This is a genomic window from Isoptericola chiayiensis, assembly GCF_013149805.1.
Lineage (GTDB): Bacteria > Actinomycetota > Actinomycetes > Actinomycetales > Cellulomonadaceae > Isoptericola > Isoptericola chiayiensis.
This window is the reverse complement of the sequence record NZ_JABEZT010000001.1, coordinates 574,517-630,140: the sequence shown is the minus strand read 5'-3', so window position 1 is coordinate 630,140 and position 55,624 is coordinate 574,517. Positions and strand designations below refer to the sequence as shown.

55 protein-coding genes (2 of these 55 cut by a window edge) are annotated in these 55,624 nt (G+C 74.7%); 37 read left to right on the top strand and 18 right to left on the bottom strand.

Features of this window, described 5'->3' with window-relative positions; translation table 11 throughout:
* Positions 1-48: the beginning of a transglycosylase domain-containing protein gene (locus HDG68_RS02710; RefSeq protein ID WP_172148948.1), read on the bottom strand. The gene continues 2,310 nt to the left of window position 1, outside the view; only the first 48 of its 2,358 coding nucleotides appear in the window; its start codon is at positions 46-48; its stop codon lies off the left edge, out of view.
* Positions 49-178: 130 nt separating this feature from the next.
* Between HDG68_RS02710 and sp36 the strand changes: the two genes are divergently transcribed.
* The gene (sp36, locus tag HDG68_RS02705; protein WP_172148947.1) at positions 179-340 is read left to right on the top strand and encodes a Sp36 family protein; all 162 of its coding nucleotides are present in this window, start codon (positions 179-181) and stop codon (positions 338-340) included.
* 7 nt (positions 341-347) lie between these two features.
* Complete coding sequence (locus HDG68_RS02700) at positions 348-815, top strand: Atu1372/SO_1960 family protein (RefSeq protein WP_172148946.1); 468 nt, start codon at positions 348-350, stop codon at positions 813-815.
* A 191-nt stretch (positions 816-1,006) separates the two neighbouring features.
* Here HDG68_RS02700 and HDG68_RS02695 read toward each other — a convergent pair whose 3' ends face one another.
* On the bottom strand, positions 1,007-1,684 hold the full coding sequence (locus tag HDG68_RS02695; protein ID WP_343037395.1) for a Crp/Fnr family transcriptional regulator: 678 nt from the start codon (positions 1,682-1,684) through the stop codon (positions 1,007-1,009).
* 219 nt (positions 1,685-1,903) lie between these two features.
* Here HDG68_RS02695 and nth point away from each other — a divergent pair, with 219 nt between their 5' ends.
* Complete coding sequence (gene nth, locus HDG68_RS02690; protein ID WP_172148945.1) at positions 1,904-2,632, top strand: endonuclease III; 729 nt, start codon at positions 1,904-1,906, stop codon at positions 2,630-2,632.
* On the opposite strand, the gene HDG68_RS02685 is transcribed toward nth, so the two are convergent.
* A complete protein-coding gene (locus HDG68_RS02685; RefSeq protein ID WP_172149165.1) occupies positions 2,610-3,539 on the bottom strand; it encodes an alpha/beta fold hydrolase in 930 nt (309 codons plus the stop codon). The genes nth and HDG68_RS02685 overlap by 23 nt on opposite strands.
* Before the next feature lie 27 nt (positions 3,540-3,566).
* Positions 3,567-4,313, bottom strand: a complete 747-nt coding sequence (locus HDG68_RS02680) for a winged helix-turn-helix domain-containing protein (protein WP_172148944.1) — start codon at positions 4,311-4,313, stop codon at positions 3,567-3,569.
* 87 nt (positions 4,314-4,400) lie between these two features.
* Here HDG68_RS02680 and HDG68_RS02675 point away from each other — a divergent pair, with 87 nt between their 5' ends.
* Positions 4,401-5,135, top strand: a complete 735-nt coding sequence (locus tag HDG68_RS02675) for a hypothetical protein (protein WP_172148943.1) — start codon at positions 4,401-4,403, stop codon at positions 5,133-5,135.
* Between the two features lie 31 nt (positions 5,136-5,166).
* Here the strand turns inward: HDG68_RS02675 and HDG68_RS02670 are convergent, their stop codons facing one another.
* A complete protein-coding gene (locus HDG68_RS02670) occupies positions 5,167-5,826 on the bottom strand; it encodes a YceI family protein (RefSeq protein WP_172148942.1) in 660 nt (219 codons plus the stop codon).
* Between the two features lie 134 nt (positions 5,827-5,960).
* On the opposite strand from HDG68_RS02670, the gene HDG68_RS16890 reads away from it, so the two are divergent.
* Together HDG68_RS16890 and HDG68_RS16885 are read left to right on the top strand one after the other, a co-directional pair.
* Positions 5,961-6,428 (top strand): thioredoxin family protein, encoded by a 468-nt coding sequence (locus HDG68_RS16890; protein ID WP_172148941.1) that lies wholly within the window; start codon positions 5,961-5,963, stop codon positions 6,426-6,428.
* On the top strand, positions 6,422-6,880 hold the full coding sequence (locus tag HDG68_RS16885) for a DUF4395 family protein (RefSeq protein ID WP_172149163.1): 459 nt from the start codon (positions 6,422-6,424) through the stop codon (positions 6,878-6,880). Before HDG68_RS16890 ends, HDG68_RS16885 begins: the two co-directional genes overlap by 7 nt.
* Positions 6,881-6,887: 7 nt before the next feature.
* Here the strand turns inward: HDG68_RS16885 and HDG68_RS02655 are convergent, their stop codons facing one another.
* Positions 6,888-7,265, bottom strand: coding sequence for a DsrE family protein (locus HDG68_RS02655; protein ID WP_172148939.1), 378 nt, complete (start codon positions 7,263-7,265; stop codon positions 6,888-6,890).
* A 154-nt stretch (positions 7,266-7,419) separates the two neighbouring features.
* On the opposite strand from HDG68_RS02655, the gene HDG68_RS02650 reads away from it, so the two are divergent.
* The 3 genes from HDG68_RS02650 to HDG68_RS02640 are packed head-to-tail and all read left to right on the top strand — an operon-like array spanning position 7,420 to position 10,293.
* Positions 7,420-7,977 (top strand): heme-binding beta-barrel domain-containing protein, encoded by a 558-nt coding sequence (locus HDG68_RS02650; RefSeq protein ID WP_172148937.1) that lies wholly within the window; start codon positions 7,420-7,422, stop codon positions 7,975-7,977.
* A complete protein-coding gene (gene ygfZ, locus HDG68_RS02645; RefSeq protein WP_172148935.1) occupies positions 7,974-9,152 on the top strand; it encodes a CAF17-like 4Fe-4S cluster assembly/insertion protein YgfZ in 1,179 nt (392 codons plus the stop codon). The genes HDG68_RS02650 and ygfZ overlap by 4 nt, the downstream gene beginning before the upstream one ends.
* A 7-nt stretch (positions 9,153-9,159) precedes the next feature.
* Positions 9,160-10,293, top strand: coding sequence for an FUSC family protein (locus tag HDG68_RS02640; protein ID WP_172148933.1), 1,134 nt, complete (start codon positions 9,160-9,162; stop codon positions 10,291-10,293).
* 148 nt (positions 10,294-10,441) lie between these two features.
* Here HDG68_RS02640 and HDG68_RS02635 read toward each other — a convergent pair whose 3' ends face one another.
* Complete coding sequence (locus HDG68_RS02635; RefSeq protein WP_343037394.1) at positions 10,442-12,451, bottom strand: MDR family MFS transporter; 2,010 nt, start codon at positions 12,449-12,451, stop codon at positions 10,442-10,444.
* Positions 12,452-12,592: 141 nt separating this feature from the next.
* Between HDG68_RS02635 and HDG68_RS02630 the strand changes: the two genes are divergently transcribed.
* The 8 genes from HDG68_RS02630 (at position 12,593) to HDG68_RS02595 (ending at position 21,424) form a co-directional block, all read left to right on the top strand.
* Positions 12,593-12,883 (top strand): type II toxin-antitoxin system Phd/YefM family antitoxin, encoded by a 291-nt coding sequence (locus HDG68_RS02630; RefSeq protein WP_172148931.1) that lies wholly within the window; start codon positions 12,593-12,595, stop codon positions 12,881-12,883.
* Between the two features lie 16 nt (positions 12,884-12,899).
* Entirely contained in the window at positions 12,900-13,322 is a 423-nt protein-coding gene (locus tag HDG68_RS02625) for a type II toxin-antitoxin system VapC family toxin (RefSeq protein WP_172148929.1), read from the top strand.
* Between the two features lie 10 nt (positions 13,323-13,332).
* Positions 13,333-13,659 (top strand): DUF2516 family protein, encoded by a 327-nt coding sequence (locus HDG68_RS02620; RefSeq protein ID WP_172148927.1) that lies wholly within the window; start codon positions 13,333-13,335, stop codon positions 13,657-13,659.
* Entirely contained in the window at positions 13,653-14,663 is a 1,011-nt protein-coding gene (locus HDG68_RS02615) for an asparaginase (protein WP_172148925.1), read from the top strand. Before HDG68_RS02620 ends, HDG68_RS02615 begins: the two co-directional genes overlap by 7 nt.
* Complete coding sequence (gene dtd / locus HDG68_RS02610) at positions 14,651-15,076, top strand: D-aminoacyl-tRNA deacylase (protein ID WP_172148923.1); 426 nt, start codon at positions 14,651-14,653, stop codon at positions 15,074-15,076. The genes HDG68_RS02615 and dtd overlap by 13 nt, the downstream gene beginning before the upstream one ends.
* Positions 15,077-15,121: 45 nt before the next feature.
* Positions 15,122-16,723, top strand: a complete 1,602-nt coding sequence (locus tag HDG68_RS16880; protein ID WP_172148921.1) for a helix-turn-helix domain-containing protein — start codon at positions 15,122-15,124, stop codon at positions 16,721-16,723.
* A 166-nt stretch (positions 16,724-16,889) separates the two neighbouring features.
* Positions 16,890-19,490: a glycosyl hydrolase family 18 protein gene (locus HDG68_RS02600; RefSeq protein ID WP_172148919.1), complete on the top strand. Its 2,601-nt coding sequence runs from the start codon at positions 16,890-16,892 to the stop codon at positions 19,488-19,490.
* Positions 19,491-19,579: 89 nt separating this feature from the next.
* Entirely contained in the window at positions 19,580-21,424 is a 1,845-nt protein-coding gene (locus HDG68_RS02595; RefSeq protein WP_246253427.1) for a glycosyl hydrolase family 18 protein, read from the top strand.
* A 94-nt stretch (positions 21,425-21,518) separates the two neighbouring features.
* Here the strand turns inward: HDG68_RS02595 and HDG68_RS02590 are convergent, their stop codons facing one another.
* Positions 21,519-22,241 carry an LPXTG cell wall anchor domain-containing protein gene (locus HDG68_RS02590; protein ID WP_172148917.1) on the bottom strand — a complete coding sequence of 241 codons (723 nt, stop codon included), beginning with the start codon at positions 22,239-22,241 and terminating at the stop codon, positions 21,519-21,521.
* A 150-nt stretch (positions 22,242-22,391) separates the two neighbouring features.
* Positions 22,392-24,299, bottom strand: a complete 1,908-nt coding sequence (locus HDG68_RS02585; protein WP_172148916.1) for a DUF4012 domain-containing protein — start codon at positions 24,297-24,299, stop codon at positions 22,392-22,394.
* 159 nt (positions 24,300-24,458) lie between these two features.
* Between HDG68_RS02585 and HDG68_RS02580 the strand changes: the two genes are divergently transcribed.
* The 3 genes from HDG68_RS02580 to HDG68_RS02570 are packed head-to-tail and all read left to right on the top strand — an operon-like array spanning position 24,459 to position 27,022.
* Entirely contained in the window at positions 24,459-25,019 is a 561-nt protein-coding gene (locus HDG68_RS02580; RefSeq protein ID WP_172148915.1) for a sigma-70 family RNA polymerase sigma factor, read from the top strand.
* A gap of 58 nt (positions 25,020-25,077) precedes the next feature.
* A complete protein-coding gene (locus tag HDG68_RS02575; RefSeq protein WP_172148914.1) occupies positions 25,078-26,517 on the top strand; it encodes a hypothetical protein in 1,440 nt (479 codons plus the stop codon).
* Positions 26,518-26,575: 58 nt separating this feature from the next.
* Positions 26,576-27,022: an OsmC family peroxiredoxin gene (locus tag HDG68_RS02570; protein WP_172148913.1), complete on the top strand. Its 447-nt coding sequence runs from the start codon at positions 26,576-26,578 to the stop codon at positions 27,020-27,022.
* 368 nt (positions 27,023-27,390) lie between these two features.
* On the opposite strand, the gene HDG68_RS02565 is transcribed toward HDG68_RS02570, so the two are convergent.
* On the bottom strand, positions 27,391-28,500 hold the full coding sequence (locus tag HDG68_RS02565) for an NAD-dependent epimerase/dehydratase family protein (RefSeq protein ID WP_172148912.1): 1,110 nt from the start codon (positions 28,498-28,500) through the stop codon (positions 27,391-27,393).
* A 278-nt stretch (positions 28,501-28,778) separates the two neighbouring features.
* On the opposite strand from HDG68_RS02565, the gene HDG68_RS02560 reads away from it, so the two are divergent.
* Both HDG68_RS02560 and HDG68_RS02555 read left to right on the top strand, forming a co-directional pair.
* Positions 28,779-31,676 carry an FAD-binding and (Fe-S)-binding domain-containing protein gene (locus HDG68_RS02560; RefSeq protein WP_172149159.1) on the top strand — a complete coding sequence of 966 codons (2,898 nt, stop codon included), beginning with the start codon at positions 28,779-28,781 and terminating at the stop codon, positions 31,674-31,676.
* Positions 31,677-31,694: 18 nt separating this feature from the next.
* Positions 31,695-32,300 (top strand): nitroreductase family protein, encoded by a 606-nt coding sequence (locus tag HDG68_RS02555; RefSeq protein ID WP_172148911.1) that lies wholly within the window; start codon positions 31,695-31,697, stop codon positions 32,298-32,300.
* 4 nt (positions 32,301-32,304) lie between these two features.
* Here the strand turns inward: HDG68_RS02555 and cofC are convergent, their stop codons facing one another.
* Positions 32,305-32,958 (bottom strand): 2-phospho-L-lactate guanylyltransferase, encoded by a 654-nt coding sequence (cofC, locus tag HDG68_RS02550; RefSeq protein WP_343037393.1) that lies wholly within the window; start codon positions 32,956-32,958, stop codon positions 32,305-32,307.
* Positions 32,955-33,878: a 2-phospho-L-lactate transferase gene (cofD, locus tag HDG68_RS02545; RefSeq protein WP_172148910.1), complete on the bottom strand. Its 924-nt coding sequence runs from the start codon at positions 33,876-33,878 to the stop codon at positions 32,955-32,957. The genes cofC and cofD overlap by 4 nt, the downstream gene beginning before the upstream one ends.
* Positions 33,879-33,908: 30 nt before the next feature.
* Here cofD and HDG68_RS02540 point away from each other — a divergent pair, with 30 nt between their 5' ends.
* On the top strand, positions 33,909-34,229 hold the full coding sequence (locus HDG68_RS02540) for an MTH1187 family thiamine-binding protein (RefSeq protein WP_172148909.1): 321 nt from the start codon (positions 33,909-33,911) through the stop codon (positions 34,227-34,229).
* 108 nt (positions 34,230-34,337) lie between these two features.
* A complete protein-coding gene (locus tag HDG68_RS02535; protein ID WP_172148117.1) occupies positions 34,338-36,107 on the top strand; it encodes a restriction system modified-DNA reader domain-containing protein in 1,770 nt (589 codons plus the stop codon).
* A gap of 21 nt (positions 36,108-36,128) precedes the next feature.
* Here the strand turns inward: HDG68_RS02535 and HDG68_RS02530 are convergent, their stop codons facing one another.
* The 3 genes from HDG68_RS02530 to metX form a co-directional block, all read right to left on the bottom strand.
* Positions 36,129-37,088, bottom strand: coding sequence for a zinc-binding dehydrogenase (locus HDG68_RS02530; RefSeq protein ID WP_172148907.1), 960 nt, complete (start codon positions 37,086-37,088; stop codon positions 36,129-36,131).
* Between the two features lie 57 nt (positions 37,089-37,145).
* Positions 37,146-37,565, bottom strand: coding sequence for a VOC family protein (locus HDG68_RS02525; protein WP_172148905.1), 420 nt, complete (start codon positions 37,563-37,565; stop codon positions 37,146-37,148).
* A gap of 112 nt (positions 37,566-37,677) precedes the next feature.
* Positions 37,678-38,937 carry a homoserine O-acetyltransferase MetX gene (metX, locus tag HDG68_RS02520; RefSeq protein ID WP_172148903.1) on the bottom strand — a complete coding sequence of 420 codons (1,260 nt, stop codon included), beginning with the start codon at positions 38,935-38,937 and terminating at the stop codon, positions 37,678-37,680.
* Between the two features lie 243 nt (positions 38,938-39,180).
* Between metX and HDG68_RS02515 the strand changes: the two genes are divergently transcribed.
* Positions 39,181-39,561, top strand: coding sequence for a hypothetical protein (locus tag HDG68_RS02515; protein ID WP_172148901.1), 381 nt, complete (start codon positions 39,181-39,183; stop codon positions 39,559-39,561).
* Between the two features lie 49 nt (positions 39,562-39,610).
* Here the strand turns inward: HDG68_RS02515 and HDG68_RS02510 are convergent, their stop codons facing one another.
* Together HDG68_RS02510 and HDG68_RS02505 are read right to left on the bottom strand one after the other, a co-directional pair.
* Positions 39,611-40,948 carry a bifunctional o-acetylhomoserine/o-acetylserine sulfhydrylase gene (locus HDG68_RS02510; RefSeq protein WP_172148899.1) on the bottom strand — a complete coding sequence of 446 codons (1,338 nt, stop codon included), beginning with the start codon at positions 40,946-40,948 and terminating at the stop codon, positions 39,611-39,613.
* 208 nt (positions 40,949-41,156) lie between these two features.
* Complete coding sequence (locus tag HDG68_RS02505; RefSeq protein ID WP_172148897.1) at positions 41,157-41,522, bottom strand: winged helix-turn-helix transcriptional regulator; 366 nt, start codon at positions 41,520-41,522, stop codon at positions 41,157-41,159.
* A gap of 82 nt (positions 41,523-41,604) precedes the next feature.
* Between HDG68_RS02505 and HDG68_RS02500 the strand changes: the two genes are divergently transcribed.
* On the top strand, positions 41,605-42,390 hold the full coding sequence (locus tag HDG68_RS02500) for an NAD(P)H-dependent oxidoreductase (protein WP_172148895.1): 786 nt from the start codon (positions 41,605-41,607) through the stop codon (positions 42,388-42,390).
* Between the two features lie 75 nt (positions 42,391-42,465).
* On the opposite strand, the gene HDG68_RS02495 is transcribed toward HDG68_RS02500, so the two are convergent.
* On the bottom strand, positions 42,466-42,960 hold the full coding sequence (locus HDG68_RS02495) for an inorganic diphosphatase (protein WP_172148893.1): 495 nt from the start codon (positions 42,958-42,960) through the stop codon (positions 42,466-42,468).
* A gap of 187 nt (positions 42,961-43,147) precedes the next feature.
* On the opposite strand from HDG68_RS02495, the gene HDG68_RS02490 reads away from it, so the two are divergent.
* The 11 genes from HDG68_RS02490 to HDG68_RS02440 all read left to right on the top strand — a co-directional run.
* A complete protein-coding gene (locus HDG68_RS02490; protein WP_172148891.1) occupies positions 43,148-44,566 on the top strand; it encodes a D-alanyl-D-alanine carboxypeptidase/D-alanyl-D-alanine-endopeptidase in 1,419 nt (472 codons plus the stop codon).
* Positions 44,567-44,588: 22 nt separating this feature from the next.
* Complete coding sequence (locus HDG68_RS02485; RefSeq protein WP_172148889.1) at positions 44,589-45,716, top strand: zinc-dependent metalloprotease; 1,128 nt, start codon at positions 44,589-44,591, stop codon at positions 45,714-45,716.
* 4 nt (positions 45,717-45,720) lie between these two features.
* Positions 45,721-46,803, top strand: a complete 1,083-nt coding sequence (gene tilS / locus HDG68_RS02480; RefSeq protein WP_172148887.1) for a tRNA lysidine(34) synthetase TilS — start codon at positions 45,721-45,723, stop codon at positions 46,801-46,803.
* Positions 46,804-46,808: 5 nt separating this feature from the next.
* Positions 46,809-47,360 carry a hypoxanthine phosphoribosyltransferase gene (gene hpt, locus HDG68_RS02475; RefSeq protein WP_172148885.1) on the top strand — a complete coding sequence of 184 codons (552 nt, stop codon included), beginning with the start codon at positions 46,809-46,811 and terminating at the stop codon, positions 47,358-47,360.
* A gap of 118 nt (positions 47,361-47,478) precedes the next feature.
* The gene (gene ftsH / locus HDG68_RS02470) at positions 47,479-49,578 is read left to right on the top strand and encodes an ATP-dependent zinc metalloprotease FtsH (RefSeq protein ID WP_172148883.1); all 2,100 of its coding nucleotides are present in this window, start codon (positions 47,479-47,481) and stop codon (positions 49,576-49,578) included.
* Between the two features lie 38 nt (positions 49,579-49,616).
* On the top strand, positions 49,617-50,204 hold the full coding sequence (folE, locus tag HDG68_RS02465; RefSeq protein ID WP_172149155.1) for a GTP cyclohydrolase I FolE: 588 nt from the start codon (positions 49,617-49,619) through the stop codon (positions 50,202-50,204).
* Between the two features lie 3 nt (positions 50,205-50,207).
* Positions 50,208-51,143 (top strand): dihydropteroate synthase, encoded by a 936-nt coding sequence (folP, locus tag HDG68_RS02460; protein WP_172148881.1) that lies wholly within the window; start codon positions 50,208-50,210, stop codon positions 51,141-51,143.
* Positions 51,140-53,161 (top strand): 2-amino-4-hydroxy-6-hydroxymethyldihydropteridine diphosphokinase, encoded by a 2,022-nt coding sequence (folK, locus tag HDG68_RS02455; protein ID WP_172148880.1) that lies wholly within the window; start codon positions 51,140-51,142, stop codon positions 53,159-53,161. Before folP ends, folK begins: the two co-directional genes overlap by 4 nt.
* Position 53,162: 1 nt before the next feature.
* A complete protein-coding gene (locus HDG68_RS02450) occupies positions 53,163-53,633 on the top strand; it encodes a DUF3180 family protein (protein ID WP_172148879.1) in 471 nt (156 codons plus the stop codon).
* 91 nt (positions 53,634-53,724) lie between these two features.
* On the top strand, positions 53,725-54,282 hold the full coding sequence (locus HDG68_RS02445; RefSeq protein ID WP_172148878.1) for a PH domain-containing protein: 558 nt from the start codon (positions 53,725-53,727) through the stop codon (positions 54,280-54,282).
* Positions 54,279-55,624: the 5' portion of a PH domain-containing protein gene (locus HDG68_RS02440; RefSeq protein ID WP_343037392.1), read on the top strand. It continues 295 nt past the right edge of the window; only the first 1,346 of its 1,641 coding nucleotides appear in the window; it begins with the start codon at positions 54,279-54,281; its stop codon lies beyond the right edge, outside the window. The genes HDG68_RS02445 and HDG68_RS02440 overlap by 4 nt, the downstream gene beginning before the upstream one ends.

The window sequence follows — 55,624 nt, the reverse complement described above, 5'->3', positions numbered from 1 at the left end:
CGTGGCGGGGATGGTGCGCGTGATGCGGCGGGAGTCAGAATTCGCCATGGTCCAACCCTAGAGGGTCGGTCGTGTCTGTCGCTCCGCGGCGGGGCGCGCCGTGTGCAGGTTGTGTGGAGCGGTGGTCGCCGACCCGTGCCGTCCGTCGCGCCAGGCGTCCTCGGGCTACGATCGCCGCATGGCTACCACGTGGGAATACGCGACGATCCCCCTCCTGATCCACAACACCAAGGCGGTCCTCGACCAGTGGGGTGCGGACGGCTGGGAGCTCGTCCAGGTCGTGCCGGGGCCCGACAGCGCCAACCTGGTCGCCTACCTCAAGCGGCCCTCCGGAGCGTGATCCGCCCGTGAGCATCGAGGCACGTCTGACCGAGCTCGGCATCACCCTGCCCGACGTCGCGGCACCGGTCGCCACTTATCAGCCCGCGGTGCGCTCGGGCCGTCACGTCTACACCGCCGGCCAGCTCCCGTTCGTCGACGGCGCCCTGGCCGTGACGGGGAAGGTGGGCGCCGGCGACGGCCTGGTCGACCCGGAGCAGGCGGCTGCGCTGGCCCGCACCTGCGCCCTGAACGCGCTGGCCGCGGTGCGGTCCGTCGCGGGCTCGCTCGACGGCGTCCGCATCGTCAAGGTCACCGGGTTCGTGGCGAGCGACCCGTCGTTCACCGGGCAGCCCGGCGTCCTCAACGGCGCCAGCACCGTGCTGGGCGAGATCTTCGGCGACGCGGGCACCCACGCGCGCTCCGCCGTCGGCGTGGCGGTCCTGCCGCTGGACGCCCCGGTCGAGGTCGAACTCGTCGCCGAGCTGCCCGCCTGACACCCCGCCTCCCCGCCCCGCCGGCTGGTGCGGGTCACGCAGCCTTCCGGCGTGTGCGACACGTACCGGACGACGTGAGCGGGAATGACGAAACCCTCGGCACGGTCGTCAATCCCGAAGTGGAGGGCCCCCTGGGGCCCGTGAACGCGACCGTGCCGAGGGTTTCGTCATTCCCGCGGAAGGAAAGCCGATCAGCGCGCGCGCCGCTCCAACCGGTCCAGGTCGAGCAGCACGACGGCGCGGCCCTCGCGCCGCACCCAGCCGCGCGTCGCGAAGTCGGCCAGCGCCTTGTTGACGGTCTCGCGCGACGCCCCGACGAGCTGCGCGAGCTCCTCCTGGGTGAGGTCGTGCGCGACGCGGACGCCCTCGTCGTTGGGCTCGCCGAACCGGTGGGACAGGTCGAGCAGCGCCTTGGCGACGCGGCCGGGCACGTCGGAGAAGACCAGGTCGGCCAGCGTCTCGTTGGTGCGGCGCAGGCGGCGGGCCAGCGCGCCGAGGAGCGTCGTGGCGACGTTGGGGTGCGCGGCGACCCATTGCACGAGCGCCTGGTGGCGCAGCTCGTAGCACAGCGCGTCCGAGACGGAGGAGGCCGTGGCGGTGCGGGGGCCGGGGTCGAAGAGGGACAGCTCGCCGAACATCTCGCCGGGCCCCAGGATCGACAGCAGGTTCTCGCGGCCGTCGCTGGAGCGGCGGCCGAGCTTGATCTTGCCCTGCGCGATCACGTACAGCCGGTCGCCCGGCTCGCCCTCGCGGAAGAGCACGTCCCCGCGGGTCAGCTCGACGGGGACCATGGACTCGAAGAGCGCCTTGGACTCTTCGCTGTCCATGTCCGCGAAGAGGGGGGCGGAGAGCACGACGGTGTCGTCCACAGCAATCCTCACGTTCTCTCTGGAGCCCGCGTCCGGGCGAGCGCCCGACGCGCGGCTCCGCGGTGTCGAATGTGTTCCAGGTCTCAGTCTGCCTCACGCACGGGCATCGTGCCTGGAAGCGACGTCTCAGGGTGACGACCCGGTGAACGAGCGGGGGCCCGTGGAGGTTCCCCCGGCGGGCCCGGAGCCGCCGTCGGAGGCGCTCGGTACGCTGCCTGCATGTCCGAGTCGCCGGTGCAGCCTACCCCGACCGGCGAGTCCCGCCTCGCGCTGGTGCGCCGCGCGCGCCGTGTCGACCGGGTGCTCGCCGAGACCTATCCCGACGCGCGCGCCGAGCTCGACTTCGGCAACCCCCTCGAGCTGCTGGTCGCCACCGTCCTGTCGGCGCAGACCACGGACGTGCGGGTGAACGCCACGACGCCGACGCTGTTCGCTCGGTATCCCGACGCGGCCGCGCTGGCCGGTGCCGATCCGGCCGAGATGGAGGAGATCCTGCGCCCGCTGGGCTTCTACCGCGCCAAGACGCGGTCGGTGATCGGGCTGGCGCAGGCGCTGGTGGAGCGTCACGACGGGGAGGTGCCGCCGCGCCTCGCCGACCTGGTGCAGCTGCCGGGCGTGGGCCGCAAGACGGCGAACGTGGTGCTGGGCAACGCGTTCGGCGTCCCGGGGATCACGGTCGACACGCACTTCGGCCGCCTGTCGCGCCGGCTGGGGTTCACCGACCAGGAGGACCCGGTGAAGGTGGAGCACGCCGTCGGCGAGCTGTTCGAGCGCAAGGACTGGGTCATGCTCAGCCACCACCTGGTGTGGCACGGGCGTCGCGTGTGCCACGCCCGGCGTCCGGCGTGCGGGGCCTGCCCCGTGGCCCGCTGGTGCCCGTCGAACGGGCTCGGCGAGACCGACCCGGTCGCCGCGGCGAAGCTGCTCAGGCCCGGGCCACGCGGCTGAGCCACTCCAGCAGCACCGCGTCGACGGCGTCGGGGGCCTCCTCGGCGAGGTAGTGACCGGCGTCCTCGACGACCTCGAACCGGAAGTCGCGGGCCAGGGCCGCGCCGTCGACGTCGGCCGTGGCCCGGCGCAGGAACCCGTCACGGCCGCCGTGGACCTGCAGCACGGGTACGTCGACGCGGCGACGCAGGGCGGCGAGGTAGCGGCGTCCGTCGGGTCGCAGGGAGGACCGCGTGAGCCAGCGCAGCGCCTCGACGCTGCTGCGGGCCACGAACGGGATGCGCATCCCCTGGTGGTACCGGTCGACGACGTCGTCCGGCAGGGGCCGTGCCGCCCCGGTCCGCAGCACGGCGTCGACGGCGTCGCCGTCGACGAGCCGGCGTTCGGGCAGGCCCGGTACCTGGGTGAGCGCGAGGTAGCGCCGTGCGGCGGGGGTGAGCAGACGCCGGCCGGGGACGTGCAGCCGCAGCGGGTGGGGTGCCGACAGCGCGGCGACGCCGGCGGTGACGCCGGGCTGCATCGCCGCCATCGCCCAGGCCAGCACCCCGCCGGTGCCCGCGCCGACCACGATCGCGCGGTCGTGGCCGAGGGAGCGCACGACGCCGGCGACGTCGCGGGTGCGGGTGGGGACGTCGTAGCCGGACGGCGGCTTGTCGGAGGCGCCGACCCCGCGCACGTCCATCGCGGCGACCCGCAGGCCGGCGTCGGACAGGGTGGCGAGCTGGCGCCGCCACGCCCACCAGGTCTGCGGGAACCCGTGCAGCAGCAGGACGAGCGGCTGCGTGTCGCCGTGGGTCCGGACGGGCCCCGCGGTGGCGACGTGGAAGCGGGAACCGTTGGCGGGGACGTACTCGTGCTGCCACGGCCCGTCGGCGAGGGCGCAGGTGTAGTCGGTGGCGTCGGACATGGCGGTCACGCGCCGCAACCTACCGGCTCACGTGCCGGAGGACACCTGCGACCCGGCGTCGGCGCTGCCGGTGTCGCCGTCGGTGTCCTCGACGCGCGGCTCCTTGGGCGGGTCGAACCGGTAGCCGACGTTGCGCACGGTGCCGATGAGCTGCTCGTGCTCGGGGCCGAGCTTGGCGCGCAGCCGCCGCACGTGCACGTCGACGGTGCGGGTGCCGCCGTAGTAGTCGTAGCCCCAGACCTCCTGCAGGAGCTGGGCGCGGGTGAACACCCGGCCCGGGTGCTGCACGAGGTACTTCAGCAGCTCGAACTCCTTGTAGGTGAGGTCGATCGGCCGGCCGCGCAGCCGTGCCGTGTAGCCGCCGGCGTCGATGGCGAGCTCGCCGGCCGAGATCTCCTGCGGGGAGTCCTCGGCGGGGCCGTGGGCCGACCGTTCGACGACGAGCCGCAGGCGCGCCTCGACCTCGGCGGGGGAGGCGTTCTCCAGCAGCAGGTCGTCGGCGCCCCACTCGTGGTTGACGACCGTCAGCCCGCCCTCGGTGAGCACCAGGACCAGGGGCACCGTCAGGCCCGTGGCATGCAGCAACCGGCACGTCGTGCGCGCGGCGACCAGGTCGCGGCGCGCGTCGAGCAGGACCACGTCCGAGTCCGGTGCGTCCACCAGGGCCGACGGCTCCATGGGCAGCACCCGGACCTTGTGGCTCAGCAGGCCGAGCGCGGGCAGCACCTCGACCGAGCCGCCGTTGGCCGGGGTCAGGATCAACAGTTCCGCCACGCGCCCTCCTCCCGTTGCCGGTGAGGGTAAAGGTACCGTGTCGTGCCGCCCGGGTTCACCATGTCTTGGCATGGGAGACTCGTCGGCGTGACCGTGACCTCCCGTGCCGTGACGACCGCCGTGCTCGCCACCGTGGTGGCCGGGGCGGCGTACCTGGGGCCGCTGTGGACCACGGGGGCCGCCGCGGCGCTGGTGCTCCTCGTCGCCGTGGGCTGGGCCCCGCTGCTGCGGCTGCCCGCCGACGGCGCCACCACCGTCGTGGTGCTGCTGGCCGGCCTCGGCGGCGTCGGGGTCGCCTGGTTCACGCAGGGGGAGCCGGTGCTGCGCAACCTTCCGGTGGTGATCGCGTTCTCCCTGGTCCTGGCGTTCGTGGCGCAGATGCTGCGGCGGGGCGGCCGGCCACGGCTCGTGGAGTCCGTCAGCGGGACGACGGCCGGGATCGTGGCCGCGGTCGCGGCGGCCGGGTGGGTCGCCGCCGGGCGGTCCGACGCCGGTGCGGACCTGGTCGTGACCAGCGCGGTCGGGCTCGCCGTGGCCTCGGCGGTGTCGGCGCTGCCCGTCGCGGGAGGCTGGACGGGCTCGCTGCTCGCCGTCGTGCTGGGTGGGGCGGCAGGCGCCGGTGCGGCGTCCGCGGTGCCGGAGGTCGAGCCGGTCCAGGGGCTGGTCGTGGGGCTGGTCGCCGGGCTGGTCGCGGCGGCCCTGCGGTTCCTGTTCGACCGGCAGCCGTCCCTGGCGTCGCGCCGCGCGGCGCTCGCCGCGGTCGCCGTGCCGGTGACCGTCACGGGGATCCTCGTGTTCGTCGTCGGGCGCGTCCTGGTCTGACGAGCGGCCGCCCGCCGTCGTCGGTGCGGGGTCATTCGACCCGGATCGCCTCGCCGGCGAGCTCGATGCGCACCTTCTTGGCCACGAGGACGCCGCCGGCCTCCAGCGCGACGTTCCACAGCAGGCCGAAGTCCTCGCGCTCGATCTCGGCCTCGGCGCTGAACCCGAAGATGTGGCGTCCGTAGGGGTCGGTGCCGGCGCCGCCGAACTCGGCGTCGAGGGCGACGGGCCGGGTGATGCCGCGGATCGTCAGGTTCCCGTGCAGCACGAACCGGCTGGTGGTCGCGAGGGCTGCCGGGCCGAGGCCGGAGGTGCGGTCCGGGGCGCGGCCCTTGAGCGCGGCCCACGAGAAGATCGGGTCGGGCCGCGGCTGCCACTCGATGCCGGTGGACCGGAACTCGAGCGTGGGGTGGTTCTCCACGTCGAGGAAGTCGGGGCTGCGGAGGTGCGTGTCGCGGTCGGCGTGGTGCGTCGTGATCGAGTCCGCGCCGATGCTGGCGGAGACGCTGGAGGCCAGCGGGTCCTCGGCGACGTGGATGGTGGCCGACCCCGTCGCGAACTCGCCGCGGACCGGGCTGACCATCATGTGCATGGCCAGGAACCCGATGCGCTGGTGGGCCTCGTCGAGCTGGTAGGTCCCGGCGGCGGGGATCACCAGGTCGTTCCAGGTCCGGGTGGGGGCGTCGGTCATCGAGTCCTCCAGGGGCGCCGTCGTGGCGGCGGTTCGGTCGGGACGTGCCGGCGCCTGCGGGCGACGGGTCACGCCGGTCGGGAACATCCATGCAAATCGATATGTTCCCACCCGCGGACGACGAGAGGACAGGTATGACGATGCAGTGGACGGCGCTGGTCGCCCTCCTGGTGGTGACGGTGGCCCTGGCCGTCGGGTGGCGCGCCACCCAGGGCAGGGCACGCACCACGCCGCAGGTCGCGGACGCGGGGCACGACGGCGGAGCGGACTGGGCCGACGTCCTGGCGTCGGCCGGGACGACCCTCGGGGAGCGTGCGACGTTCCTGCAGCTCTCCGCCGAGGTGTGCTCCTCCTGCCGCTCCACCGCACGCACGCTCGGCGACCTCGCGGCCGCGACCCCCGGCGTCGTGCACGTCGAGATCGACGTGGACGACCGGCCCGACCTCGTGCGCGCCACCCGTATGCTGCGCACGCCGACCGTGCTCGTGCTCGACCCCGACGGCGCCGAGGCGGCCCGCGCGTCCGGCGCCATGACCCCGGCCCAGGCCCGCACGGCGCTCACCGCCGTCGAGGGCGCCCGTACCGCAGGGAGGACATCGTGACCGAGAACCGCACCACCACGGCACCGGCGGGCATCGACCCGCGCGGGCCCCGCGTCGCCGCCGGCGTCACGGCGGTGCTGCTCGCCGTCGTCGTGCTCCTGGGCGCCTCGCAGGCCGCGCTGGTGCTGCTCACCGTGGTCGCCGTGAGCTTCCTGCCCGGAGCGGTCCGCGGGCCGCAGGCGACCTGGCAGGCCTGGCTGTTCCGGGTGCTGGTGCGGCCCCGGCTCGACGCGCCGGACCACCTCGAGGACCCGCGTCCGCCGCGGTTCGCCCAGCTCGTCGGTCTCGTCGTCACCGCGGTCGGCGTGGTGGCCGGGTTCGCGGGCGCGCTCGCCGTCGTGCCGTGGGCCGCGGCCGTCGCGTTCGTCGCCGCGGCGCTCAACGCCGCCGTCGGGCTCTGCCTGGGCTGCGAGCTCTACCTGCTCGGACGCCGCCTGCGCCCGTCGGCCTGAGCTGGCGTCAGTAGACCAACGCCTGCACCCCGGGCCGCAGCGTCTCCTCGACGAACGCCGGGGCGCCCGCGATCCGGACCCCCGGCAGCACGTCGTCGGGGCCGATGCCGCGCCGCGCGGCGCACTGCGTGCACACCGTGACCGTCCCGGCCGCGAGCACCGCCTCGAGCAGGTCCGCGGCCGGGGCGGCGTGCTCCAGGTCGAGCTCGGCGGCCCGGCCCGGCACGCCGAACCAGGCGCTCTCGCCGGTCAGCCACAGGGAGACCTGCGCGCCCGCGGCCACCGCCGCCGCGGCCACCGTCAGGGCCTGGTTCGCCGCCTCCGGACGATCGGTCCCGGACGTGGTCTTGATCACGAGCGGACGCGGAGCTGTGGTCTCGGTCATAGGCCCGACCCTAACCGCGCGCCCATGGGTACCATCGAGGCATGTCGATCCACGCGCTCGAGATCTTCTTCACCAGCCTCCTGGTGGCCGCCGTCGTGACCATCACCTGGTTCGCGGGCTACGTCGTCTACAAGCTGTTCCAGGGTCAGCGCTGATGCCCTTCGTCTTCCCCGAGGGCCTCGCGCCCGAGGTGTACCCGCTCGCCTGGCTGGTCGGCCGGTGGACGGGCGCCGGTGTCATCAAGTACGAGGGCATCGACGAGACCCCGTTCCGCCAGGAGCTCGTCTTCGACCACGACGGCGGGCCCTACCTGCGCTTCGAGTCGACGCTGCGCGTCCGCTCCGTGGCCGCGGGCGACGGCGAGGCCGACGACTCCGCCTTCGACACCGTGTGGTCCACCGAGACCGGCTACTGGCGCGTCGCCCCGGAGCGTCCCGAGGACCTCGCCGAGAGCCAGCACCCCCTCGAGGTGCTCGTCACGGACGCGTCGGGCCGGGTCTCCCTGTTCCTCGGCATGGTGGGCGACGGTCGCGTGGACCTGGCCACCGACTTCGTGGCCCGCACCTCCACCGCCGCCGAGGTCACCGCCGCCAAGCGCCTGTACGGCAACGTCGAGGGACGGCTGCTGTGGGTCGAGGAGCTCGCCGCCTTCGGGCACCCCCTGGGCTCCTACGCCTCCGGCGAGCTCGACCGGGCCGACGCCGACTCATGACGTACCGCAGCCCCCTCCTGGACCGCACCGGCGCCGTCGCCGCCACCGGACCGGACGGCGGCGTCGCCTGGCACTACGGCGACCCGGTGGCCGAGCAGCGCGCGCTCGCCCGCGGCGGTGCCGTCGTCGACCAGTCCCACCTGGGCGTGGTCCGGCTGACCGGCCCGGACCGTCTGTCGTGGCTGCACTCCATCACCTCCCAGGACGTCGAGCACCTGGCTCCGCGCGCCTCGACCGAGCTGTTCGTCCTGTCGCCGCAGGGCCGGCTCGAGCACGCCCTCGCCACGGTCGACGACGGGACCTCGACCTGGTTCGTCACCGAGCCCGACCACGTGGAGCCGCTGGTCGCCTGGCTCGAGCGCATGAAGTTCATGATGCGCGTCGAGATCGAGGACGTCACCGCGCAGTACGCGGCGCTCGGTGAACCCGTCGACGCCGAGGGCACCGAGACCGAACCGGTCACGTGGCGCGACGCCTGGCCGCACGTCGTCGGCGGCGGCACCCGCTACGGCCCGCCCGCCGAGGAGCACCCGGGCGCCGACCGCCCCTGGCGCCTCGTCCTCGTGCCGCGGGAGACGCTGGCCGACGCCGTCGCCGAGCGGGAGGCCGCCGGCTGGCGGCTCGCCGGGACGTGGGCCTCCGAGGCGCTGCGCGTCGAGGCATGGCGTCCCCGCCTGGCCCGCGAGGTCGACGACCGCACCGTCCCGCACGAGCTCGACTGGCTGCGCACCGCCGTGCACCTGCACAAGGGCTGCTACCGCGGCCAGGAGACCATCGCCCGGGTGCACAACCTCGGCCGGCCCCCGCGACGCCTCGTGATGCTGCACCTCGACGGCTCCCAGCACGTGGTGCCCGACGCCGGCGCGGAGGTCCGTCGCGACGGCCCGGACGGCAAGGTGGTCGGCACCGTCACCACGGTGGCCCGGCACCACGAGCTCGGACCGATCGCGCTCGCCGTCGTCAAGCGGAACGTGCCCACGGACGCCGAGCTCGCCGTCGTCGGCCAGATCGGCGCCGGCCCGGGCGACACGGCGGCGCAGCAGATCGCCGTCGCCGCCGCCCAGGAGGTCGTGGTGCCCGGCGACGGCGTCTCCGCCGACCGGCCCGCCGGACGGGGCGAGACGATGCGGGGCCTGACCCCACGCGGTGGCGACGGGGCGCAGAGCCTGCTGTGATCGACCGGTGAGGACGCCGGACCCCCGTGAGGCCGGGGCCGCCGCCGGGGCGGCGGTCGGCACGCTCCTGCGGCGTATCCGGAGGCGGCAGGGGCTCTCCCGCCTCCGTACCGGGTTCTGGCCCATCGTCCAGGCCTCTCTCGCGGCCGGCGCCGCCTACCTGCTCGCCCAGGTGCTGCTCGGGCACACCCAGCCGTTCTTCGCCGCGGTCGCCGCCTGGGTGTGCCTGGGGTTCTCGTTCGACCGCGAGCTGCGGCGGGTCGCGGAAGTCGCGATCGGCGTCGCCGTCGGGGTGGGCATCGGTGAGCTGATCGTCGAGCTCATCGGCACCGGGTGGTGGCAGCTCACCGTCGTCCTGCTGCTGTCCGCGCTGCTCGCCCGGTTCATCGACCGCGGGCCGCTGCTGGTCACCCAGGCCGGCGTCCAGGCGATCGTGGTGGTCGGGCTGCCGGCCGCCGTCGCGCACGACGGCGCGTTCGGCCGGTGGACCGACGCCGCGATCGGCGGGCTCGTGGCGCTCGCCGTCACGCTGCTGCTGCCCAGCGACCCGCTGCGCCGGCTGCGCTCCCTGGCGCTCGAGGCCACGACGGAGCTCGCCGAGACGCTCGAGTCGATCGCCCGCGGGCTGCGGGCCGGGGACGTCGACGAGCTCGGGTCGGCACTGGTGCGCGGCCGGGCCTCGGAGACCGTGCTCGCCGACTGGCGGGACACGGCGCGCAAGGCCGAGGAGATCGCCCGCGTCGGGGTCAACCGCGGGCAGCGCAAGGACATCCACGCCCTCGTCGAGCAGGCCGTGCTCGTGGACCGGGCCATGCGCAGCGTGCGGCTCCTGGCCCGGCGCGCCCCGACCGTCGTCGGACCGGACGGCACCTGGCCGGACGTCGCCGCGCTCACCGATGAGGTGGCACGGTTCGCCGGCGGGGTGCGGCTGCTGGCGTCCGCCGTCGGCGGGGGCGGGTCGTTCGACGAGGCGCGGTCCCTGCTGGGGGAGGTCGCCGCCGCTGCCGACCCGCACGTGCTCGGCGGCGGGGACCTGCGGGTCGCGTCGCTCGCCGTGCTGATGCGGGCCCCGCTGGTGGACACCCTCGAGGCGGCCGGCGCGGAGCCGCGTGCCGCCCGCGAGTCGCTCCCCGAGCTCTGACCCCGACCCTTCTTCCCGGCGCCCGCCCGAACTGCCGACATCGGCAGATCCGCACCTGATCGGCAGTGCGTACTGCCGACGTCGAGCCGAACTGCCGACGTCGGCAATTCGGGCAGCGGGTGGGGGCGGGGCGCGCCGCGCGGGGCGCTCAGGGGGCGGCGGGGGTGTCGTGCGCGGTGTTGTGCAGCAGCCGGTCGATCTCGGCGGCGATGTCGTCGACCTGCGGCTCGGCACCGGGCCACTCGCGCACGATCGACTGCAGGCGACGGCGCTCGCTCTCGCGCAGGATCTCCGCGGCGACGTCGGTCTGGTCCGTCGCGACGACGGTCTCGCCCTCGAGCCGCACCAGCCCGCGCGCCGCCAGACCTTCCGCGACGTGGCGCACGGTCTCCGGCGTCGCCCCGCTGCGCTCCGCCATGACCGCGATCTCCCGGTGCCGCTTGAGCGAGACCCGCGTGACCATCCACGCCTCCTCGGGCGCGAGGTCGGCGTCGGCCGCGGTGGACTCGTACACGAGCAGGGGGTCCAGGGCGCCGATACGCCGCCAGAGGATCAGCCGCAGCTCCTCGAGCGAGGTGCGGCTCGACGGCAGGGCGAACGTCTCGCCCGCGGCCTGACCGGCGGCGGCGACGGGCTCGGCGTCCCGCGTCGCCGTGCGCAGCTCGACCTGCGGCAGCAGCCAGGACAGGGCGAACGCGATCAGCGCGACCGGCACCGCCCACAGGAACACCGTCTGCAGCGTGTCGGCGTAGCCGTCGAGGAACCAGCCCTGGACCTCGGGCGAGCACTGCGCCAGGCCCTCCACGGACGCCTCGAGGGCGTCGGGCGCGCACGGGCCCGTCGCGTCCGCCGGCGGGGACGCCGTGAGGTTGGCGGCGAGCCGGTTGGCGAAGATCGTGCCGAACGCGGCCACGCCGACCGCCGACCCGATGGTGCGGAAGTAGGTGGCGCCCGACGTCGCGGTGCCCAGGTCGCGGTAGGCGACGGCGTTCTGCACGGCGATGACCAGCACCTGCGTGACCATGCCGAGGCCCGTGCCGAGCACGAACATGCTCAGGCCGGCCTGCAGGGTCGAGGTGTCGCGGTCCATCAGGGACAGCAGGAAGAGCCCGCCGGACGTCACCAGCGTCCCGATCACGGGGAAGACCTTGTACCGGCCCGTGCGGGTGATGAGCTGTCCCGACCCGATCGACGTGATCAGCATCCCGAGCATCATCGGCGTCATCTCGAGGCCGGACGTCGTCGGCGAGGAGCCCTTGACGGTCTGCAGGTACAGGGGCAGGTAGGTGATGGCGCCGAACATCGCGAACCCGACGACGAACCCGACGACCGCCGCGACGGAGAACACCTTGTTGCGGAACAGGTGCAGCGGCAGCACCGGCTCGGGCACCCGCCGCTCCACGAGCAGAAAGGCCACGACGGCGACGACGGCGAGCGTGACCAAGCCGTACACCTGCACCGAGTCCCAGCCCCACGTGGTGCCGCCCAGGCTGGTCACCAGGACGATCGCAGTGGAGATGACCGCCAGCAGCACGATCCCCGCGTAGTCGATGCGCGGCGAGGTCCCGGGCCGGACCGAGGGCAGCACCGTCGCCATGACGACCAGCGCGACGACGCCGATCGGCACGTTGATGTAGAACACCCACTGCCAGGACAGGTTGTCCACGAACCAGCCGCCCAGCAGCGGGCCCGCCACGGAGGACACGCCGAAGACCGCGCCGAAGATGCCCTGGTACCTGCCGCGCTCGCGCGGGGACACGACGTCGCCGACGATCGCCTGGCTGAGCACCATCAGCCCGCCGCCGCCGATGCCCTGGAAGGCCCGCCAGGCGATGAGCTCGCCCATGGTGCCCGACGTGCCGCACAGCATCGATCCGACGAGGAAGATCAGGATGCACACGATGAACAGGAGCTTGCGTCCGAGCAGGTCGCCGAGCTTGCCCCACAGCACGGTCGTGGCGGTCGTGGCGAGCATGTAGGCGGTGACGACCCAGGACAGGTGCTCGGCCCCGCCGAGGTCGCTGACGATGGTCGGCAGCGCGGTGGCGACGATGGTCTGGTCGAGGGCCGCGAGCAGCATCCCGAGCATGAGCCCGGCGAAGATCGCCCAGATCTTGCGCTGCGGCAGGGCCTGCGGGTCGGTGGTCTGCGGTGTCACGCGCGTCCTCCCTGGTCGCCGGCCTCGGTGGCAGCCTGCCACGGTCGGGAGCGGTCTGCGCGTCCAGGGCGCGGGTGATCGTGCCGGTCAGGTCGCCGCGGGTCTACCTCCGGGGGGTCGGGTGCGGTAGCGTCGTCGCTCATGGACGTCCCCGTCAGTACGCTGCGCGCCGAGCTGAAGTCGTGGATCGAGCGGGCCCGCGCGGGCGAGGAGGTCGTCATCACCGACCGGGGCGTACCCGTGGCGCGGCTGACCGGGGTGCAGAGCGCCGACCTGCTCACGGACCTGGTCCGCCAGGGCCTGATCACGCCGGCGCAGGTGTCCCGCCCGGAGCACGTGGCGCCGACGACGGCGGAGGTCGCCGGGGCGGGCAACGGCGCGGCGCGCACGGGGTCGGGCCTGTCGAACCTCGTCCGCCGCATCCGCCGCTGAGCGCCGGGACCTCACGATGGCTCTCGTCTACTTCGACGCCAGCGCCCTGGTCAAGCTCTGCGTCCCCGAGGCGGGCACGGACCTGGCCGGCGCGCTGTGGAACCGGGCCGACGTCGTCGTCACGTCGTGCCTGTCCGACGTCGAGCTGCGAGCCACCCTGGCCGCGGGGGAGCGGGCCGGCGTGCTCGACCCCGCCGGGCACCGCCGCGCCGTCGAGCGATGGTCGCGGTTCTGGCCCGCCCTGCACCGCGTCGAGGTGACCGAGTCGCTCGCCCAGCAGGCGGCCGGCCTCGCCGCCGGGACGCACCCGCTGCGCGGCGCCGACGCGGTGCACCTGGCCGGTGCGCTCGCCGTCGCGCAGGAGGACACGATCCTCGCCGCCTGGGACGAGCGGGTCGCCGCCGCCGGCCGGTCCCACGGGCTGCGCGTGCTGCCGTAACCTGGGTTTCGTGTTCGGGACTCTTCAGGAGATCGTCTTCATCGTCCTGGCGGTGATCGTGTTCGCCGTCCAGGCCTACGCCCTGGTCGACGCGCTGCGACGCCCCGCCGCCGGGTTCACCGCCGAGGGCAAGCTGTCCAAGCCGATCTGGCTGGTGATCCTCGGCGTCGCCACGGCGCTCGGGTTCCTCGGGCTGCCGCCGATGATGCTGACGTCGTACAGCTTCCTGAACCTCATCGCCGTCGTCGCCGCCATCGTGTACCTGGTCGACGTGCGCCCCCGGCTGCTGTCCTACGGCACCGGGCGCGGACGGTCCCGGGGCCCGAGCGGATGGTGAGCGCGCCGGTCGTCGCGGGGGCCGTCCCGCTCGCGGAGGTGGTCCGCGGGGACCTGGTGGAGTCGGTGCACCTGGGTCACCTCGTCGTGCTCGACCCCGCCGGTGACGTCCTCCTCGCCGCGGGGGACCCGGACGTCGAGATCTGGCCGCGGTCGTCCCTCAAGCCGGCCCAGGCCGTCGCGATGCTGCGCGCGGGTCTCGACGTGCCCGCGCGGCACGTGGCGCTCGCGGCCGCCAGCCACGACGGCACGCCCGAGCACGTGGCCCTCGCCCGGGAGATCCTGGCGGGTGCCGGGCTCGGGCCGGCCGACCTGGCGAACACGCCGGACCTGCCGCTGGACCCGCAGGCCGCCGCGGCCGTCCGCGCCGCGGGGCGCGGCCCGGACCGTCTGACCCAGAACTGTTCGGGCAAGCACGCGGCCATGCTCGCCACCTGCGTGGCGGCCGGCTGGCCCACGGCCGGGTACCTGGAGCCGACGCATCCGCTGCAGGAGGCGGTGCGGGCCGCGGTGGTCGAGCTCGCCGGACCGGGTGCGGCCGGGCACGTCACCGTGGACGGCTGCGGCGCCCCGCTGTTCTCGACGACGCTGCGCGGCCTGGCCCGGGCGTTCGCGCGGACGGCCGGTGCGCCGGACGGCACGCCGGAGGCCCGCGTGGCGGGCGCGATGTCGGCCCACCCGGACCTGGTGGGCGGTCGGCGCCGGGACGCGACCCTGGCCATGCGGGCGGTCCCCGGCCTGGTGGCGAAGGACGGGGCGGACGGCGTCTACGCCGCCGGGCTGCCCGGTGGTGCCGCGCTCGCGTTCAAGGTGCTCGACGGCGCGTCCCGGCCGCGGCCCGCCGTGCTCGGCGCGGCGCTGCGGATCGCCGGGGCGCTGGACGTGCCGGGCGTGGACGGCGCCGCGCTGGAGGCGATGGCTGCGACGCCGGTCGAGGGCGGGGGCCGGCCGGTCGGCGTGGTCCGGGCCGCGTTCGTGCCGCGGGAGGCAGCATGCGCGCCGTGATCCAGCGGGCGCTCGGCGCGGGCGTCGCGGTCGACGGCGAGGTGGTCGGCGGCTTCGAGGGGCCCGGCGTCGTCGCGCTCGTCGGGGTGACGCACGACGACGGGCCGGACGACGCCGCCACGATCGCACGCAAGATCGCCGACCTGCGGATCCTGCGCGGGGAGCGGTCGGTGAGCGACGAGGGCGCGGCGGTGCTGGTGGTCAGCCAGTTCACGCTGTACGGCGACGCCCGCAAGGGGCGCCGTCCCACCTGGCAGGCGGCGGCACCGGGCCCGGTGGCCGAGCCGCTGGTCGACGCGGTGGTCGCCGACCTGCGGGGGCGCGGGCTGGACGTCTCGACCGGCGTGTTCGGCGCCGACATGGCCGTTCACCTGGTCAACGACGGTCCCGTGACTATTATGTTGGAGACCTGACAAACCCGGCCCGTCGACCTGCCCGGTCGTCCCAGGAGGTTGACGATGACCTCGGACCGGTCCGCCGACCCGCTCCCCCTGCTGGTCGAGACGACCGGCCTGCCCGTGGCCCCGCACGTCGCGCGGCGGCTCGCCCGGCAGGTCTCCGGCGACCCGGCAGCCCTCCTGCAGCTGGCGCCGCTGCTCGGCCCCGAACGTCTCGCGGGGCGCGCCCCGCTGCCCGACCCGCTGCCCGCGGTCCCTGCCCTGCGCGACGCCGTCGCGGTGCCCGCCTGCCCCGAGGCGCGCCGGCTGCTGCGGTGCGCGGTGCTCGCGGTCACGGCCCGCGCCGACGTGCTCCTGCCGGCCGCCGACGGAGACGTCGCTCTGCTGCGCGAGCCCGCCGTCGCCGCCGCCCTGCACGTGCACGAGGGGCGGTTCCGGCTGCGCGACGCGCGGGTGCGCGCCGTCGTGCACGCCGCGAGCGACCTGGACGAGCGCACCGCGGCCCACGCCGCGCTCGCCGCCGCCGCCCGCGCGGTCGGCGAGCCCGGCGTCGCCCTGTGGCACACGGCCCGCCGGGTCCTGACCGGGGACGAGCTGCTGGCCGACGGCCTGCTCGAGCTCGCCGAGGTGCTGCTCGGCCGCGGCGACGTCGAGGCGGCCCTCGGCGTCGCCCGGGAGGCCACCTCCCACGGGTCCGGGGAGCGGCGCGCCCGCGCCTTCCTCGCCGCCGGGCGTGCCGCGCTGTGGTGCGGTTACCCGGCGGAGGCCCGGGGATGGGCGCGCCGGGCGCGCGGGTGCGGCGTGGTGGCCGTCGAGCGGGGCGCCGAGGCCGTCGCGGCGGCCGTGGAGGCGCTCGACGGCGGTCCCGTCGCGGGCGGGTCGGGGCCCGGCGCCGTGCTCGCGCGCCTCGTCGAGCCGGCACTCACCGTCGCCGTGTCACCGCAGGACCGTGCGGCGCTGCGCGCCGTGGCGGACGCACTGGTCGGCGTCGAGGTCGACCTGGGTGCCGCCGACGCGCTGCTCGGGCGCGCCGTGGCGGCGGCCCGCCCCAGCCTGGAGCGACCGGGGCCGTGGACGGGTGTGCCGGGTGCCCTGTCGCCGCTCGCCGAGGCGCACCTGCGCGTCGCCCAGGCGCTGCTCCTGGCCTGCGCCGGCGAGACCACCGGGGCGACCGGCGTGCTGCAGGACGCCGTGGTGCGGCTGCCGGTGCCGACGGTCGCGCGCGGGCTGGGTGCGGCGGTGGCGCTGCAGCTCGACCACGAGCGTCGGGCCGGGCCGTCGGTGTCCACGCTCGCGCTGCAACGGGTGGCGTCCACGGCCCCGGAGGTCGCCGCCGCGGTGGCCGCCCTGGTCCGGATCACGATGGCGTCGGCCTCCGTGCCCGGTGAGGCGGGGGCACCCGCGCTGGCCGCGGACGCCGCACGCCAGACGGGTCGACGTGCCGCGGGCGGGGGCGCGCCGACGTGGTCCGGTGACCTCACGGCCCGCGAGGTCGAGGTGGCGACGCTCGTCGCCGACGGGCGCACCAACCGGGAGGTGGCCGAGGAGCTGTGCGTCTCGGTCCGCACCGTCGAGGTCCACCTGGGCCGGGTCTACCGCAAGCTCGGCGTGCGGTCGCGCGCCGAGCTGGTGGTGCGCGCCCTGCGCTCGCCCTCGCACTGATCGACGTACGGGGAAACCCGTACGGTGTGATCGGGCTCACCTCGCCCATCGTGTGGGAATCACTGATTCTCCAATGAGAAGGAATCCTTACTTTTAGGTGAACGGTCCTCGACGGACCGGCCGGACCCGCCGTCCGTCGACGACGCACTTCACCGGAGGAGACCTCATGCGATCACCCACACCGAGCCGACGCCGACCGGTCGCGGCCGCGACCGCCGTCGTGCTCGCCGCGAGCGGCCTCGTCGCCGTCGCTGCCGGCCAGACCGCCTCGGCCGCCGTCGAGTGCGCCGACCCCTGGGCCGCGAGCACCGTCTACACCGGCGGCGACATCGCCTCCTACGACGGGCAGAACTGGACCGCCGGCTGGTGGACCCAGGGCGAAGCACCCGGCTCCTCGGCCTGGGGCGCCTGGACCAGCGACGGGGCCTGCGGGACCTCGACGCCGGAGCCGACGGCCACGCCGGAGCCGACGGCCGAGCCGACCCAGGAGCCGACGGCCGAGCCCACCGGTGAGCCGAGCCCCGAGCCCACGACCGAGCCCACCGCGGACCAGGGCGAGCCGATCTCCACCAACCCCGACGACGTCTGCCGCCCGGACGGCATGAAGCCCACCGCCGGCGTCGACACGCCGTACTGCGACGTCTACGACGCCGACGGTCGCGAGATCCTGCCCAACGGGCTCGACCGGCGCGTCATCGGCTACTTCACGAGCTGGCGCACCGGCGCGAACGAGCAGCCCAGCTACTTCGCGAGCGACATCCCGTGGGACAAGATCTCGCACATCAACTACGCGTTCGCCCACGTCGGCCCGGACAACAAGGTGTCGGTCAACGAGGACGTCGCGGGCAACCCCGCCACCGACGCCACCTGGCCCGGCCAGGAGATGGACCCGTCGCTGCCGTACACGGGCCACTTCAACCAGCTCGCCAAGTACAAGGCCGAGAACCCCGGCGTCAAGGTGATCCCCGCCGTCGGCGGCTGGGCCGAGACGGGCGGCTACTTCGACGGCGAGGGCAACCGCGTCGCCTCGGGCGGCTTCTACACGATGACCGAGACGCAGGAGGGCATCGACACCTTCGCCGACTCGGTCGTGGAGTTCATCCGCGAGTACGGGTTCGACGGCATCGACATCGACTACGAGTACCCCACCTCGAACAACCAGGCCGGCAACCCCGACGACTTCGCGTTCTCGGAGGCGCGCCGCGGCGAGCTCTTCGCCGGGTACATCGACCTGATGAAGACGCTGCGCGAGAAGCTCGACGTCGCGGGCGCCCAGGACGGCGAGTACTACCTGCTCACCACCGCCTCGCCGTCGTCCGGCTGGCTGCTGCGCGGCATGGAGGCCCACCAGGTCGTCCAGTACCTCGATTACGTCAACCTGATGTCCTACGACCTGCACGGGGCGTGGAACGAGTACGTCGGCGGCAACTCGCCGCTGTTCGACGGCGGGGACGACCCCGAGCTCGCCGCCGGGGGCGTCTACACCGCCTACGACGGCGTCGGCTACCTCAACGGCGACTGGGCCGCCCACTACTTCCGCGGCGCCATGCAGTCCGGCCGGATCAACCTCGGCGTCGGTTTCTACTCACGCGGCTTCCAGGACGTCCAGGGCGGCACCTTCGGCGACGGCGGTCGGGCACCCGCCCCGGCCGGCTTCAGCTGCCCCGCGGGGACCAGCGGCAAGTGCGGGTACGGCGCCGACGGCATCGACAACCTGTGGCACGACACCGACCCGCAGGGTGCGGAGATCCCGGCCGGCGCCAACCCGATCTGGCACCTGCTCAACCTGGAGGACGGTGTCGTCGGCGACTACGCCGCCTCCTACGGCGTGCCCACCACCATCGAGGGCAGCTACGAGCGGCACTTCGACGAGGTGACCAAGAACGAGTGGTGGTGGAACGAGGCCACCAGGACCTACCTGTCCGGTGACACGGCCCAGGCCATCGGCGCCAAGGCCGACTACGTCGTCGACTCCGGGCTCGGCGGCATGATGATCTGGGAGTTCGCCGGCGACTACGGCTACGACGAGGCCGCCGGGCAGTACGGGATCGGCTCCACGATGGTCGACCTCATGCACTCCAAGCTCGCCGGTGCTGCGCCCTACGGGGCCACCAAGGCGAACGCCGACCGGCCGATGCCCGACCAGGCGCTCGACCTGAGCATCGACTACACGGAGTTCGCCCTCGGGGACAACAACTACCCGATCGCCCCGAAGGTCGTGTTCACCAACCACGGGGCCACCGACATCCCGGCGGGCGCGACCGTGTCGTTCCAGTACGGCACCAGCGACCTCGGCGAGATGAGCGACTGGTCCGGCTACGGCACCACGACCACCCGCCAGGGCCACACCGGGGACAACGTCGGCGGCCTGACCGGCGACTTCCACGACGCGGAGTTCACCGTGCCGACCGGGGGCATCCCGGCCGGCGGGTCCATCACGAACCACCTCAAGTGGACCCTGCCGATCGCGCAGTTCTCCAACGTGATCGTCACCGTCGACGGCGTCGACTACGCGACCACTTACGACCAGCCGCGCGGCGTGACCGTCGTCGACCTGCCCGCCGGCTCCGGCTCCGGCGGCGGTTCCGGCGGCGGCGGCGGCCCGGCGGACGGCACCGCGTGCGAGGCCCCGGCCTGGGTCGCGGGCACGGCCTACACCGGCAGGGCCGCCGTGACCCACGCCGGCCGCGCCTGGACCGCGAAGTGGTGGACCCAGGCCGAGCCCGCGGCGAGCGCCGACGCCTGGACCGACGAGGGGAGCTGCTGACCCGCCGACAGACCCGGCCGGGGCCCGGCAGCGGGCTCAGCAGCGGGCCCCGGCCCACCGTTCGTCCATCCACAGAGAGGAACCGGACCATGTCCGCACCACGACGAGGAGCGCGCCGCATCGCGGCCGCCCTCACCAGCACCGCCGTCGTCCTGGCGGGCGCGCTCGGCACCGTCGCGGCGAGCAGCGCCTCGGCCGCCGAGACGTCCGCCGGGGACAGCGCCATCAACGGCTACCGCAACGTCGGCTACTTCACCCAGTGGGGCGTCTACGGCCGCGACTTCCAGGTCAAGGACCTGGTGACGTCGGGCGCCGCCGACCAGCTCACCCACATCAACTACTCCTTCGGCAACATCCACCACCAGAGCCTCGAGTGCTTCGTGGCGAACAAGGCCCAGGGCACCGGCCCGAACGGGTCCGACGGGGCGGGTGACGCCTGGGCCGACTTCGGCATGAGCTACTCGGCCGCGGACTCCGTCTCCGGCGTCGGCGACGTGTGGGACCAGCCGCTGGCGGGCTCCTTCAACCAGCTCAAGCAGCTCAAGGAGGCCTACCCGCACGTCAAGGTCATGCTGTCCCTCGGCGGCTGGACCTGGTCGAAGAACTTCTCGCGCGCCGCTGCCACGCAGCAGTCGCGGGAGAACTTCGTCTCGTCGTGCATCGACCTGTACATCAAGGGCGACCTGCCCGTCATCGACGGTCGTGGGGGTCCCGGTGCCGCCGCAGGCGTGTTCGACGGCATCGACATCGACTGGGAGTGGCCCGGGTCGAACAACGGCCTCGAGGGCAACTACGTCGACGAGGAGAACGACGCCGAGAACTTCCGGCTGCTGCTGGCCGAGTTCCGGTCCCAGCTCGACGCCTACGGCACCGAGACGGGCGAGGACTACCTGCTGTCCGCGTTCCTGCCCGCCAACCCGGCGGACATCGCCGCCGGCGGCTGGAACGACCCGCGGAACTTCGACTCGCTCGACTTCGGCAACATCCAGGGCTACGACCTGCACGGCGCCTGGGACCCGACCCTGACGGGGCACCAGGGCAACCTGTACGACGACCCGGCCGACCCGCGCGAGCCGAGCCGCCAGTTCTCGGTCGAGAAGGCCGTCCAGGAGTACACGGGTGCGGGGATCGACCCGGCCCAGCTCGGTCTCGGCATGGCCATGTACGGGCGTGGGTGGAAGGGGGTCGACTCTGCCGACGCCTGGGGCGCGGCGACCGACGCCGGCCCGGGCACCTGGGAGGCCGGCAACGAGGACTACGACATCCTCAAGAACCTCGGCACCGAGTACTACGACCCCGAGGTGGGGGCGGCGTGGCGGTACGACGGCGACCAGTGGTGGACGCTCGACACCCCGGACACCGTGGCGCAGAAGTCGCAGTACATCCGGGACACCGGACTCGGCGGCGCCATGTGGTGGGATCTGTCCGGTGACGAGGAGGCCGAGCTGCTCGACGCCGTCGACGCGGGCCTGTTCACCGGTCCTGCGGGACCGGTGACGGTCCCGGACCAGCCGGACCCGACGCCGGAGCCCACCACGGACCCGACGACCGACCCGACGCCGGACCCGACCACCGACCCGGGCGACTGCTCGGCGGAGGCCTGGACGGCCGGCTCCTACAGCGGCGGTGCCGTCGTCGCCCACGAGGGCCACGAGTGGGAGGCCAAGTGGTGGACCGTCCAGGAGCCCTCGGCGGGCGCCACCGAGTGGACGGACCTGGGGGCGTGCGGTGCCCCGGACCCGACGGCGTCCCCGGAGCCGACCGACCCTCCGCAGCCGGGTGAGTGCTCGGCCGCGACCTGGACGGCGGGGTCGGCGTACTCCGGCGGTGCCGTCGTCGCGCACGCCGGTCACGAGTGGCGTGCCAAGTGGTGGACGCAGGACGAGCCCGCCACCAGCCAGTGGGGAGCGTGGGAGGACCTCGGCGCCTGCTGAGCCCTCGCACGCATCGGCCCCCTCCTCGCATCGCGAGGAGGGGGCCGACCTGCGTCCGGCTGGTGCCGGCCGTCAGCGTCTCAGCTCGAGCGGGTCACGGGGAGCGACGACGGCGGACGGCGAGGACGGCGAGCACGCCGGCCGTCAGCAGCCCGGCCGCGATCGCGATCATCCCGGCGATCTCGGAACCCGTCGCCGGCAGCGAGGGCGGCGTCGACTCGGTGGAGCCCGGGGGTTCGGTGGCCGGGTCGCCCGGGGGGTCGCTCGGCGGGGGCGTCTCCCCGGGCGGGTCCGTGGCGCAGTCCGGGGACGACGGCGGGTAGTCCACGCTCGTGGTCGCCTCCGGGTTGACCTCGAACAGCACCTGCACCGAGGGGCGTACCCAGTCCCACTCGTCGCCGACGACCCAGACGCCGTCGACCAGGCTCCAGCCCGGCCAGTCCACGGGGTTGCCGTCCTCGTCGACCTCGGCGCCCGGCCACAGCACCCGGCCGGACAGCGGCAGTTCGGTCAGCACGTAGTCCTCCCCGCCGGGGTTGAGGAACGTGATGGTGACGCCCGTCGGGGGTGTCTCCGGGTTCTGGACGTCGACGGCGTACTGCAGGTAGGGCACGTCGCCGTCGCAGAGCGGGGTCAGGACCTCGAACTCCAGCGTCGGCGGCGTGTCCGGGTCGTAGCCGGTCTCCGAGGGCGACGCCGACGGGTCGTCCGTCGGATCGGTGTCGGCGAGCGCCCCGGCGGCAGGGCCGAGCATCAGTGCGCCGACCAGCCCGGTCGCCGCCGCCCCGCGCACCGCCGCGCGTCGGGCTGTCCTCATGGTCCTCGTCTCCTCGGGTTCGCCGTCGCTCGACCACGTGCTGAGCCACGTGGTCCCGTGCACTGTCACGCTAGCGACGGCGTACCCTCCGCGGACCATCCGTACCGGGTGAAAGGCGAGGTTGTGGGGGTGAAGTCCGGGTTGCCCGGGTCAGCCGTCGCAGACCGGGACCTCCGGCACGTGCAGGCCGCGGGAGGTGGCGGTGGGCGTGCTCCACACCTCGAGGGTGCCCGGCTCTGCGGTGCCCGAGCCCCGGGCGGCCGCGGCGGTGGTGGGGAACGTGGCCTCGATCGTCGTGGACTCCCCGGGGTCGAGGGCCACGGTGATGCCGACGACCTGCCGGCCGTGCAGCTCCTGCAGCGTGCCGCCCACCAGGTTGCCGTCCCGACGGACGTCCGGGGTCCCGGCGTCGCGCGCCCCGTACGTCGAGAGCACCACGCGCTGGCGCCCGCGGTTCGCGGCGTCCTCCGGGCCGGCGACGTAGAACGGCAGCGTGGCGGCCTGGTCGTCGGACAGGGTGTTCTCCAGGCGCATCGACACCGTGTCCAGCCGACCCTCCGCCGTGCACTCCGAGCCCGTCAGCTCCACCTGCACGTCGAGGTAGGCGGTCATCTTGCCGATGCGGGCGTCGTCGAGGAACATCCCGACCGCGTCGGCCGCGCGGTCGGCGGCGAACGTCCCGGACACCAGGGTGCCGGTCAGCAGCTCCTGCTCCTCCTCGTCGGCGGACCACACGAGCAGCCGGTGCCGCTCCGCGATCCACTCGAGCGCCGGCAGCAGGTCCGCGGGTGCGACCTGGGTCGTCGTCAGCTCCTCGACCACGGCACCGGCGACGACGGCGAAGAACACGTCGGTCTGCTCCGGGGTGAGCACCTCGTACGCGCGGCGCAGCAGCAGGTCCACGACGGTCGAGGACTCGAGCGTGATCGTGCGCTCGCCGACGGCGTCGACGAGGTCGCGGGGGAGCCGGACGTCGACGGGGCCGGTGACCTCCAGCAGGAGGGACAGGGCGACCGGGTCGGTGGCGAGCACGCCGTCGACCTCCTCGCCCTGGGCGCGGCGCCACATCTCCGCGGTGATCGGGCCCGTCGTCGCGAAGTCCGGGGTGAGGGTGACGTCCTGGACGAACCGACCGAGACGGGCCGAGTAGGCCTCGACGTCCGCGGGGTCCAGCTCGACGACCGGTTCGGCGAACGGCCCGACCTCCCCGGTCGTCACCTGGCGCGTCACCTCGACGCGCCCGCCGTCGACCTCGAGCAGCATCAGAGCGCCGGGTATGCCGCCGGCGGTGCGCAGCTCCGCGTTCGTCAGGCTCATGAGCACGTACCGGCGCGGCTCGTCGGCCCCCAGCATCGGCGGGAGCAGCGTCGTCGCCCGCTCGGCACCCTCGAGCAGCCCGCCCAGCGCGCCGAGCTGGTCCGACAGCATCGTCACCGGATCGACGAACTCGGGCTGGACCGCCGCGATGTCGATCTCGGCGACCTCGGCCTGCGCCTCGGTGAGCACCCCCCGCGCCGCGGTGACGTCGTCGGCGGCGCCCGCCAGGGGACCGAGCTCGAGACGGCCGTCGGCGGTGTAGGTGGTGGCCCGCGCCGCGTCGCCGGTGGCGGCCAGGGCGGGCAGGACGACGCCGCTGACGTCGTCGAGCGCGGAGGCCACCGTCGTCGCGGCGCCCACGGACGGCCCGACCACCGGCAGGTACGCCGCGATGTGCCACAGCGGCCCGTCCGTGGCCTCCCGCGCCGTCTCCGTGTAGCCCTGCAGGTCCGCCAGCGCCGGGTTCTCGGCCAGTGCCGGCCCGTCCGCCTGCGGGTCCAGCAGCCCGTCACGCAGCGACTGCTCCACCTCGGGCACGGCCTGCGCCGCGTCGTCGAGGGCGTCGCGCGCCACGAAGGCGTCGCGGACCATGAGCACGGCGCACACGCCGACCACCACGGCGAGCAGCAGGGTCCCGAGCAGCAGCCAGCGCAGGACCCGGGGCGCCCGGGCACGCCGCGGGGCCGGTGCCGGTCCTGACGACGTCGCGGAGGCCTCGGACCCACCGGTCTGCAGGGGCATGACCGCACAGTACGTCGTTGGGGCACCCGTCGGTGGGTGAATCCGGGGTGAATCACCGCGGAGTCCGCACGGGCTGCAAGGCTGGTCGTGGCCACGACACAGGCAGGATGGAAGCATATCGCGCGACGCCACGACCCCGACCGTGACCCAGGAGGCCCGGTGACCAGCACCACGGAGGTGCCCCGGCACGACGCCGCATGGTTCGACGCGCTCTTCGCCGAGCACGCGGGCGCGGTCCACCGCTACTTCGTGCGGCGGCTCGCCCCGGCCACCCGCGACGACGCCGAGGACCTCGCCGCCGAGGTGCTCGCCACGGCCTGGCGGCGCCGCGACGACGTCCCGGCCGGTGGGGAGCTGCCGTGGCTGTACCGCACGGCCGGGTTCGTGCTCGCCAACCATCGCCGCAAGCTGCGCGCGGTGCCCCTCGCCGTCGTCCCCGACGAGCTCGACGACGTCGACCCGGAGGCGCTCGCGGTGGACGACGACCGGGTCCGCCAGGTCCTGGGTCGGTTGTCGCCGCGGGACCGGCGCATCCTGCTGCTGGTCGCCTGGGACGGGGTGACCGGCGACGACCTCGCCCGGGTGCTGGAGGTCTCGCGCGGCGGGGCGGACGCCGCCCTGTCGCGTGCGCGTGCCCGGCTGCGCTCGGCGTGGGAGTCGGCCGACGGCGGGACGGACGACGTCGCGAGGGACGACGTGGAGCAAGGCGGCGGGTCGTGACGACACAGGCGGGGCACCAGGGTCCGCACGAGGTGCGGGCCGGAGCGAGGAGGTCGTGATGGACGAGCGGGACGAGGCCCTCGACGGGCTGAGCGCGGCGGACCCGGCGGCCGACGTCGAGACGCGTCACGGGGTGCTGCGCGCCAAGGTCGACCGGCTGGCGGGCACCGGCGCCGGTGCGCCGGCCGACGGCGGAACCGACGAGACGCCGCGCGACGACCTCGCGACGCGCCGCGACCGGCGTCGTGCCCCGTGGCTGGTGGCCGCCGGTGTGGTGGGTGCGGTGCTGGTCGGCGGGGGCGGCTACGCCCTGGGGTCCGCCGGGACGTCCGGCGACGTCGTCGCGGAGCAGGACGCCGCGGACGGCACGGTCGCCGTCGGGGAGGCCGACGCCCTGCCGCCCCTGACGCTGGAGGGCGGTCCCACGGGGGGCACCGCCTCGCCGGAGGGCGCCGCCGACGCGGCGCGGAGCACGATGCTGCCGGGGTACGGCGTCGGCGGGCGGGCGACGTTCGACCAGGAGGGTCTCTCGACGATCGGGACGACGGCGACCGCGTACGCCTACGACGCGACGGCGGTGGCCACGCGAGCCGGAGCCGCCCAGGTCGCGGCCGATCTGGGCGTCGAGGGAGCGCCGCGCTGGGAGGGCGGTGCCTGGGCGGTCGGTCCGACGGACGGCACCGGGCCAACGCTCTACCTGTCGGCGGACGCCACCGCGCACGTCAGCGTCTCCTACCCGGGCCGTGACCCGTGGCGCTGCGAGGACGCGCGGACCCAGGACCTCGAGGACAGCGGCGCGAGCTCCAGCAGCCTGGGTGACGGCGGCGCGGGCGACGGCGGCGAGGTCTCCGCCGTGGAGCCGGTCTGCGCCACACCCGGGGGGTCCGTCCCCGTCGACGCGGCCGCTGCCGCCCTGCGCGAGCTCATGTCCGACGCCGGGGTGGACCCGGCCGGGTTCGAGCTCGAGGCCGCCGAGTCCGGCGACGTCACGCGGTGGGTGACGGCCCACCAGGTCGTGGACGGCCGGCGCACCGGCGCGGCCTGGAGCGCGTCGGTCGGTCCCGACGGCGTCGTGTCGGGGGACGGGTTCCTCGCGGCGACGGTGCCGCTGGGCGACTACCCGGTGGTCAGCCCGGCCGAGGCGGTCGAGCGGTTGTCCGACCCGCGCTTCGGCCAGAACCTGTGGCCGATCGCCTACGCGGCGCAGGAACCGGCGTCGGACACGGTGACCGGCCTGGAACCGGCACCCCTGCCCGAGCCCGACCTGCCCCAGGACCCCGGTGAGCCGACCGCGCCGCCGGCACCGCCGTCGTCGGGCAGCGACCTGCCCTGGCCGGTGCGGGACGTGACGATCACGGCCGCGACGCTCGGGCTCGCCCAGGAGCACGGCGACGGCGGCACGCTGCTGCTGCCCGCCTACGAGCTGCGCGACGCCGACGGCAACCTGTGGACCGTCGTCGCGGTGGCCGAGGACGCCCTGGACATGACCGCACCCTGAGCCGCCTCGCGGGGTACGGTCGAGGCGTCCCTGGCCGTACCCCGTGAAGGAGTTCGTCATGCCCACCCGTACCGCACGCACCGCCTGGAACGGCACCCTCAACGAGGGCTCGGGCCAGACCGAGCTGTCCAGCTCCGGCGCCGGGACGTTCGACGTCTCGTTCCCCAAGCGGGTCGCCGACGACGCCGAGGGCGTCACCAGCCCGGAGGAGCTCGTGGCAGCCGCCCACTCGGCGTGCTTCGCGATGGCGTTCTCCGCCGAGCTCGGCAAGGCCGGCGGCACCCCGGAGCAGGTCGAGGTGACCGCGTCGGCCACGCTCGGCGAGGACCCGGCCGGTGACGGCGGGAACAAGATCACGACGATCGCGCTGGCCGTGCGCGGGTTCGCCTCCGGCGTCGACGAGGCGGCGTTCCGCGAAGCCGCCGAGGCCGCCAAGGCCGGCTGCCCGATCTCGCGGTCGCTGGCCGTCGAGGAGATCACGCTCGACGTCTCCTACGAGGGCTGAGCCGGAGCGAGCTTGCGAGCGCAGGCTCGGCCCGACCGGGGGTGCCGAGGGCTGACCCGGAGCGAGCTTGCGAGCGCAGGCTCGGCCCGACCGGGGGTTCCGAGGGCTGACCCGGAGCGAGCTTGCGAGCGCAGGCTCGGCCCGACCGGGGGTTCCGAGGGCTGACCGCACCCTCCGCGAGGTAGGCAACGTTCCCGCGAGGTAGGCAACGCTTTCGCGAGGTAGGCAACATCTCGACGAGATGTTGCCTACCTCGCGGCGTGCTCGCCTACCTCGCGGCGTGCTCGCCTACCTCGCGGCGTGCTCGCCTACCTCGCGGTGCGTCGGACTACGTCGGCGAGACGTCGCCTACCTCGCGGGGGAGTTGCCTACTTCGCGAGGGGCGGGGTGGCGCCCGTGGTCCCCGACAGCACGCCGTCGAGCACCTCGAGCAGCACCTCGCCCTGGGTGCGCGTGGGACGCCAGTGCAGCAGCTCGCGCGCCCGCGCGGAGTCCATCACGATGTTCGCCGCCGCCATGTCCAGCCAGCCCGGGTCGATCGGGACGACCCGCGCCCGCGAGGCGAGGTCGAGACCGCGACGCATCAGGGTGACGGGCAGCTCGACGAGCTGGCCCGCGGCCAGCAGGTCGGCCAGGTCCTGGCCGTCCAGGGCGCCGTCGGGGGCCAGGTTGAAGGCCCCGTCGTGGCGTCCGACGACGGCGGCCCGGACGGCGGCGGCGGTGTCGTCCGGGTGCAGCACCTGCAGGCGCAGGCCCGCGGGGAACGGCACCAGCGGGAAGAGCGGCGGCTTCTCGGGCTCCGGCTGACCCTGCCAGCCGCGCACGAGCCCGCCGACGGCCTCGCCGAGGGGTCCCGCCGCGACCTTCAGGCCGATCTTGCCCACGGGGCCGAGGAAGTAGCGGGCGATCTCGGCGCCGGCTTCCCGCTGCAGCATGATCGCGGCGCGCATCCGTGTCACGGTGAGCCAGGGCTGCTCCGCCTCGGTGTCGTCGAGCAGGTGCTCGACCTCCGCCTTCTGCAGGGCGTACGCCGAGCCGGGCACGCCCTCGCGCGGCCAGGACTCGTCCACAGTGCCGCCGTCGTCGGGCCCGGGGGAGTACACGCCGGACGCGGACATGAACAGCAGCTGGGGGACGCGGTTGCGCACGACGGCGTCGATCACGTGACGCGCGCCGCCCACGTTGATCCGGTGGAGCGTGTCGGGGTCCCGGGCCGGCTGGATCGCCCAGACCAGGTGGATGACGGCGTCGGCTCCCGCGAGCGCCTCGTCGAGCCGGTCGGCGACGGTGTCCTCGTCGACGAGGTCGGCGCGGACCCACTCGGCGGCGTCGTGCGGCGGCCCGACGGTGCTGGACCCGTCGGCGCGGGGCACCCGGCGGGCGACACCGACGACCGAGGTCACGGTGGGTTCGGCGACGAGGGCACGCAGGATCGCGGTCCCGACGTTGCCGGTGGCTCCGATGACGACGACGCGCATGCACCGACGCTATCGGCGGGCGGGCGTCGGTGCGCGCTGACGGTGCGGGGCACGCAGAGAAACGGACGGTTCGTCGCACCCGCGCGGGTCGGTGGCACAATCGGGCCGTGTCTGCCCAGTCGACGACCACCCCGAGCGGCCCGCAGGGGTCGACGGAACCCGCGACCACCGAGGACGCCCGTGCTGCGGCGCTCGCCGCTCAGCGCGAGGCCGAACGGGAGGCCGAGCTCGCCGCGGCCGAGGCCCGCGAGGCGGTCGCCACCGCGCTGCGCACGGTGATGTCCGGCGTCGTCGACACGACGACGCGGCGCCGCGCCGAGTACTCGACGGACGCGTCCAACTACCGGGTGGTGCCCGACGTGGTCGCCTACCCGCGTAGCACCGACGACGTGGTCGCCGCCCTGGAGGTGCTGCGTGAGCTCGGCGTGCCGGTCACCTCCCGGGGCGGGGGGACCTCGGTGGCGGGCAACGCGGTCGGTCCGGGCGTGGTCCTCGACTTCTCCCAGCACCTGCACACGGTCCACGACGTCGACCCCGAGGCCCGCACCGCCGTCGTCGACCCGGGTGTGGTCATGTCCTCCCTGCAGCGCGTCGCGGCACCGCACGGGCTGCGGTTCGGGCCGGACCCGTCGACGCAGAACCGCGCGACGCTCGGCGGGATGATCGGCAACAACGCCTGCGGCCCGCACGCGGTGGCGTACGGGCGGACGGCGGACAACGTCGTGGGGCTGGACGTCGTCGACGGGCGTGGTCGGCGGTTCACAGCCGGCCGGGGAGACGCGACGTTCGCCGCGGTGCCGGGCCTGGCCGAGCTGGTCCGGGAGAACCTGGCGCTGATCCGCACCGAGTTCGGCCGGTTCGGGCGTCAGGTGTCGGGGTACTCGCTGGAGCACCTGCTGCCGGAGAACGGCTCCGACCTGGCGAAGTTCCTGGTGGGCACCGAGGGCACCCTGGTGACGCTGCTCGGCGCGACGCTGGAGCTGGTCCCGGTGCCGAGCGCGCCGACCCTGGTGGTCCTCGGCTACCCGGACATGCCGACCGCCGCCGACGACGTCCCGGTGCTGCTGCGGCACGACCCCCTCGCGATCGAGGGGCTGGACGCGCGCCTGGTCGACGTCGTCAAGCGGGCCAAGGGGGACGACGCCGTCCCGGACCTGCCCGAGGGTGCCGGCTGGCTCATGATCGAGGTGGGCGGGACCTCGCCCGGTGAGGCACGCGAGATCGCCGAGCTGATCGTGGGGGCGTCATCATCGACGGGGGCGGCGATCTACCCGGCCGGTCCGGACGCGACGAAGATGTGGCAGATCCGGGCCGACGGCGCGGGGCTGGCCGGGCGCACCCCGGCGGGGGAGCAGGCGTGGCCCGGCTGGGAGGACTCGGCGGTGCCGCCGGAGAAGCTGGGCGACTACCTGCGCGACCTGGACGACCTGATGGCGCGCTACGGCGTCGACGGCCTGCCGTACGGGCACTTCGGCGACGGCTGCATGCACCTGCGCATCGACCTGCCGTTGGAGGCCTCGGGGTCGGTGCTGCGCACGTTCATGGTCGAGGCGGCCGAGCTGGTGGCGAAGTACGGCGGGTCGCTGTCCGGCGAGCACGGTGACGGCCGGGCGCGCTCGGAGCTGCTTCCCGTCATGTACTCGCCCGAGGCGATCGCGTTGATGGAGCAGGTCAAGGCGCTGTTCGACCCCGACGACGTGCTCAACCCCGGCGTCGTGGTGCGGCCGGCGGCGGTGGACGTCGACCTGCGGCGCCCGGCCGCGCAGCCGGTGCCGTCCACGGGTCCGGTGGGCGAGCGCGGGCTGCTCGGTTCGGGCACCCTGCGGGGGGTCGCGAAGAAGACGGGGTACGCCGGGTTCAGCTTCGCGCACGACCACCACGACCTGACGACGGCGGTGCACCGCTGCGTGGGTGTGGGCAAGTGCCGGGCGGACACCAGCGCGGCGGGCGGGTTCATGTGCCCGTCGTACCTGGCGACGAAGGACGAGAAGGACGTCACCCGGGGGCGGGCCCGCGTGCTGCAGGAGGCCGTCAACGGGTCGCTGGTCGGCGGCCTGACCGCGCCGGAGGTGCACGAGTCCCTCGACCTGTGCCTGAGCTGCAAGGCGTGCTCCTCGGACTGCCCCGCCGGCGTCGACATGGCGCAGTACAAGTCGGAGGTTCTGCACCGTACATACCGCGGCAGGCTGCGTCCGATGGACCACTACGCGCTCGGCTGGCTGCCCCGCTGGGCCCGGCTGGCCGCCGTCGCGCCGCGGACCATCAACAAGGTGCTCAAGATCGACTGGATCCGCAAGGTCGTGCTGCGGGCCGGCGGGATGGACACGCGTCGCGCCGTGCCCGAGTTCGCCGAGCTGCCGTTCCGCCGCTGGTGGTCCCTCGGGTACGCCACCCAGGGGGTGCCCGGCCTGGCGCACCGCCAGGACCCGGGTCGGCCCGCCGGGACCACCCGACCCAAGGTGGTGCTGTGGACGGACTCGTTCAGCGACGCGATGTCCCCATCGGTGCCGCAGGCGGCCGTCCGCGTCCTGGAGGCCGCCGGGTACGACGTCGTCGTCCCCGACCAGCAGGCGTGCTGCGGCCTGACGTGGATCTCCACCGGCCAGCTCGACGGCGCCCGACGGCGGCTCGACGGCCTGCTGAAGGTGCTCGGCCCCTACGCGGTGAACGGCTACCCCATCCTCGGGCTGGAGCCGTCCTGCACGGCGGTGCTGCGCTCGGACCTGCTGGACCTGTTCCCCGAGGACCCCCGCGCCCAGGCGGTCGCCGGGGCCACGAAGACCCTGGCCGAGCTGCTCACCGACCCCGCGACGGCCCCCTCCGAGGACGCCGGCTGGGAGCTGCCGGATCTCAGCGACCTCACCGCCGTCGTGCAGCCGCACTGCCACCAGCACTCCGTCATGGGGTTCGCCGCCGATCGGGCCCTGCTGGCACGGGCGGGCGCGACCGTCACCGAGCTCGCCGGGTGCTGCGGCCTGGCCGGCAACTTCGGCATGCAGAAGGGTCACTACGACGTCTCGGTCGCCGTTGCCGAGAACGCCCTGCTGCCGGCGCTGCGGGCACGCGACGAGGGCGAGGAGTTCATCGCCGACGGTTTCTCCTGCCGCACGCAGGCCGTCCAGCTCGAAGGCGTGGAGGGCAAGGCCCTGGTGGAGGTGCTCGCCGAGCGGCTCTGAGTGCGGCAGGCTGACGCCATGGAGTTCCGTGACGTGGTCCGACGGCGGCGCATGGTCCGGCGGTTCGGGCCGGACCCGGTGGCGCCCGAGGTGGTGGACCGGCTGCTCGAGACCGCCGTGCGGGCGCCGAGCGCCGGGTTCACCCAGGGCTGGTCGTTCCTCGTGCTCACCTCCGACGCCGAGCGGGAGCAGTTCTGGGCGGCGACGACGCCGACCGACTCGCCGCGGGACATGTCGGCCTGGCTGGACGGGATGCGCCGCGCCCCCGTGCTGATCGTGGCGCTCGCCTCCCGGGACGCCTACGTCGGCCGGTACGCCGAACCCGACAAGGGCTGGACCGACCGCGACGAGGCGCGCTGGCCGGTGCCGTACTGGCACGTCGACGTCGGCATGGCCTCGCTGCTCATGCTCCAGACGGCCGTCGACGAGGGCCTCGGGGCGTGCTTCTTCGGGATCTCGGCCGACCGCATCGAGACGTTCCGGGCGGCGTTCGGCGTGCCGGCCGAGTGGGCGCCCACCGGGGTGGTCGCCGTCGGGCACCCGGAGGCCGGGGGAGCCCAGGGGTCGCCGGCGCGGCGGCGGCGCAAGCCGATGGCCGACGTCGTCCACCGCGGCCGGTGGTGAGCGGCTAGAGCCCCCGCGTGGCGGACGCGGGCGCCAGCTCGGCGAGGTCGTCGAGGGTGTCCAGGTCGGCGGCCGTCCCGGGACGCTGCACGACGGCGCAGGTCAGCCCGTGCGCCGCGGCCTCGGTCTCGTGGGCGGTGCGGGAGCCCGGGCCGAACCGGAACGCGAAGGGCGCTCCGGCCGGGACCCGCAGGAGGTTCGTGCCCGTGCCGTGCCGGTCGGTGGCCACCACGATGTCGGCCGGCTCGGCGGCCACCGCGTCCACGTCGTCGGTGGTCAGGAGCGGCAGGTCGGCGTGCACCATCAGCAGCCGCCCGTCGCCGACGTGGCTGCGGGCGTGCTCCAGCGCCGCGTTCAGCCCGGGTCCGCCCGGCGGTTCCGCGATCAGGTCGGCAGGGCGCGGCCACGTCGGCACGGCGGACGGCCGACCCGGCCGCGGACTGCCGACCCGAGCGGCGACCTCGCGGGCGAAGGGCATGTCGGCCGTCACCACCACGACCCGCGCCACGGACCGGCTCGCGGCGAGCGCCTCCAGCACGTGCCGGGCGAGCGCGACGACCAGCCGACGTCGGGCACCGGCGTCCAGCCCGGCCGCCAGCCGCGACTTCCCGCTGGACCCGTCGCGCAGCGGCACGACGGCGGTCACCGGCTCGGTCACGCGAGGGCCAGCAGCTCGCGGGCCAGGCGTTCGCGGCCGTCGGGCCCGCCCATGATCGTGTCGGTGACCAGCACCTCGAGCCCGAGGTCGCGCACGGGTTCCGCGAGCGCCTCGTCGGCGGCGTCGATCACCATCACGTCCACCAGTCCGGCGTAGAGGCGCGCCACGCCCAGGGCCGAGACGTCGTGCCCGAGGGACTCCAGCACCTGCGCCGCCGGACCCTTGAGGGCGCGGCCGCCCACGATGGGGCTGACGGCGACGCGACGGGCCGCCGTCGAGCGGACCGCCTCGCGCACGCCCGGCACGCCGAGGACGGGCTCGACGGACAGGAACGGGTTCGACGGCGCCACCACCAGCAGGTCGGCGCCGGTGACGGCGTCGAGGACACCGGGGGCGGGGCGGGCGTCCTCGATGCCGTCGAACGCCAGGTCGAGGACGGCGTCGGCGTGCTGCCGCCGCACGAAGTACTCCTGGAACTCCAGCTCGCCCGACGGCGTGGTGATCCGGGTGCGGACCGGGTCGTCGGTGACGGGCAGCAGCCGGGCGGTCACCGCGAGCGCACCGGCCAGCCCGGCGGTCACCGCGCTGAGCGGTTCGCCGGAGCGCAGGCGTGCGGTGCGCACCACGTGGGTGGCGAGGTCCTTGTCGCCGAGGGTGAACCAGGTGTCCTCGCCGAGGCGCTCGAGCTGGGTGAGCGTCGCGTACGACTCGCCGGTCAGGCCCCAGCCGCGCTCCTCGTCGTTCATCTCGGCCAGCGTGTACATCACGGTGTCGAGGTCGGGCGAGACGTGCAGCCCGTGCCGCTCGGTGTCGTCGCCGACGTTGACCACGCAGGTGAGCGCGTCGAGGGCGCGGGCGAAGCCGTGGGCCAGGCGGGCGCCACCGACGCCGCCGGCCAGGAGGGTGACCGAGGTGTTCACACGTCGAGCCTAGACGCGCATGATGGACGCATGGCCGTCTTCGCGTTCTCCGTCGCCCCGCTCGGTGCGGGCGAGTCCGTCACCGCCTCCGTCGCCGAGGCCGTCCGCATCGTGAGGGAGTCCGGGCTGCCGAACCGCACCACCTCGATGTTCACCGAGATCGAGGGGGAGTGGGACGAGGTGATGCCGGTGATCCAGCGCGCCACCGAGGCGGTGGGCGCCGGCGGTCACCGCGTCTCGCTGGTGCTCAAGGCCGACATTCGTCCCGGGCACTCCGGCCAGCTCGACGGCAAGGTGGCCCGCGTCGAGGAGGCGCTCGCCGAAGGCGAGGGGGAGACCGGTCACGCGTGATCCTGGTCACCCACCAGGGGTGTTGTACGGCACTCCCTACCCCGCCGTAGGCTATGCCGCAACCACGGCCGCCCGGGCCGTGCGCCCGATCCGAGGAGAGTCAGCGCGATGCCACTGTTCGAGGTCGACGCCAGCAGGCCGCTCCTCGTGCAGTCCTCCGCCGGCGCCGTCGAGCCGGGGCTGGGCACCACCGCGCACCGGGTCGTGGACTCGCACATCGACGGGCTGCTCGGCGAGCAGATCTTCCCCGTCGCCCAGGGCACCGGGCCGGACGAGCCGCACCTGCTCGCGCTGGACGCCACCGGGTCGCCCGTCGTCGTCGAGCTCGTCGCCGAGCTGGACCGTGCCGCGCTGACGCGCGCGCTCGACCACGCCGGCTGGGCGGGGCGGCTGACCCGCGGCGAGCTCGCCGCGCGCTACCACGGCGGCGCCGGCTCGTTCCACCGGGACATCGCCGCGTTCTACGACTCGGTGCCGATCACCCGCTCCCAGCCGGGTCGTTCCAGCGCCCGCCTCATCGTCATCTGCCAGGAGGCGGGCGAGGAGATCCTCAACGCCGTGGACTTCCTGCGCCAGCCGACGATGCCCGTCGAGGTCCTCAAGATGGGCGTCATGCACGACCAGGAGGGACGCCGGTTCGTGGACGTGTCCCCGCTGGTGATCCACCCGGCCGCCGGAGCGTCGTCGCCACGCCTGTCCCGGGCGGCCGGCACCGAGCCCGCGGAGCGGGCCGTCCGCGGCACCGCTGGCCAGGGCGCCGAGCCGGAGTCGTTCGCCGAGGGGGTCAAGGTCGGGCTCGCCCTGACCGGCAAGAATCCCGCCGTCGCGACCTCGCCGGCCGACGGTGCCGGGACGCCCGACCGCGCGCCCGCGGCCGGGCGGCGCGCCGCCGCTGCGCGGGACCAGGTCGGCGACACCGCCGAGCAGCCGCCCCTGCGCCGCACGCGGGCCGCGCGCCGCGCCGAGTCCGCCCCGAGCCTCGCGGTGCCGCGGGTGCGGTCCGACGACGGCACCCCGGCCGGGACGTCGCCGCCGGCCCCGCAGCCTGCCCCGGCGCCCGTCCCTCGACCGGCGCCCGCGGTGCCGTCCCCGGCCGCCCCGACACCGCAGCGACCCGCCGCGGCCCAGGGTGAGGCACCGCGTCGGCGGTCGCGCTCGGACCGTTTCCGTGCCTCGTCCGACGCCGCCCCGATGTCACCCGGGCTCGCGGCCTACGCGTCCGCCTCGGCGTCGTCGGCCGAGGACCTGGACCTCGCCGAGCTGGCACGGCGGACCACGTCGGCGGCGAGCACCGACACCCCGGGTCTCGGCGAGGACTTCGCGCGCGCCGCGGCGCCGGCGCTCGGCTCGCGGCGGTCCCGCCGGCGCGCGTCGTGGGAGCCGGCCGAGTCGTCCGGGACGTTCGGGGACGACCCGCTGGGTGAGCGCGGCCGGCCCGGACCGACGGAGCGCTGGACCTCCGGCTCCGCGGACCTGCCGCGCCTCGAGGTGCCGCCGCTGGAGGCGCCGTCGTACACGCCGCCGCCGGACCGGTCCTCGTTCACCGACGACTCGTGGGCGCCGCCGCCCGTACCGGCACCTCCCGCACCGGCGTTGCCGGAGGAGGAGGACGAGGTGGACGGCGACCTCATCGCGCTGGCGAGCATGCTGCCGCAGCCGGCCCGCCTGGAGTGGTCGCGGCCGCGCCGTCGCCAGGTCCTCGAGGCGGTCCTGCACCCGCAGGGGTACATCGAGCTGCCGGACGGCTCGCGGTTCCAGCACCCCGACCGGGCCGCCACGGCGGCCAGCGGGGCCCCGACGGACGACGGCTGGAACGTCTGGCGGATCCTGCCGGACGACATCTCCCTGCTCGAGGCGTACCGCAGCCGCTTCGCCTGATCCGCCGCCCGGCCCACGGGGTCAGGGCAGGACGACGATCTTGCCCGTCTGCTCCCCGGCGGCCAACCGGGCCAGGCCCGTGGCGACGTCGGCGAGCGCGACCTCGGAGTCGATCACCGGCCGCACCCCCGCCGTCGCGCAGAAGTGCAGCAGCGCGGCGAGGTCCTCTCGCGATCCCATCGTCACGCCCTGCACGCGCAGCTCGGTGAAGAACACCCGGGTCAGCTCGGCGGGCGAGGCGTCCCCGCTGGTCGCGCCGCACACGACGACGGTCCCGCCCGGGCGGACCGAGCGCACCGAGTGCCCCCAGGTGGCCTGCCCGACGGACTCGAGCACCGCGTCGACCTTGTGCGGCAGGCGTTCGCCCGGCGCGACGGCGGCGCTCGCGCCCAGCTCGAGCGCCCGGGCGCGCTTGGCCGCGTCGCGGGACGTGGCGGTGACGTCCAGGCCGGCCGCGGCGCCGAGCACGACGGCGGCCGTGGCCACCCCGCCGCCGGCGCCCTGGACGAGAACCCGGTCGCCGGGCCGCAGGTCGGCGGCGCGGAACAGCATCCGGTAGGCGGTCAGCCAGGCCGTCGGCAGGCAGGCGGCCTCGGCGAACGACAGCTCGGGAGGCTTCGGCAGCAGGTTGGCGGTCGGGACGGCGACCTGCTCGGCCAGCGTGCCCGGGTACTTCTCGCTCAGCAGCGACCGGCGCTCGCGAGGGCCGACGCCGTGGCCGTCCGCCCCGATCACGCCGTGGACCACGACCTCGGTGCCGTCCGCCGTGACCCCGGCGGCGTCGGTGCCCAGCGTCATCGGGAGCTGGTCCTCGCCCAGCCCCACGCCGCGCAGCGACCAGAGGTCGTGATGGTTGAGGGAGGCGGCGCGCACGTCGACGACGGTCCAGTGGTCGCGGGCCTCCGGGGCGGGCCGGTCGGTCACCTCGAGGGCGTCGAGGGGGGCGTCGGGTGCGAAGCGGGCGACGGTGGCAGCGAGCATGGCACCCAACGTACGCGCCCCCGCGGCCCGCCGTGGGGACGCCGTCGCCGTGGCGGCTCAGGCCGTCCCGGCGTCGAACATCCAGGAGATGCCGAACCTGTCGACGAGCTGACCGTAGTGGTCGCCCCACGGCGCGAGCTCGAACGGCATCACGTCTGTGGCGCCGTCGGACAGGGCCGTGAACGCGGCACGGATGCCGTCGACGTCCTCGGGGCCGCCGGTGAGCGCGACGGTCACGCCGGAGGTCGGGGCCACGTACGTCATGAACGACGGCGTGTCCGAGGCCATGAGGACCAGGCCGCCGGGCGTCTCGAGCTGGCCGTGCATGACCAGCTCCTGCTCGGCGGGGTCGTCGGTCATGCCGGGCATGGAACCGAACGTCGAGATGTCCACGGTGCCGCCGAGGACCGAGCGGTAGAACTCGAGCGCCTCGCGCGCCCGGTCCGTGAAGCTGAGGTACGGGGTGAGTCGCGCCATGGGTCGCCTCCGGGGAGCGCGCTGGGGGTACCGCAGGGCGCCGCGGGTCGGCGTCCGCATCCACGGTAGGGGTGCTCGCGCGCGCACGCGCGCGATGCCGGCTCCCCGCGGGCTAGAGGGTCCGGTCGCGGGAGGGCTCGGCGAGGAAGTCGCGCACGAGCGCCCCCATCTGCTCGTGCTCGATGAGGAAGCCGTCGTGCCCGAACGGGGAACGCAGCACGTGCACGCCGTCGGCCCCGGGCAGCCCGGCGGCGAGCCGCTCGGACTGGGCGGGCGGGAAGAGGCGGTCGCTGTCGACGGCGACGACGAGGGCCCGGGCGTCGATCTGGGCGAGGGCCGCCTCCACGCCGCCGCGGTCCCGCCCGATGTCGTGGGTCATCATCGTCTCGGTGAGCCGTAGGTAGGAGTTGGCGTCGAAGCGGCGGGCGAGCTTGTCGCCGTGGTGGTCGAGGTAGGACTGCACCGCGAACCGGCCGTCGGTCAGCGGGTCCTCCCCGCCCTGGGGCAGGCGTCCGAACCGTTCGTCGAGCTCGACGGCGGTGCGGTAGGTGGTGTGCGCGATCTGGCGGGCGATGGCGAGCCCGGCGTGCGGACCCTCGCCGTCGGGCGCGTCGTAGTAGTCGCCGTCGTTCCAGCGCGGGTCGGCGCGGATGGCGCAGAGCTGGGGGTGCGCCCAGGCGATCTGGTCTCCGGAGGACTGGGCGCAGGTGGCGATCGCGGCGATCGAGCGCACCTCGATGCCGGCCTCCGGGCCGAGCAGCGCCCACTCCAGCACGCGCATGCCGCCCATGGAGGCGCCGACGACGGCGGTCCAGGAGGAGATGCCGAGCAGGCGGGTCAGCTCGATCTCGACGGCGACCTGGTCGCGGGTGGTGATGCGGGGGAACCGGCCGCCCCAGGGGCGGCCGTCGGGCGCTGCCGAGGAGGGGCCGGTGGTGCCCTGGCACCCGCCGAGGACGTTGGGCACCACGACGTGGTACCGCTCGGTGTCGAGGGGGGCTCCGGGCCCGATCATCGACTCCCACCAGCCGGCCGTGGCCTGGCCGGGGCCCTCGGGTCCGGCGACGTGGGCGTCCCCGGTCAGGGCGTGCAGGACGAGGACGGCGTTGGAGCCGTCGGGCGCGAGCTCGCCGTAGGTCTCGTAGGCGACGCGGACGTCCGGCAGGCGGCCGCCTCCCTCGAGGTCGAAGGTACCGACGTCGAGGAACTGCCGCCGGGCGACCGGGTCGCCCTCGCGCCAGGCGCCGGACGCGGGCACGGGGCCGGCGGGTGCGCGGCGTCGGGCGCGCGGGGAGCGCCAGGTGGCGTCGCGTCCCGGCGTGCCCGGGGTCGGGGTCGGGGTGCCCGGCGTGCTGAGGGGTGTCGAGGTCATCGTCTCTCCTGGCTGCGGTGCCGGTGGACCGGCGAGGGTGCAAGGCGGGCGGGGAGCGCACGCGGCGGAGACAGAGGTCCACGGCCAGGTGGTGTCAGGCGACGGTGCGCGAGGATCACCAGCACATTCGACGGGTCATGTCCTCGACGGTAACCCCGGCGCGACGGCGGGGCGAACGCCATCTCATCATCCGGGACCACATCGTGAGACGCTGTGTCGGTGTCCGGCGCGTAGCCTGGGCACATGTCCACCGACGCACCCGTCGAGCTCGTCGGCGTCTACCACGCCGAGGGCAGTCTGCTGGGCGAGCTGCGGTACGTCGTCGGCCGGGCGCGCGGCACGGCGCACTGCGCCCTGTGCGACGTCACGCACGGCACGGTGCGCCGCAAGCGCTCCTGGGACGAGTACGTCGCCGGCCTCGACGTCCCGCTCCGGCTGGTCCACCTCGACGAGATGCCCGACGACGTCGCCCGCGCCGTGGCGCGGTGGGGCAGCCCCGTCGTGCTCGGGCGCACCGCCGAGGGCGAGCTCGCCCCGGTCCTGGACCGGGACCAGCTCGAAGCCCTCGGCGGCGACGTGGACGCCTTTGCGGACGCCGTCGAGGTGGCGCGCGCCCTGCGGTGACGCGCCGGACGGCCCCCCGCTGACGCGCCGGGCTGCTCCGACGAGCCGGTCAGGCCGGCGCGTCGAGCGTGGCCTTCGCCGCGGTGAAGCCGAGCTCGAGGTCGGCCAGGATGTCCTCGACGTCCTCGATCCCGACGGCGAGCCGCACCAGACCGGGCGTCACGCCCGACTTCGCCTGCTCCTCGGCGGTGAGCTGGCTGTGCGTCGTCGAGGCGGGATGGATGACCAGGGAGCGCACGTCGCCGATGTTCGCGACGTTCGAGTGCAGCTGCAGGGCCGAGACGAACGCCTGGCCGGCCTCGGCCCCGCCGTCGAGCTCGAACGCGAGGACGGCCCCGGCGCCGCGCGGGGCGTACCGCTGCTGGGCGGCGTGCCACGGGCTGGACGCGAGCCCGGCGTAGTGGACGGTGCGGACGTCGTCGCGTGCCTCGAGCCACTCGGCGACGCGCTGGGCGTTGTCCACGTGGCGCTCCATGCGCAGCGACAGGGTCTCGATGCCCTGGGCGATCTGGAACGCGTTGAACGGCGAGACCGCGGCGCCCAGGTCGCGCAGCAGCTGCACGCGGGCCTTGAGGACGAACGCGAGGTTCGCGCCGAGCGCCCCGTCGACGCCGAGGTCGCGGGCGTAGACGATCCCGTTGTACGACGGGTCCGGGGTGTTGAAGCCGGGGAAGCGCTCGGGGTCGCGTCCGTAGTCGAAGCTGCCGGCGTCGACGATCACGCCGGCCACGGTGGTGCCGTGCCCGCCCAGGTACTTCGTGGCGGAGTGCACGACGACGTCGGCACCGTGCTCGATCGGGCGGACCAGGTAGGGGGTCGCCACCGTGTTGTCCACGATGAGCGGCACGCCGGCGGCGTGCGCGGCCTCGGCCACGAGGGCGACGTCCAGCACGTCACCCTTCGGGTTGGGGATGGTCTCGGCGAAGAACGCCTTGGTGTTGTCCTGCACGGCGGCGTGCCACGCGGCGGCGTCGTGCGCGTCGTCGACGAAGGTGGTCGTGATGCCGAAGCGGGCGAGGGTGTGCTTGAGCAGGTTGTACGTGCCGCCGTAGAGGCTGGCGCTGGCCACGACGTGGTCGCCGGCCTCGGCGACGTTGAGGATCGCGAACGTCTCGGCCGCCTGGCCGGAGGCGAGCAGCAGCGCGCCGACGCCGCCCTCGAGGTCCGCGATCCGGTTCTCGACGACCTCCTGGGTCGGGTTGTTGATGCGGGTGTAGATGGGGCCGAGCTCGGCGAGCGCGAACCGCTTGGCGGCCGTCTCGGCGTCGGGGAACACGTACGAGGTGGTCTGGAAGATGGGCAGCGCCCGGGCCCCGGTGGTGGGGTCGGGCTGCTGGCCGGCGTGGATCTGGCGGGTCGAGAACGACCAGCGGGGCGTGTCGGTCACGGGGATCTCCTTCGGTCCGGGCGGCGGGTGCGATGCGGGGCGCACGTGCTCCCACGGCCGGACCGACGCGGACCGGCGGTGCCGGACGCGGGCAGGCGAACGTGCGCGAGGTCAGCGGCACATTCGGTGCGGGGTCATGACCTGACGGTAGACCGACGTCGGCGCCGCCCGCACCCCGGTTCTCAGGATGTGGGACCACATGTCGAGATCACGTGGCGTCCGGGGCGCTCGCGGGTGCCACCGGGGCGCTCGCCCCGAGATAACGCTCGCCCCAGCTCCCCAGGGCCCGCGCCACCTCGGCCAGCTCCGCACCGGCCGCGGTCAGGGCGTACGTGACGCGGGGCGGCACCTCGGCGTAGACCGTCCGGGTCACGATCCCGTCCGTCTCCAGCGCCCGCAGCTGGCGCGTCAACGTCTTGGCGGAGACCGGCCCCACGGCGCGCTGCAGCGCCCCGAAGCGCAACGGTCCCGGCTCCAGCTTCGACACCACCGTCAGCTTCCAGTCGCCGCCCGCGACGGCGACCCCGACCTCGATCGGGCACACGTCGGCGGCGCGTCGGACGGCCTCTCGCACGGCGATCACTTCCCTCGACGTCCCTTGGTGACAAGAAAGACCGTACTACCGCAGGGCGGCTGTTGTCCCTACCGTCGACAGCATGAAGGCACTGATCGTCTCCGCGGCGCCCTCGGGGCGCGCCCTGACCGCCGACCTCACCGCGACCGCCGCGTCGACACTGCGTGCGCACGGCCACGACGTGGACGTCCTCGACCTCGTGCGGCTCGGCTGGGACCCGGTCGTCGGCCCCGCGGACTACGGCGTCGACGAGCTCACCGCCCCGATCGGCGCGCACGCCCGGTGCGCCGCGGCGGACGGCCTGCTCGCCCCCGAGGTGTCCCGGCACCAGGCGCTGCTGCGGCGCGCCGACCTGCTCGTCCTGGTCTTCCCGCTGTGGTGGGCCGGGATGCCCGCGGTGCTCAAGGGATGGGTGGACCGCGTGTTCACCGAGGGGTTCGCCTACGGACTGCGCGACGCCGACGGCAACCCGCGCAAGTACGGCGACGGGGCGCTGGCGGGCCGACGCGGGCTCGTGGTGACCACGGCGGGCGACCGGCCGTCGTCGTTCGGGGCGCGCGGCGTCAACGGCCACATCGAGGACCTGCTGTTCCCGATCAACCACGGGATCTTCTGGTACACCGGCATCGCGCCGCTGGCGCCGTTGACGCTCCTCGGCGTCGACGCGCCGACGTGGGGCGGCGTCGAGGACGCGCGCGGTCGGGTGCGTCGCCGGTTCGCCGGGATCGAGACGGAACGGCCCCTGGCGTACCGGAGGCTCCTCGAGGACTACGACGGCGACCGCGAGCTGCACGCCCGGCTCGCACCCGGCCGGGGCGACCTCGCCATCCATCTCACGCCCGGCGTGCGGGACCGCCAGCCCGTGTGAGCGCTCGCCGCGACGCCGACGGCCCCCGCCCCGGCGGATGCGGGGGCGAGGGCCGTCGTCGAGCCGGCGCGGAGGTCAGTGGCTGTAGCCGGAGTCCTTGGCGCGCTGGATGGACCGCACGATCTCCTTCTCGGCGTCCTCGCGGCCGACCCAGTGGGCGCCCTCGACGGACTTGCCGGGCTCGAGGTCCTTGTAGACCTCGAAGAAGTGCTGGATCTCCAAGCGGTGGAAGTCGGAGACGTCGTCGATGTCCTGGCGCCAGGCGGCGCGCTGGTCACCGGTCGGCACGCACAGCACCTTGTCGTCGCCGCCGGCCTCGTCGCGCATGCGGAACATGCCGAGCGCCCGGCACTTGATCAGGCAGCCGGGGAACGTGGGCTCCTCCAGCAGGACCATCGCGTCGAGCGGGTCGCCGTCCTCACCGAGGGTGCCCTCGATGAATCCGTAGTCGTCCGGGTACCGCGTCGAGGTGAAGAGCATGCGGTCCAGGCGGATGCGACCCGACTCGTGGTCCACCTCGTACTTGTTCCGCTGACCCTTCGGGATCTCGATGGTGACGTCGAACTCCACAGTTCCTCCGCTCGTGATGCGTACGCGCGGTCCAAGTGTGCCATGCGAGCACGGCCCGGACCCCCGCGGAAGGCCCGCGCGGCGGCGGGAGGAGCAGGGCGGGCGGGGGGAGAAGCGGGGCGGGCGTGCGAGAATACGGGCGGAGAGAGCCTGCATGTGACCAGGTTCACGAGATCGGGGAGGGCGCATGGGGTGGCGGCTCGGTGTCGGCGCCACCGTCACGACCGCCCTCGCCCTGTTCGGCGGCTACCTCGTGGCCGACGCCTACGACGTCGTGCCCGGCATGGTCACGCTGGAACCGCCGCACTCCTCACCCGCGCCGTTCCCGTCGGTGCCCGGAGCGACGCCCGGGCCGTCGCCCGAGGTCGCCGTGCCCCCGCTCGACGACGACGCACCTGTCCCCGACGCCGCTGCGGTCGACGAGCTCGTCACCGCCCTCGTGGACGACAACCGGCTCGGCAACCGCGTCGGGGTGATGGTGTCCGACGCCGGTACGGGAGACGTCGTCGCAGCCTCCGGCGAGAACCGGCTCATGGTCCCCGCCTCCACCCAGAAGATCCTCACCGCCGTGGCTGCCCACGCCGGGCCCGGCGGCGAGGTCACGCTGCCCACGCGGGCGATGCTCCAGGACGACTCGCAGCTGATCCTGCAGGGCGGCGGCGACATGATGCTCGCTGCCGGCGCGGGCGACCCCGACGCCGTGAACGGACGCGCCGGTCTCGGCGACCTCGCCGACCAGGTCGTCGCCGAGATCGGGCTCTCCGGACGCGACACCGTCTCGCTCGCCGTCGACGACACCCTGTTCACCGGCCCGGACGTCGCCCCGACGGTCCGGGCCTCCGACGCCCGGGACGGGTACGTGGCACCGGTCGCGGCGCTCGCCGTCGACGTCGCCCGGCTCACCGACGACAAGTACGCCCAGCGGCAGGACGACCCCGCGCTGGCGGCCGCCGAGACCTTCGCCGAGCAGCTCGCCGACCGCGGGATCACCGTGACCGGCCAGATCACCCGGCAGGCGGCGCCGTCGTCGTCCCGGGAGATCGGCCGTGTCGACTCGGCGCCGCTGGGGGACATCGTCGACTACTTCCTCGTCGAGTCCGACAACACCCTCACCGAGGTCGTCGGGCGGCTCGTCGCGATCGACGTCGGCCTGCCCGGCTCGCTGGACGCCGCGATCGGCGAGGTGATGTCCCAGGTCGAGGCGCAGGGGGTCGACCTGACCGGGGCGGAGCTGACGGACCTCTCCGGGCTCGGGCAGGGCTCGAGGATGACCGCCACCCAGCTCGTCGACACCCTCGGGGTGGCCGTGCAGGAGCCCGCGCTGCGCGAGGCCGCCACCGGGCTGCCCGTCGCCGGCCTGGAGGGCACCCTCGCCGACCGCTTCCCGCCCGACTCCGCCGGCCGCGCCTACACCCGCGCCAAGACCGGCTCCCTGCCGGACACCCGGGGCCTGTCCGGCACGGTGGTGACCGCCGACGACCGGTTGCTGCTGTTCACGGTGCTCGCCGACCGCATCCCCGAGGGGCAGTCGTGGGGCGCCAACGTCATCATCGACGACTTCGTCGACGATCTCGCCGCCTGCGGCTGCAGCGCCGACGGACCCTGAGCGCCACGGATACGGTGGAGCGGTGACGACCCCGAGCGCCGACCTCGTCGACTGGCCCACCGCCGCCCAGATCGCCCGCCGCGTGGCCCGCCCCGGCCCGGTGGCCTCGCGCGCCCAGCTCGACGACCTCGTCGACGGCCTGCGCACCGCCGCCGCCGACGCCGTGCCGCACGTGCTGCGCGTGACCCGGATGCGGCCCGCCGGCGCCCGCACCGAACGGGTGCGCGACGCCGCCGGCCGGTTCACCCGCCGCGTGCGCACCGAGCAGCCCGACCTCGGCGACGTGCGCGTCGTCGACCGCGCCACGTGGGCGCAGGCCAACACCCGCTCCATGGCCGCGCTCACCGACCCCGTCCTCGCCGCGCTCACCCAGGACCGGCCCGTGGAGTCCGCGGCCGCACGCCTCGCCGGCGCCGCCGAGGTCGGCGGGCTGCTCGCCCTGCTGTCCTCGAAGGTCCTCGGCCAGTTCGACCCCTACGGGCCCGGACGCCCGAGTCTGCTGCTCGTCGCCCCCAACGTGCTCGCCGCCCAGCAGTCGCTGCGCCTCGACCCCCACGACTTCCGCCTCTGGGTGTGCCTGCACGAGCAGACCCACGCGCTGCAGTTCGCCACCGCGCCCTGGCTCGCCGACCACCTCGCCGGCCGGCTCGGCGCCCTCCTGTCCGACGTGACGTCGTCGTCCCTCGGCCTGAGCCGCGCACCCCTGCGCGACAAGCTCGCCCTCGTCGGCCGCACCGTCCTCGACGCCGTGCGCGGCGACCTCACCACGCCGCTGGACCAGGTGATCGGCCCCGAGCAGAAGCGCGAGCTCGCCGAGATCACCGCCGTCATGGCCCTGCTCGAGGGCCACGCCGACGTCATGATGGACGCCGTCGGCCGCCGCGTCGTCCCGACCGTCAGCACGATCCGGGCCCGGTTCGAGAAGCGGCGCGACGGCGAGGGCGCACCACGGTTCGACGTCGTGCTGCGCCGCATCCTCGGCATGGACGCCAAGCTCGCCCAGTACCGCGACGGCGCCGCGTTCGTGCGTGCCGTCAACGCCGACGTCGGCCGCGACGGGCTCAACGCCGTGTGGACCGCCCCCGAGAACCTGCCGAGCTCGCGGGAGATCGCCGACCCGCGCGCCTGGGTCCGCCGCGTCCACGGCTGACGCCGTGCCCCGCGTCGACGCGGCCCTCGCCGCCGCCCGCACCGCCGTCCGCCGCGAGCTGGCCGACCTCGGGCCCGACGACCTCGTCCTGGTCGCGTGCTCCGGCGGGCCCGACTCGCTGGCGCTCGCGGCCGCCGTCGCCCACGAGGCCCGGCGGGTGGGCCGGTCCGTGCGCTCCCGGGGGCATGCGGTGCGGGCCGGTGCCGTCGTCGTCGACCACGGGCTGCAGGCCGGGTCCGACGACGTCGCGGCGCGGGCCGCGCAGCAGTGCCGCGACCTCGGACTGGATCCGGTCGCGGTACGGGTCGCCGACGTGGTGCCGCGGGGCGAGGGGCTCGAGGCCGCCGCGCGGGACGCGCGCTACCGGCTGCTGGAGGACGTCGCCACCACCACCGGCGCGGTGACGGTGCTGCTCGGACACACCCTCGACGACCAGGCCGAGCAGGTGCTGCTCGGCCTGGCCCGGGGCAGCGGAGCACGGTCGCTGGCCGGCATGCCGGCCACGCGCGGGGTGTTCCGGCGTCCGCTGCTGGGGCTGCGTCGCGAGCAGACCGAGCGGGTCTGCGCCGTCGAGGGGCTGGTGCCCTGGCGCGACCCGACCAACGAACCCGGGCCGACGGCGCCGCTGCGGTCCCGCGTGCGCGGCCGGCTGCTGCCCGTGCTCGGCGAGGTGCTCGGTCCCGGCGCGGTCGAGGCGCTCGCCCGCAGCGCCGACCAGCTGCGCGACGACGCCGACGCGCTGGACGAGCTCGCCGCCGAGCTCCTGTCCGCCGCCCGGACCGCCGCGGCCGCGTGTGCCACGGCGGGGGGCGGCGACGAGGTGGTGCTGGACGTCGCCGTGCTGGCCGACGCCCCGGCGGCGCTGCGACGCCGGGCCCTGCGCGGTGCGGCGCTCGCGGTCGGCTGCCCGCCCGGTACGACGACGGCCCGCCACGTCGACGCCCTCGACGCGCTGGTCGTGGCCTGGCGCGGGCAGGGGGAGGTGCACCTGCCGGGCGATGCACGGGCCGCCCGGGCGTGTGGCAGGCTGTTCCTGCGACCGGCGTCGTCCGGCGCGCGCCCCCCTGCCACGCACCGTGAGGAGTGACCCACGTGGACCATTCGGACGTCGCCGGCGACATCGCCCACATCCTGCACACCGAGGAGCAGCTCGGTACCCGGCTCGACGAGATGGCCGCCCAGATCGACGCCGACTACGCGGGCAAGGACCTCCTCCTGGTGGGGGTGCTCAAGGGCGCCGTCATGGTGATGGCGGACCTGTCGCGCCGGCTGCACCACCCGCTGGAGATGGACTGGATGGCGGTGTCGTCCTACGGGTCGGGCACCAAGTCCTCCGGCGTGGTCCGGATCCTCAAGGACCTCGACTCCGACCTGTCGGGTCGCAACGTGCTCATCGCCGAGGACATCATCGACTCGGGTCTGACCCTGTCGTGGCTGGTGCAGAACCTGCGCTCGCGCGGGCCGGCGTCGGTGGAGATCGCGACGATGCTGCGCAAGCCCGACGCCGCGAAGGTGGAGGTCGACGTGAAGTACGTCGGGTTCGACATCCCCAACGAGTTCGTGGTCGGCTACGGGCTGGACTACGCGGAGAAGTACCGCAACCTGCCGTTCGTCGGGACGCTGTCCCCGCACGTGTACTCCTGACGAGGTGCACTCCTGACGCCCTGGGCGAACAGCGGCGGGAACTCTCCGCGGTCCCGTGTAGTTTCGTAGGTCGAACCACCGCCCGACCGAAGGGAAGCGGGGCAGCGCCCCGTCACGGATGAACTTCAAGAAGATCTTCAGCGGACCGCTCGTCTGGATCGCGCTCGGCCTCGTGCTGGTCGCGCTCGCCTTCTCGGCGTTCACGGGCGAGCGGATCGAGCGCGTCGAGACGTCGGAGGGGCTGGAGCTCCTCGCCGGCGACACGGTCGACCATGCGCTCGTCATCGACGGCGACCAGCGGGTCGAGCTCGAGCTCAGCGAGCCGTACGTCACCGACGAGGGCACCGACGACGAGCAGGACCACGGCGAGAAGGTCGACTTCTACTGGGTCCAGGCGCAGGGCGAGGACGTCGTGTCCGCCGTCGAGGGCGCCGACCTGCCCGAGGGCTACGACACCTACCTGCCGCAGCCGTCGTTCCTGGGCTCGATGTTCTCGTTCCTCATCCCGTTCCTGATCATCCTGCTGGTGTTCTGGTTCGTGCTGTCGCGCATGCAGGGCGGCGGCAACCGCATGATGGGCTTCGGCAAGTCCAAGGCCAAGGTGGTCAACAAGGACATGCCGCAGGTGACGTTCGCGGACGTCGCCGGGGTCGACGAGGCCGTCGAGGAGCTGCACGAGATCAAGGAGTTCCTCTCCGAGCCCGAGAAGTTCCAGGCCGTGGGCGCCAAGATCCCCAAGGGCGTGCTGCTGTACGGCCCGCCCGGGACGGGCAAGACCCTCATCGCCCGGGCCGTGGCCGGCGAGGCCGGGGTGCCGTTCTACACGATCTCCGGCTCGGACTTCGTCGAGATGTTCGTCGGCGTCGGCGCCTCCCGGGTCCGCGACCTGTTCGAGCAGGCCAAGAACAACTCCCCGGCGATCATCTTCATCGACGAGATCGACGCCGTCGGGCGGCACCGTGGCGCCGGCATGGGCGGCGGTCACGACGAGCGTGAGCAGACGCTGAACCAGATGCTCGTCGAGATGGACGGGTTCGACGTCAAGACGAACGTCATCCTCATCGCGGCGACCAACCGCCCCGACATCCTCGACCCGGCGCTGCTGCGCCCGGGCCGGTTCGACCGGCAGGTCGCCGTGGAGGCCCCCGACCTCAAGGGCCGCGAGCACATCCTCAAGGTGCACGCCCAGGGCAAGCCGATGGTCGAGGGGATCGACCTGGTCTCGGTGGCGCGGCGCACGCCGGGCTTCACCGGTGCCGACCTGGCGAACGTGCTCAACGAGGCCGCCCTGCTGACCGCGCGCAGCGGTGCACAGCTCATCGACGACCGCGCCCTGGACGAGGCGATCGACCGCGTGCTCGCAGGTCCGCAGAAGCGCACCCGGGTGATGAACGTCAAGGAGCAGAAGATCACCGCCTACCACGAGGGCGGCCACGCCCTGGTGGCGGCCGCCATGCGGTACACGGACCCGGTGACCAAGGTGACGATCCTGCCGCGCGGCCGCGCGCTGGGCTACACGATGGTGATGCCCACCGAGGACAAGTACTCGACCACCCGCAACGAGCTGCTCGACCAGCTCGCCTACGCGATGGGTGGCCGGGTGGCCGAGGAGATCGTGTTCCACGACCCGACCACGGGTGCGAGCAACGACATCGAGAAGGCCAGCTCGATCGCGCGCAAGATGGTCACCGAGTACGGCATGAGCGAGCGGGTCGGCGCCATCAAGCTCGGCCAGGGCAGCTCGGAGCCGTTCATGGGCCGCGACATGGGTCACCAGCGCGACTACTCGGAGTCCGTGGCCGGCACGGTGGACCACGAGGTGCGCAAGCTCGTCGAGGCCGCGCACGACGAGGCGTGGGAGGTGCTCACCGAGTACCGCGACGTGCTGGACGACCTGGTCCTGCAGCTCCTGGAGAAGGAGACGCTGAACCAGGCCGAGCTCGCCGAGGTCTTCGCCCCGATCACCAAGCGGCCGGCGCGGGACGTGTGGCTGTCCAGCGAGCAGCGCACCGTGCACACCCGGGGGCCGGTCATGACCGACGGGGAGAAGGCCGCCTTCTCGAGCAACGGCACGCCGGGCGGCCTGCCGCAGGACGAGGCCGCCGTCGTCGGGAACGTGGAGGCCGAGCAGGCCGCGACCCGGACCGACGTCGACGACCGCGTCTCGCGTGCGGGGGACGACACGAACGGCGCGACGGACCGCGAGGAGCCTTCGTGACCGACGCGGACCTCCCGCTGAGCCCCGTCTCGCTCGGGATGCGCCCGGCGGCCGACGTGCCGCCGTACGACGCCGAGCGTGCCGAGGCGGCGGTCCGCGAGCTGCTGCTCGCCGTCGGCGAGGACCCGGACCGGGAGGGCCTGCGGGACACGCCGGCCCGGGTGGCCCGCGCCTACCGGGAGATCTTCGCCGGGCTGCGTCAGGAGCCCGAGGACGTGCTGACCACCACGTTCGACCTCGGTCACGAGGAGATGGTGCTGGTCAAGGACATCGAGGTGTACTCCACCTGCGAGCACCACCTCGTGCCGTTCCACGGGGTGGCCCACGTCGGGTACATCCCGAGCACGGACGGGCGGATCACCGGCCTGTCCAAGCTGGCCCGCCTCGTCGAGGTGTACGCCAAGCGACCGCAGGTCCAGGAGCGGCTGACCACGCAGGTCGCGGACGCCCTGGTGCGGATCCTCGAACCGCGGGGCGTCATCGTCGTGGTCGAGTGCGAGCACCTGTGCATGTCGATGCGCGGGGTGCGCAAGCCGGGCTCGCGGACCGTGACCTCGGCGGTGCGGGGAGTCATGCAGAACGCGGCGACGCGTTCGGAGGCGATGAGTCTGATCCTGGGGCGGTAGGGCATGAGTGCACGCGACGCGGTCGTCGCCGGTCTTCCCGAGCTGTCCGGGACGGGTCGCTGCCTGGTCATGGGCGTGGTGAACATCACGCCCGACTCGTTCTCCGACGGCGGGGAGTGGTTCGAGCCCGACGCCGGGGTGCGGCACGGTCTGGACCTGCTCGCCGAGGGTGCCGACGTCCTCGACGTGGGCGGGGAGTCCACGCGGCCGGGGTCGGCCCGGGTGAGCGAGGACGAGGAGCTGGACCGGGTGATCCCCGTGATCGGCCGGCTCGCCGCGACGGGGGCCGTGGTGTCGGTGGACACCACCCGCTCCCGGGTGGCCGAGCGTGCGATCGCGGCCGGCGCCCGGATCGTCAACGACGTCTCCGGCGGGCTCGCCGATCCGGACATGGCCGGGGTGGTCGCCGCGACGGGCGTGGCGTACGTGGCCATGCACTGGCGGGGGCACAGCGACGTCATGGACGACCTGCAGCAGTACGACGACGTCGTGGCGGACGTGCGCGACGAGCTCGCCGCCCGCATGGCGGACCTGCACGACGCCGGTGTCGCACCCGAGCAGGTCGTACTCGACCCGGGTCTGGGCTTCGCCAAGGCGGGGTCGCTGAACTGGCCGTTGCTCGCCCACCTCGACGCCCTGCACGCGCTGGGTCGGCCCGTGCTGGTCGGTGCGTCGCGCAAGCGGTTCCTGGGTCACCTCCTGGCCGACGACGCCGCGAGCGGCGGGCTGCCCGCGGCTCCGCTCGAGCGGGACGACGCCACGGCCGCGGTCTCGGCGCTGGCGGCCCGGGCGGGGGCCTGGTGCGTGCGCGTGCACGCCGCACGTGCGAGCGTGGACGCGGTGCGGGTGGCGGCCGCCTGGGAGCAGGCGTACCGTGCGCTGCCGCAGGACGAACCGGGACGCACCGTGCGCCCGGACGACGAGCAGGAGACTTCGTGAGCGACGACGCCGTTCCCGGCCCCGACGGGCGCCCCCTGGACCGGATCCGCCTGACGGGCGTGACCGCGACTGGTCGGCACGGGGTGCTGCCCGCCGAGCGGGACGAGGGCCAGACGTTCGCCGCCGACGTCGTGCTGCACCTGGACACGCGGCCCGCCGCCGGGTCCGACGACCTGGCCGCGACGGTCAGCTACGCCGACGTCGCCGAGGACGTGCACGACGTCCTGGCGGGCGAGCCCGTGGACCTGGTCGAGACGCTCGCGGAGCGGATCGCCGCGGTCGCCCTGTCGTACGAGGCCGTGCAGGCCGTGGACGTGCGCGTCCACAAGCCGCAGGCGCCGATCTCCGTGCCGTTCGACGACGTCGTGGTCGAGGTCCGCCGGGATCGCGAGCACCTGCCGGTCGTGGAGGTGCCGTGGGCGGTGCAGCAGGAGGCGGCGGGCGCGACGCCGGAGCCCGCGCGGGACGCCGCGGTGCCGGAGCCGGTCGTCCCCGCGCCCGCCCCGGAGCCGGTGCACGCCCCGGTGCCGGCGCCGCCCCCGGCCCCCGTGCCGGCCCCGCTCGCGGCGGAGGGCGACGGTGAGCAGGCCGGCGCCGCGCAGGACGGTGACCCGCAGGAGGCGCCGGAGGAGCAGGACGGACCGACGGACGTCCTGGACCGGGCGCCGGAGGCGCCGGTCGAAGCGGTGCTGGCGCTGGGTGCCAACGTCGGGGACCCGCAGGGCACGCTGCGCGCGGCCGTCACCGACCTGGACCGCATCCCGGGGCTGCAGGTCATGGAGGTCTCGCCGCTGGCCCGCACGGCCGCCGTCGGGCCGGAGCAGCCCGACTACCTCAACGCGGTGCTGCTGGTGCGGACGACCCTGCCCCCGCGGGACCTGCTCGGCGCGTGCCAGGAGGTCGAGCTGCTCCACGGCCGGGTCCGCGAGGAGCGGTGGGGTCCGCGCACCCTGGACGTCGACCTGGTCCAGTACGGGGACCTCGTCGCCTCTGCCGAGGACCTGGAGCTGCCGCACCCGCGGGCGCGCGAGCGGGCGTTCGTGCTGGTGCCGTGGACGGAGGTCGAGCCCGACGCCGTGCTGGTCGGGCTCGGCGGCGGCCCGGTGTCGCAGCTCGCGGCGACCGCCCCGGACCGCTCCGGCATCCGGTGGCTGGCGCTCGACTGGTTGACGGAGCCGACGTCGTCGGGGGCCGTCCCGCAGGCGCCCTCGCGGCCTGTCCCGGCACAGCCGCCGTCCGGCGCGGTGCAGCAGCCGTCATCCGGCCAGGCGTCGGAGCCGCTGGCTCCCTCGCGGCCGCCGTCGCACCCCGTGCCGGCCCAGCCGCCGTCGACCGGGGCCCAGCGGTCCGCCGAGGCTCCGCCGCACGCGGCGCCTCCTCGTGACCAGGTCGAGGAGCCGGCGTCGGTCGAGCCGGCGCAGCCCGGGACCGGCGCGTACGTGCCGGAGGTGACGGCGTTCGCCCCGCCGGCCCCGTCGTCGGCGCCGGCCCCGGCGACCGCACCGCCCGCGGTCTACGCCGACCCGCTGCCCGAGCGTCAGGAGCCGCCGGCCTACGTGCCGGAGGCCCAGTCCCCGTCGAGCGTCCCCGGGTCCCTGCCCGAGCGGACGTCGGCCACGACGGACCGGACGGCGCAGCCGGCGGACCCGACGCCGCCCGCCGGGGCGACGCCGGCACCCGCGCCGTACGCGCCGCCCGCACCCGCGGCCCCACGGTCGGCCGAGCAGGCGACCGTGCCGGCGCCGCAGCAGCACCCCCAGCCGTACCGGCCGGAGCAGCACGGCGAGCAGTACGTCCCCGAGCCGCATCAGCAGGAGCAGTACCGGCCGGAGACGTACCAGCCCGAGCAGTACCGGCCGGAGGTGTACGAGCCGGAGACGTACCAGCCCGAGCAGTACCAGCCGGAGCAGCGCGCTCCCGAGCCGTACGCCCCGGAGCAGTACCGCCCGCCGCAGGGCCCGGCGGCGCACGCGCCGATCCCACCCGCTCCCGACGCCGAGCCGCCGGGACGCGCCTGACGTGCGTCGCACACGGGTCCGCACCCTGGCGCTCGTGGCGGTGGCGGTCGCTGCCGCCGGCTTCGGCCTGCTGCGGCTGCTGGAGTCGCGGGGCGTCTACGTGCCCGGCGCCGCCTGGGCCGAGGTGGTGGCGATCCTGCTGCTCGCGGCCCTGGTGCTCTGGGCGGGCTGGTCGGTGCGCAGCTATCTGCGCGGCGACAAGCCGGACCTGGACGCGTTGCGGGCGGCGCGCACGTTCGCGATGGCGAAGGCCGCCGCGTACACGGGGGCGCTGCTGGCGGGCCGGTACGTCGCCCACGTGCTGGTGGTGCTGCCGCAGCTCGACGTCGAGGCACGGCGCGACCAGGCGATCACGTCGGGAGTGGCCGCGGTCGTCTCGATCGGGCTGACGGTGGCCGGGCTGGTGGTGGAGAAGTTCTGCGAGATCCCGCCACCGGAGGACGACGACGGCACGGACGTGGTGCGGACCTGAGACGGTCGCGCTCGGTCGCGCCCACGACGGGCGGCGTGACCTCGACCGACCCCGTCTTGGGTGTGGTCGCGGCCGATGCGAGGATGACCCTATGACCAGCCCCGCACCCGAACCGCGGCCCGGCGCCGGCGCCGACGCCGGTGCACCGGCGTCGCCCGCGGCGTCGTCGAGCGACCCGTTCCAGCCGGCCGACGTGACCTGGGCCCGGGTGTCGCCCCGCCTGATCCCGGTGCGCTGGATCCTCGTCGCGTTCTGGGTGGGACTGCCCGCCCTGGTCTGCGCGGTGCTCGCCGTCCTGCTCACGGTCTGGCTGTGGATCCCGGCCGGCGTGCTCGCGGCGGCCCTGCTGTGGGCGGTGCTGCTGATCCCGCGCCAGGTGCGGGCCATCGGGTACGCGGAGCGCGACGACGACCTGCTGATCCGCAAGGGCATCCTCTTCCGGCAGCTCGTGGTGGTCCCGTACGGGCGGATGCAGTTCGTGGACGTCTCCGCCGGACCGCTCGCGCGCCGCTTCGGCATCGCGACCGTCCAGTTGCACACGGCGGCGGCCAGCACGGACGCCGAGATCCCGGGGTTGGCACCCGGTGAGGCGGAGCGGCTGCGCGACCGGCTGACCGCGCACGGCGAGGCGAGGCTGGCGGGCCTGTGAGCGATCCGCAGACCCGCGTGCCCGGGGCGTCTGCCGACCAGCTCGAGTGGCACCGCGTGCACCCGGTCACGCCGCTGGTACGGGCGTGGGCGGCGGTGCTCGTGCTGCTGTTCGTCCTCGGCAACCAGGCGCTGGACAGCCTGTCCTCGCTCGGCGAGGTCGCCGGCCAGGTCGTCCGGCTGTGGTGGGTGGCGGTGCTCGCGCTGCTGCTCTTCCTCCTGGTGGTGGCGGGCGTGTCCTGGCTGGCGTGGCGCATGACGACGTACGCGGTCGACGACACCGCGGCCCACCTGCGCAAGGGCATCCTGTTCCGGCAGCAGCGGCACGCGCGGCTGGACCGGCTCCAGGCCGTCGACGTGCGCCAGCCGCTCGTGGCGCGCCTCTTCGGGCTGGCGGAGCTGACGCTGGAGGTGGCGGGCGGCGCGGACTCCGCGGTGCGGATCGGGTTCCTGCGGCTCGACGACGCCAACGCGCTGCGGGCCGACCTGCTGGCGCGAGCGGCCGGCGTGAAGGCCCGCCGAGCGGCCGGGACGCGTGAGCCCGCGCAGGCGGAGGTCCGGGACCAGGCGGCCGTCCGGGAGCAGGTCACGTCCGACCAGCAGAGCGACGCTGCCGGCGTACCGGGCGCGGCCACCGGCGTCGTGCCGGACGCCGAGGCGCCCCGGGACGCCGTCGCCGCGGTCGCCGCACCCGTGCCGGAACCGGTGCTCGAGGCTCCGGAGAACGCCGTCTACGAGGTGCCGCCCGGCCGGCTCGTGGCGTCGCTGCTGCGGCTGCCGGTCATCTGGATCATCCTGCTGGCGTTCGTCGGGCTCGGCGTGGCGGTGGGGGTGACCCGCAACTTCGGTCTGCTCGGCTCCGTGCTGCCGGGCCTGTTCGGCGCGGGCGCCTACCTGTTCAGCCGGTTCGCGGGCGAGTTCGGGTTCCGCGCGGCGATCTCCCCCGACGGCATCCGCCTGCGGCACGGCCTGCTCGAGACCCGGGCCCAGACCATCCCGCCGGGCCGGGTGCAGGCCCTGTCGTTGACCCAGGGGTTCTGGTGGCGCGGCAAGGGATGGTGGCGCGTCAAGGTGAACGTCGCCGGGTACGGCGTCGAGGGCAACAGCGAGACCCAGCACGTGCTGCTGCCCGTCGGGCCCCGGGACGAGGCGCTGACGGCGCTGTGGCTGGTGCTGCCCGACCTGCGCACCGACGAGGTGGCACCGCTGCTCGACGAGGGCCTCACGGGCGACGCCCGCACGGACCGCTGGTTCACGACCAGCCCGCGGACGGCGCGGATCTTCGACCCGATCAGCTGGCGCCGCAACGGGTTCGCGGTGGCCGAGCGGGTGCTGCTGCTGCG

Excerpts from the sequence above, each read along its gene's own strand:
- HDG68_RS16880 (WP_172148921.1), top strand. The coding sequence starts at position 15,122 with ATGACCTCGGACCGGTCCGCCGACCCGCTCCCCCTGCTGGTCGAGACG.
- HDG68_RS02655 (WP_172148939.1), bottom strand. The coding sequence starts at position 7,265 with ATGACCGAGACCACAGCTCCGCGTCCGCTCGTGATCAAGACCACGTCC.
- HDG68_RS02685 (WP_172149165.1), bottom strand. The coding sequence starts at position 3,539 with ATGTCCGACGCCACCGACTACACCTGCGCCCTCGCCGACGGGCCGTGG.
- folE (WP_172149155.1), top strand. The coding sequence starts at position 49,617 with ATGCGCCCGGCGGCCGACGTGCCGCCGTACGACGCCGAGCGTGCCGAG.
- dtd (WP_172148923.1), top strand. The coding sequence starts at position 14,651 with ATGCGCGCCGTGATCCAGCGGGCGCTCGGCGCGGGCGTCGCGGTCGAC.
- HDG68_RS02585 (WP_172148916.1), bottom strand. The coding sequence starts at position 24,299 with ATGCCCCTGCAGACCGGTGGGTCCGAGGCCTCCGCGACGTCGTCAGGA.
- HDG68_RS02490 (WP_172148891.1), top strand. The coding sequence starts at position 43,148 with ATGGGGTGGCGGCTCGGTGTCGGCGCCACCGTCACGACCGCCCTCGCC.
- HDG68_RS02600 (WP_172148919.1), top strand. The coding sequence starts at position 16,890 with ATGCGATCACCCACACCGAGCCGACGCCGACCGGTCGCGGCCGCGACC.
- HDG68_RS02630 (WP_172148931.1), top strand. The coding sequence starts at position 12,593 with ATGGACGTCCCCGTCAGTACGCTGCGCGCCGAGCTGAAGTCGTGGATC.
- HDG68_RS02575 (WP_172148914.1), top strand. The coding sequence starts at position 25,078 with ATGGACGAGCGGGACGAGGCCCTCGACGGGCTGAGCGCGGCGGACCCG.
- HDG68_RS02650 (WP_172148937.1), top strand. The coding sequence starts at position 7,420 with ATGCCCTTCGTCTTCCCCGAGGGCCTCGCGCCCGAGGTGTACCCGCTC.
- HDG68_RS16890 (WP_172148941.1), top strand. The coding sequence starts at position 5,961 with ATGACGATGCAGTGGACGGCGCTGGTCGCCCTCCTGGTGGTGACGGTG.
- HDG68_RS02540 (WP_172148909.1), top strand. The coding sequence starts at position 33,909 with ATGGCCGTCTTCGCGTTCTCCGTCGCCCCGCTCGGTGCGGGCGAGTCC.
- HDG68_RS02530 (WP_172148907.1), bottom strand. The coding sequence starts at position 37,088 with ATGCTCGCTGCCACCGTCGCCCGCTTCGCACCCGACGCCCCCCTCGAC.
- HDG68_RS02625 (WP_172148929.1), top strand. The coding sequence starts at position 12,900 with ATGGCTCTCGTCTACTTCGACGCCAGCGCCCTGGTCAAGCTCTGCGTC.
- HDG68_RS02515 (WP_172148901.1), top strand. The coding sequence starts at position 39,181 with ATGTCCACCGACGCACCCGTCGAGCTCGTCGGCGTCTACCACGCCGAG.
- HDG68_RS02500 (WP_172148895.1), top strand. The coding sequence starts at position 41,605 with ATGAAGGCACTGATCGTCTCCGCGGCGCCCTCGGGGCGCGCCCTGACC.
- sp36 (WP_172148947.1), top strand. The coding sequence starts at position 179 with ATGGCTACCACGTGGGAATACGCGACGATCCCCCTCCTGATCCACAAC.
- HDG68_RS02525 (WP_172148905.1), bottom strand. The coding sequence starts at position 37,565 with ATGGCGCGACTCACCCCGTACCTCAGCTTCACGGACCGGGCGCGCGAG.
- HDG68_RS02615 (WP_172148925.1), top strand. The coding sequence starts at position 13,653 with ATGGTGAGCGCGCCGGTCGTCGCGGGGGCCGTCCCGCTCGCGGAGGTG.
- HDG68_RS02555 (WP_172148911.1), top strand. The coding sequence starts at position 31,695 with ATGGAGTTCCGTGACGTGGTCCGACGGCGGCGCATGGTCCGGCGGTTC.
- HDG68_RS02670 (WP_172148942.1), bottom strand. The coding sequence starts at position 5,826 with ATGACCGACGCCCCCACCCGGACCTGGAACGACCTGGTGATCCCCGCC.
- HDG68_RS02565 (WP_172148912.1), bottom strand. The coding sequence starts at position 28,500 with ATGCGCGTCGTCGTCATCGGAGCCACCGGCAACGTCGGGACCGCGATC.
- folP (WP_172148881.1), top strand. The coding sequence starts at position 50,208 with ATGAGTGCACGCGACGCGGTCGTCGCCGGTCTTCCCGAGCTGTCCGGG.
- HDG68_RS02560 (WP_172149159.1), top strand. The coding sequence starts at position 28,779 with ATGTCCGGCGTCGTCGACACGACGACGCGGCGCCGCGCCGAGTACTCG.
- ygfZ (WP_172148935.1), top strand. The coding sequence starts at position 7,974 with ATGACGTACCGCAGCCCCCTCCTGGACCGCACCGGCGCCGTCGCCGCC.
- nth (WP_172148945.1), top strand. The coding sequence starts at position 1,904 with ATGTCCGAGTCGCCGGTGCAGCCTACCCCGACCGGCGAGTCCCGCCTC.
- HDG68_RS02570 (WP_172148913.1), top strand. The coding sequence starts at position 26,576 with ATGCCCACCCGTACCGCACGCACCGCCTGGAACGGCACCCTCAACGAG.
- HDG68_RS02595 (WP_246253427.1), top strand. The coding sequence starts at position 19,580 with ATGTCCGCACCACGACGAGGAGCGCGCCGCATCGCGGCCGCCCTCACC.
- metX (WP_172148903.1), bottom strand. The coding sequence starts at position 38,937 with ATGACCTCGACACCCCTCAGCACGCCGGGCACCCCGACCCCGACCCCG.
- HDG68_RS02590 (WP_172148917.1), bottom strand. The coding sequence starts at position 22,241 with ATGAGGACAGCCCGACGCGCGGCGGTGCGCGGGGCGGCGGCGACCGGG.
- HDG68_RS02445 (WP_172148878.1), top strand. The coding sequence starts at position 53,725 with ATGACCAGCCCCGCACCCGAACCGCGGCCCGGCGCCGGCGCCGACGCC.
- HDG68_RS02535 (WP_172148117.1), top strand. The coding sequence starts at position 34,338 with ATGCCACTGTTCGAGGTCGACGCCAGCAGGCCGCTCCTCGTGCAGTCC.
- ftsH (WP_172148883.1), top strand. The coding sequence starts at position 47,479 with ATGAACTTCAAGAAGATCTTCAGCGGACCGCTCGTCTGGATCGCGCTC.